The sequence below is a fragment of the Acinetobacter sp. SwsAc5 genome, from assembly GCF_013391485.1.
GTDB lineage: Bacteria > Pseudomonadota > Gammaproteobacteria > Pseudomonadales > Moraxellaceae > Acinetobacter > Acinetobacter towneri.
The window spans coordinates 1-48,431 of the sequence record NZ_JACAXD010000023.1; the positions used below are offsets into that span (position 1 = coordinate 1).

Here is a 48,431-nt window from a genome sequence, read left to right on the forward strand (position 1 = left end):
CTAGACAAAATGACACCAAATGAGTTTTACTATGATCAGCTACCCCAACAAAACAAGGTGGCTTAACTAGAGCGGAATATCACTTATAAATACGCTTTTAGTTGTTCAAACAAGTGGGACCACCTCTATTAATCCATTTGAGCTGACATTACCTGCATAAATAATGTCAGAATTTTTAGAAAGCTTAGTTTTTACTTTGCTTGATTTATTAGACGTTTCATAAAGCGGTAAGTTGTTTAGTTTTGGGGTTAATTTTTGTCCTATAGTACGTTCAATATCTTTAGATGTTTCATCATTACCACGAAACTTAGTCATTTCTTTGGCTGTACCTGCTACTTCTTTGGTCGTTTCGTTAATTTGACTTAAGGTTCCTCTTAGATCTCTTAAACTGTCTGCAAAGCCAGCATAAGAAGACGTTGAACTAGCATAAATGGTAAACAGAAGAATCAGGGGTGAAATTTTCATCATACTTACTCCTTAACGATGATTATTTAAATTGAATACTTTGTTTAGGGATGCGAAAAATTCGCATTTTTATGATAGAATATTTAATTAACAGTTGTAAATAGATGAACGTTAAATAGTAAAAAATTAAAAAGTGATATAGTGAGAGCCAGGTTGTGAGTATTTTTATTTCACAAGATATGAAAATTCATCTGATATAATTTGTAAGAGACTAAAAATAGTGAGAAAATTTCAATTGTAATTCTATTGCTGTTGGTGTAATGACTAAACTTCCTACTAATGATGCTGAGTTTAATTTAAAGCAAGTGCTTGCACTCATGGATTATCTTAGCCAATGGTTAATTCGTTCTGGTGTTGGATATACAGAATTTTCAGCTGCTTTAAAACCAATTTTTTATCAACAGGCTCTTCAAGAATTAGAAAGGATTGATCAAAAGCCTACTATTTCTGCTATTAGTTTATTATCTGGTCTACACCGTAAGGATGTCAGTGCATATAAAGAGACAAAGCTGGCGGGTAAGCCTTTGACTGAAGCAAATATCTCTGAACCAATTAGTGTTCCTTCTCGGGTTATAGGTTTGTGGTTAGCAGAAGGCTGGGGAGAATGTTTACCATTCAGTAGTGATGAAGAAAATAATTTCGAAATTCTGGTAAAAAAAGTATCTACTGAACGCCATCCTAGGTCTGTGTTAAATGAGTTGATCCGATTAGGCATAGTACTTGAAAAAGAGGGTAATATTTTCTTGCAAAAAGGACAGTTTATTCCTGATCCTTCTTTACAAGAAGCTCGTAAAATTTTGATTAAAAATTTACAATCCCATCTGGCTGCAGGTTTACATAATTTATTTGAAAATAATCAGACAAACTTTTTAGAACAAGCTGTGTGTGCGGATGGCTTAACAGAAGCATCTGTTCAGTTTTTACGTGATCAAAGTCTAAAATTGTGGCACGAATATTCACTACAACTACTCAAGCTAGCTTCTGAAAAATGTACAGAGGATGAAGGCAAGCTAGATGCTTCTAAAACTTTTATATTTGGGGTTTATCAACATGACCGTGAAGAAAATGGTTAAGCTATTTTGCTTTAATGTTTTATTTTTAACAATGATTGGTTGTGGACAGGATTTTAGTGTAGGGGGAGCTAGTTTAGAAGGTACAGGTAATGGGCTTCCACCTCCACCTGGTCTTGGGAATGCTAACGACAGCAATAGTGATGATGTCTTTAAACAGGATCAATATACGTTAAGACTATCTGGGGCTGCAACTGATTTGTATGGTCTAGTCGTTCGTGAAATTCAATTTTTGGATTTATATCAAAAAACAGATTTACGTAAAGATGCTTCGTATGATCTAAAAGTTGATAAAGATAAAGGTACTCCTATAGAGATTAAATTATCTTTTCTTAATAATTATTCGGATAAAGTGATATTAGAATATCCTGATTGCAATGTGCCTTTAGATTTTTATAATACTGAAACAAAAGATCAATTATTTCCTGAGATGCAGTGTTCCATTATTAAAAAAGTTGAATTAATGCCAGATGAAGAGCGTATTTTTCAGCTTAAATACAAGTTATTTGAACCTGTAAAAGGAGTATGGCAGTTAAATAATCAAGTCAAAATTACTATCCCATCTGAGCCAGAAGAAGAGTGTGGAGAATTGCAGCTACCATTGGAACTAATAGAAAATAAAAACTTTTCTTGATGAAAGTCGAACGGATGAGGACATAAGTTTGAGCAGATACCCTTGCAAATAAAAAAACCAGTGCGGTGGCACTGGTTTTGATTGTGATCTAAAGCTCTAAAAGCTATATGCGCTTAGGAGTTCTTTTTACGATCTAGGCTTGGGTCTTTGATTTCTACAAAAGCATTGTTGCGTGTTTCACGTAACCAACTGTCCAATTCAGTATCAAACTGGCGTTCACCTAGTATTTGACGTGCCATACGTTCTTGGTATTCACGAGTCATATCTTGCTGGCGTGTATCGGTCACTTGCAGTACATGCCAACCAAACTGGGTTTGGAATGGTGCGCTAATTTCACCTTTTGCAGTATTTTTCATTTGGTTTTCAAATTCAGGTACCATAACCCCAGGATTAACCCAACCCAAGCTACCACCATCACGTGCAGAGCCAGCGTCATTAGAGAACGTCGCTGCTAAGGTTGCAAAGTCTTCACCCGCTTTTAAACGGTTGTGAATACTGTCAATCATGTGTTTCGCATTTTCAGGGCTTACGACTTCACTTGGCTGAATCAAGATATGTCGAGTTTGATATTGTGGAACTAGTGCACGTTGCTCAGTACTTTTGCGCTCCAGTAATTTTACGACATGAATACCATCACGGACTTCAATCAGTTCACTGGTTTGCCCCACATCTAATGGCGTAATACGTGCAGCAAGTTCCGCGGGAATATCGGTCAAGTTACGTAAACCCATGTCTGCAGACTGAACGGTTACACCATTGCCTGTATATTTTTTACTAATGGCTTGAATGTCATTGTTCTGCGCCAATTCAGCTTTGACTTGTTGCGCAACTTGTGCGGCATTTTCTGCTCCAGAAACACGCACATGCAAAATATGGACTTGGTTGCCTAAGGCAGCCTGACCTTGTGGGGTTTTAAGAAAGTTATCAACGTCTTGATCGCTAATTTGAATACGTGACATCACCACTTGCTGACGCAAACGATTCATAGCTAAATCTTCGGCAATACGATTACGTAAAAACGCATAACTGCCAGGAGATGATTTATCTAACTTTTGCTGAAAAGCCTCTAAGCTATTGCTTCCATTTTGCTGTGCAACTTTTAACACAGCTTCATTCAGGGATTTTTCATCAGCTTTAATGTTATAGCGTTTGACTTGTTCTAATTGCGCTTGGCGTACAATCAGTTGTTCTAAAGCTTGTTGTTCTAAAATGTGTTGTGGCGGAACAGGGCGCTTTTGCATTTCAAGTTGTTGTTTGAGTTCAACCACGCTTTGCGCTAAATCACTTTTTAAAATGACACTATTGTCAACTACAGCCACAATTTGATCATTCGCAGCAAATGCAGGCAGCGCTGCTGTCATGCAAAGTGCCAAGGTAGATGCTTTTAAAAATCGTTTTAACTGTTCTATTTTCATTAACGTTGTGTCCAAGATTGATTAATTTTATTAAAACCTAAAATACGGTTTTCAAGTAAAGATGCAAGTTTATTATTGAAACTGCCTAAACCTTTTAAATTTAACTCTGCCATAATGGCACGTTTGGGTTTAACGCCCGCATCCGTCACATCATCCAAGTCGTTATAGTAAGAGCGACCATAGACTGAGATGCCCCAACAGCACGACTCATAGTTCACACCTAGCAAATATTCACGCGCAACGCTGTTGTCTAGGTCATATTGAGCATGACCTAAAATGCGCCAGTTGTTGTGAATAGGTTGAATAAACGATGCCACGACTTGATCATAATGATCTTGACGGTTTGGAATAACACGGCGGTTAATATAACCAAAGCTATATAAGTTGCCTTGATCACCCGTGTAAAGCATATTGACACTGCGCTGTGCATTGTCGCCATTTGACATCCATGCAGCATTGGCACCTACACTAAGGTTTTGGCTTAGCTGACTGGTTAGGCTAACAATTGGCCCAGTACGGTTTTCCGTATTAAATTCGTCTTCGGTATTATCCAGCGTGACACGACGATCTTCAAAGTAAAAACTTTGACCAATTCCTGCTCTAAGGCGTTCCAAACCAATTTCATCAAATAGGCTATAGTTTAAACCCAAAGACAAAAAGTTGTTGTCTTCTAAACGGTCATGACCATAGAAACGGTTTGGACTGAACAACTGGTCATAATTAATCGAAGCTGTTGCAGAGTCAAAGTTTGGGTGGTCGTTTTGATTGCGGTACGGTGCATAGGCATAGAACGCGCGCGGGGTAATGGCTTGCAAGAAGCGACCATCTTTTTCAAAGGTAATCCCTGTGTCTAAAGTGAATTGCGGAACAGTAACCGACTCACTTTTACTTGAAGATTTATACGTGTCTGTACTTAGAGTTTCTTTATCATAGAAGGTGTTGATGTTGCGTAACGATACTTCTGGAATCACAAATGACCACGGGTTACGGTAGTTGTAACGCACTGCAAAGTCATTATAAATACGCGTACCACTTGGTTCCCCATCTTGCGCAGCTAGATCTTTTTTGAAGTAAGCTGTGTCGTTATTAAATTCGACTTGGAAGCCTTGAGGATTGCCCGTTTTATAGTTCAATAAAAATTGTGGTAGGCGTGCATAAGGGCGATCCACAGATGGAATCGTCTTATCCAGGGTTTGGAAATCTTCAACTTTGAGCTGTGCTTTTAAACCCGGTATGCCATTACGATAATTCAACTCCCAAGCACGACGTAAATTTAGGTCGGTTTTAGAGTTCGGGTTGTTATTTAAATCGGCAAAGTAGTCTTTGTCCGATGCATAGTTATATTCTAAGTTGGTTGAAAATTGTTCGTTGATTTGCCAACCGTGTAAAAAATGTAAGTCTTTACGGTCTTGGTCATCATATTTGGCATCCGATGCTAAATAACCGCCCCAAATTTTACCTGAACCAAAATTTTCAGTTAAATAACGGAATTCACCTTCTAGCATCGCGCCACGATCTGCAATATAACGCGGGCTAACGGTTGCATCGTAATTAGGTGCTAGGTTCAAATACACAGGTACAGAAAGTTCGACACCACCATCATTGGTAAAACCAAAACTTGGGGTCAAAATACCTGTCGTGCGGCGGTCGTCAATCGGAAAGTTAAAATAAGGCACAGCCATGACCGGTACATTTTTTACATATAGTTTTGTACCGCGTGTTTCACCGCGTCCAGTTTCCTGATTGAGCTTAATTTCGTTGGCTTGAATTTTCCAGGTTGGCGCTTGCTCGGGCGGGCAGGTGCTGTAGGTGGCGTTATTGAGTACCATGGTATTGGTTGAGGTACGTGCAATTTTTTCTGCCATGCCATGAGCATGCTGTTCTTCAGCAATATAAAAACTGTTATTTAAATCGCCTTGCTGAGTTTTAAGGTTGTAGTTAATTTCATCACTTTGCGCAAGTAAACCAGCTTGTGCCATTTGAACACGACCTTCGGCTTTGGCAAAGGTTTGGGTCTGATCAATGGTAATTTTATCGGCGCGAATTTGACGGCCTTGCTGGTCAATCAGGACATTGCCTTCTAAGACGGAATCGCCATTTGGGTCATAGTGACCATAATCGGCAGTAACGGTAGAGGTTGCTTCTGCAGCGTCTACAGCAACTGTATTTGAACTGATAGGTGTCAGCCAAGCACCTTTACAATAAGCCGAGCTGGCTGTGTTACCAAATTGTTGTTGCGCTTCGGGCGTTGCTTTATCAACATAATATTGCTCAAAGAATTGCTGACCTGGGTAAGTCTCTTGAATACTTTGTTTAAGCCGTTGGTTGTCAATATGACTGACCGATGAAGCCTGATCTGCTGTCTGTGCATAACTGGAAACAGAGTGACCACATAACAGAGTTAAGACCGCAGTCGCTAAAGGATTAAATTTAAACTGATGCTTCATTTATCTCATCAACCAAGAGTGCTTAATCGCAATTAATTATTGTCGCATCATAGAGAAAAAGCGCAGAAGTAGCTACACTTAACACTTTAAAAACTCAGCCTGTATTAGAATTTATTGCAAATGAATACACAACGCGAACAATTGATACAAACATGGATAACATCTGTACTTGGTTCAGATCAATTTGAAACTCATTTTTTAGCAGGCGATGCAAGTTTCCGTCGTTACGCACGAATCAAATTGAATAATAAAACATTTATGCTTATGGATGCACCACCAGAAAAAGAAGATTGTGGTCCTTTTGTCACGATTGATGAATTTTTTGCTGCCAATGCTGTGCGTGTACCCAAAATTGTGGCCAAAGACCTCACACAAGGCTTTTTGCTGTTGGAAGATTTTGGTGATGTCTTATTATCTACCTTGCTGAATGATCAGACTGTAGATGACTATTATGCACAGTGTTTTAAGCAACTGATTCAATTACAAGCGATTGATGGTGCGGCACATTTCCCTGGATATTCGTATGACAAGTTGATCAGTGAAATGGAGCTACTCACCGACTGGTTATTGCCCGCTTTACAGATTCAGCCAACGGCTGAAGAAAGTGCATTAATTAAACGTACATTTGCGATTTTGGCCAATGCTGCTTTGGCGCAGCCACAAGTGATAGTACATCGTGATTTTCATAGTCGGAACTTAATGAAAATTAATGATGATACCGAGCTAGGTGTAATTGATTTTCAGGATGCAGTGATTGGTGCAGACACCTATGACCTGATTTCAATTACACGTGATGCTTATGTGCAGTGGAATGCTGAGCGTGTGTATCGCTGGTTTAAAATGTTCTATGACTTGTTGCCAGCAGCATCTAAGCAAGATCGTGATTTTGAACAATTTAAAAAAGATGCCGATATGATGGCAATTCAGCGCCATATCAAAATTTTAGGTATTTTTGTGCGCCTGTTTGAACGTGATGGCAAATCGGGTTATCTCAAAGATTTACCGCGCGTGATGTGGTATTTACTTGAAGAAAGTAAGCCTTATTCAGAATTACAACCATTTATGCACTTTATTCACACGACACTAATGCCAAAATTTACAGCCAAATATGGTCAGTATGAGGTGGTTGCCTAAATGAAAGCCATGATTCTTGCCGCAGGAATGGGCAATCGTATGCGTCCTTTAACACTGCATACGCCTAAACCTTTATTGGAAGTCGGTGGAAAACCTCTAATTGTGTGGCACATCGAAAAATTACAAAAGATGGGTGTGCAGGAAATTGTCATCAATACGGCATGGTTGGGTGAAAAACTTGCAGATACTTTGGGTGATGGTTCTCAGTTTGGTGTGAAAATTTTGTGGTCGCATGAAGGCGAAGGCTTAGAAACTGCAGGTGGCATCATCAATGCGTTGCCATTATTGGGCAATGAACCTTTTATATTGGTGAATGGCGATGTTTGGACCACCATGGATTTTGCGCCACTATTAAATGTGCAGCTTCAAGACGACTTGGCACATTTGGTTTTGGTGGAAAACCCTGTGCAGCATCCGCAAGGTGATTTCACTTTGGCTGCAAACAAAGCCTATACTTTTGAGCAAGCACGCTCAGGTGAAAATCTGACTTATAGTGGCGTGGCGGTGATGCATCCGCAAATGTTTAACGGTTTGGAATCGGGCAAACGTCCGCTTGCGCCATTGCTCAAACAAGCCATGCAGCAAGAAAAAATTTCTGCACAGAAATTGCAGGGTGTTTGGGTGGATGTTGGCACTCCTGAACGATTAAATGCGCTAGATCAACAAATTCAGCAGGGTGTGTACGCTTAAGTGCATATTCACTAAGCATTCGCCCCTATGACTGCAACTATAAATCGGTATACTTCCATTAACTTTTTCGAGATGTGAATTGTGATGCATTCGTTTTTTCAGGAACTCAAGCAAGGTAGTCAGGCTTTAGGTTTAGAGCTCAGTGATGAGGCTTTAAATTTATTACTCAAATACCAAGATGCTTTGGTGCTATGGAACAAAGCGTACAACCTCACTGCAATTCGTGACCCGAAAGAAATGCTAGTGAAGCATTTGCTAGACAGTCTGAGCATCCTCAAAGATTTGCCTGCAGGTCGTTTACTGGATATTGGTACTGGCGGTGGTATGCCGGGCATGATTATTGCCTTGTGTCAGCCTGAGCGCGATTGCGTGTTATTGGACTCGAATGGTAAAAAGATTCGTTTCTTAAAACAGTTTATTGCCGATTTAAAACTGAAAAACGTCGTGGCAGTTCAGACCCGTGTTGAAAATGAAGACAGCATCCGCGAGTTAGGTCAGTTTGATGTAATTACCAGTCGTGCTTTTGCATCTTTAACTGACTTTGTAGCCGCGTCAAAACCATTTATGCATGAGCAAAGTATTATTGCATCTATGAAAGGTTTGATTCCTGCCGATGAAGTAGAGGCATTGAAAGATGAATTCAGCTGTGAAATTATCGAGCTCAAAGTTCCGCGCTTAGACGAACAACGTCATTTACTTTTATTAAAACGTATCTAATTTTCAAAGGACTGGGGTGATCATGGCACAAATTATTGCGATTGCGAACCAAAAAGGTGGTGTCGGAAAAACCACAACCGCAGTAAATTTGGCAGCATCTTTGGCTGTTTTGAAAAAGCGCATTTTATTGGTCGATATGGACTCACAAGGCAATGCCACCATGGGTTCAGGCATTCAAAAAAATGATTTGCTGTATTCAGTGACCGATGTATTGTTGGGCGAAGTGCCGATTGAAACTGCAATTAGCAAGGCAGAAGTTGGTTATAAAGTTTTGGGTGCCAATCGTGATTTGGCTGGGGTTGAATTGGTGATTGCTGAGCAAGAGGGGCGTGAGTTTATTTTGCGCAATGCCTTGCAAGAAGTTGCCAAAGACTTTGATTATATTATTGTCGACTGTGCACCAAGTTTAAGCTTAATTACAGTAAACGCTTTAGCAGCAGTGCAAAGTGTAATCATTCCAATGCAGTGCGAATATTATGCACTTGAAGGTTTGGCTGACCTGACGCAAACCATTGACCGTATTCAACAAGCACTCAATCCTGATTTAGAAATTATTGGCGTATTGCGTACCATGTATGATGCGCGTAATGCCTTAACCCGTGACGTGTCTGAAGAATTATCGCACTATTTTGGTAAAAAATTATACGATACCGTGATTCCGCGTAATGTACGCTTGGCAGAAGCACCTGCACACGGTTTACCCGTCATTTATTTTGAAAAAAGCTCGAAGGGTGCAGTTGCCTACCTGAATTTAGCAGCTGAAATGTTGAAAAAAAGCAAAGTGAAAAAAGGAAGTAAAGCATGACCACAAAAAAACGCGGATTAGCCAAAGGTCGTGGTTTGGATGCCTTATTGGGGTCAATCCAGAAAGAAAAATTACAACTTGAAGTGCAATCTTTAGATCATGGTCAGCTAAAACAAATTGATGTCAATTTATTAAAACGTGGTGAATATCAACCGCGTCGCTTTATTCAAGAGCAAGATTTACAGGAGTTGGGGGCATCTATTGAAAAACATGGTGTAATGCAGCCAATTGTGATTCGTCCGATAGATGACGAACAACATCCTTATGAAATTATTGCAGGTGAGCGTCGCTGGCGTGCTGCACAGTTGGCAGGTTTAACTGAAATTCCTGCAATTGTGCGTGATTTGACCGATCAGGTCGCGATTGCTTTGGCATTAATTGAAAACATTCAGCGTCAAGACCTCAACCCAATTGATCAGGCAATGGCGTTACAACGCTTTCACGATGAGTTTGGCTTGAGTCATCAAGAAATTGCCGAAACAGTAGGTAAAGCACGTACCACGGTCAGTAATTTATTGCGTTTACTCACTTTGGCTGAGCCTGTTAAAGAGTTGATGCAGCAAGGCTTGCTAGATATGGGTCATGCACGTGCTATTTTAACTTTGAAAGCTAAAGATCAGCTCAAAGTCGCGCAGCATGTAATTGAAAAGAATTTATCGGTACGTCAAACCGAACAGTTGGTACGTGACTTTAATGCGCCAAAACAAGAAAAGCCGAAAACGGCTATTGCGCCTGATATTCAACAACTCACGCAACGTCTTTCTGAGCGTTTTAGTGCAGATGTTAAAATTGATTATAACAAGCAAGGTAAGGGCAAATTGACCATCAGTTATCACTCTCTGGAAGAGCTGGATGGTATTTTAAATATTTGCCTGTCCGATTAATTTTAATTCGTATTTTATTGGGGAAAGCGAATGTGGGAATTGGTAAAAGCAGGTGGCTGGCTGATGCTGCCGTTGGTATTGTGCTCGGTATTTACCGTTGCAATTACCATTGAGCGTTTTATGCGTTTAAAGCGTACGGGTATTTTGCCCAATGCGTTGTTGCTCAACCGCGGACAAAGTTTAGCGACTGCGTTGCAACAACTGAATCAAAGTGCCAGCTTAAAAAACAGTACACTAGGTCGTATTTTTGAGGCGGGTGCGCGTAATAAACAACAATCAGAACACTATGCGCGTGCACAAATGGAAGCGACAGCTTCACAAGAAATTGGTTATTTAGAAAAAAATATCAACTTCTTGGGTACGCTCAGTGCAGTTGCGCCATTATTGGGTTTATTGGGTACAGTGCTAGGGATTATTGAATCATTTTTAGTGATTGATGTGGGTGCAAGTAATCCAACCTTAATGATTCCAGGGATTTCTAAAGCCTTAATTACCACTGCTGCAGGTATGTTAATTGCAATTCCAGCCTTATTTGCCTATCGTTATTTTCAGCGTTTGGTGCAAGAATATACTGCTGAGTTAGAGCAGCAAGCGACTTTGTTTCACGCAGGATTATTTCATCAGAGTCAACCTCATCAGCTTGATGCGGATGTGCAAGATGTGAAAAAAGTAAGCTAAGGTGAGTTTATGAAATTCAAACGCTCGCAAGTTGAAGATATTCATATTAACCTGACTCCAATGATTGACTGTTTACTGTTCATCCTGGTGTTTTTGTTGCTTTCGACCACATTTAACCAATTTAGCCGTATGAATTTAACTTTGCCAGATGCGCAAGGCGTACCACCAAAATCTTATGAACATAAAATTGAAGTCGTGGTAGATTCTTCAGGGCATTATTCTGTCAATGGTCAGGCACTTTCGACTAAGGAAGTGGCAGATTTGAGCACAGCAATTAAACAAATTTCTCAAGATCGACGTGATTTAATGTTTATCATTGCTGCAGATGCCAAAGCCACTCATCAAGATGTGATTCGAGTTATGGATGTCGCAGGACAACTTGGTTTCGTCAACATCAATATCAGTACGAAAGTCCCAACTCGAGGTTATTAGTGAAGAAGGATTTACAGGTCTATCGCCGTCTTCTGAGATATTTGCTCCCATTTTGGGGCTTGGCAATCTTGGTGATTATCGGTTTCGCCATTAATGCAGCCACAGAAGTATCTGTGGCAAAACTCTTGGAAAAAATTATTAATGCCATTCAGGAGCGTGACCAATCTTTCACCACACTATTTCCGCTATTAGTCATTGCACTGATGTTTTTCCGTGGTTTGGGAACTTTTATTGGCGGTTACTATACCGCAGTGATTTCACGTAATTTGGTATTCAATATCCGTCAGGAAGTCTTTGCTAAATTGCTGCGTTTACCTGCACAGTATTACTTAGATAATACCAGTGGGCACATTACTGCCAAAATTATGTATAACGTAGAGCAGTTGACCGCTGCATCTACAGAATCGCTGCGTACATTGGTACAACAGGGTTTGATTACACTCGGCTTGCTCGGCTATTTGCTGTATACCAACTGGCGTTTGACCTTATGTATATTGGTATTTGGCCCATTAATTGGCTTGCTGATTCGTAAAGCTGCAAAACGCATGCGTCGTTTATCTATTCAAGTACAAGACACCATGGGGGATGTAAACCACGTGGTGCAAGAAACGGTGAATGGTAATTTGGTCGTCAAAGGTTTTGGTGGTCAGACCTATGAACAAAGCCGATTTAAAGAAAACTCTTTAGAAAACCTGCGTCGTGGTTTAAAGATGGTGGCAGTGCAGCAATTGAACAGCCCTGTGGTGCAGTTCATTATGTCCATTGCTTTGGCAATTATTATCTGGATTGCCTTACGCCCAGAAATTCTACGTGATATTTCAGCAGGCGAGTTTGTAGCCTACATTACTGCCGCAGGTATGTTGAGCAAGCCAATTAAAGCTCTTACCGATATTAATGAAAAATTACAACGCGGTTTGGCAGCAGCGCATTCAGTCTTTGAACTGCTCGATATGCCTGAAGAAGACAATCACGGGACGCTTACACCAGACTTAAAAGGTAATTTGCAATTTAAAAATGTGAATTTGGTGTATTCCGATGGTCACCATGCCATTCATGATTTCAACTTGGATGTCAAAGCAGGTGAAACTGTGGCTTTGGTTGGGCGTTCAGGTGCGGGAAAAACCTCATTGGTCAATCTGTTGGTGCGTTTTCAGGAAGTATCCTCAGGGCAAATTTTGTTTGATCAGCATGATATTAGTGACATTGAGCTGAATAGCCTGCGTTCACAAATTGCGATGGTCAATCAGCAAGTGGTATTGTTCAATCGTACGGTACGTGAAAATATTGCCTATGGTCAGCTTGAAGGTGCGAGTGATGAAGCAGTGATTGCTGCAGCCAAAGCGGCTTATGCACATGACTTTATTATGGCTTTACCGCAAGGCTACGACACAGCATTAGGTGCGCAAGGCTTGAATTTGTCTGGTGGTCAGCGACAACGTATTGCCATTGCACGTGCAATCTTAAAAAATGCACCAATTTTAATTTTAGATGAAGCCACCAGTGCTTTAGACAATGAATCTGAATACTTTATTCAACGTGCATTTGATGCGGCTATGCAAGACCGTACCACCATTGTCATTGCACACCGTTTATCTACCATCGAAAATGCTGACCGTATTGTAGTGATGGATCAGGGACGTATTTTAGAACAAGGTACTCATCAGGAACTCATGGCGCAAAAAGGTGCGTACTTTCAGTTGCATCAGCGTAACTTCGAGGAACATTAATTCATGTCTTTGGCACAATTTATTCAGGACGCTTGGCAGCAACAGGCCAAATGGCTGGTTGTGCTTAGGCCCTTGTCTTTATTGTACCGTGGCGTGAGTTTGCTCAATCAAAACTTATATCGTTCAGGTATTAAAACCGCTTATACCGCGCCCGTACCTGTGATGGTGATTGGCAATATTACTGTGGGTGGCAGCGGCAAAACCCCTTTGCTGATTCACTTGGTCAAATATCTACAAAGTTTAGATGTTCGTGTTGGCGTGATTAGCCGTGGTTATGGCGGAAAAGGCCCATTTCCAGCCTATGTCAGCATTGACGCTAATGTTGACGTAGTGGGCGATGAACCGACTTTGATTGTGCAATCTACAGGCGTACCGATGGCTGTGGGGCCAAATCGTCAAAAAAGTATTGAATTGTTACTTGCACAGCATGAATTGGATTTAATTATTAGTGATGATGGTTTGCAGCATTTGGCTTTAAACCGTCAATTGGAATGGATTGTTTTAGATAATAATCGTGGTTTGGGTAACGAGAAAATATTGCCCGAAGGTTATTTGCGTGAACCAAAATCTCGATTAGAGCATGCCACGGTGATTGAACATGCAGCGCAACCGAGTTCTGAATTAAATATGCATTTGGCCGTTGCAGCGCCATACTTATTGCATCCCGCACAAGAATTAATTTTTGATCCGACCCAAAATTTTTATGCTGTCGTGGGCATTGGCTTTCCTGAGCGGTTTTATAAAACTTTAGAGTCGATGGGTGTGACCCAATTTCAATGCCATGAGTTTCCAGACCACCATGACTATGAAATTACCGATTTGCAGTTTGAAGATTCGCAACCGATGATTACCACAGAAAAAGATGCAGTAAAGTTATTGCCTCTGTTAAAACAATATCCAGATTTTCAGCGTGAAATTTGGGTTGTACCTGTAGATGCAGTATTGTCATCGGCCTGCTATGTCACCTTACATCAACAATTGAAACAATTGGGTTTAAACCTGCTTGAAAGACCATGATAAGGAAAATTATGAAGCACATTGTTATCCCTGCACGTTATGCTAGTTCACGCCTGCCAGGCAAACCTTTACTGGAAATTCATGGTCGTGCCATGATTTTACGTGTGGTTGATCAAGCAAAAAAAGTGGCAGGTTTTGATGACTTGTGTGTGGCGACCGATGATGCTCGTATTGCAGAATTATGCCGTGCCGAAGGTGTAGATGTAGTGCTGACTTCGGCAGACCATCCATCAGGTACAGATCGTTTAAGTGAAGTGGCGCGCATTAAAGGTTGGGATAAAAACGATATTATCGTCAATGTGCAGGGCGATGAGCCACTTTTGCCTGCGCAATTGGTGCAACAAGTGGCGCAGTTGTTAGAAGCTCAACCTGAATGCTCGATGTCTACGCTATGTGAGCCGATTCAGCAACTAGATGAATTTACTCGCGACAGCATTGTTAAAGTGGTCATGTCTAAACACAATCAGGCTTTGTATTTTAGCCGTGCCACGATTCCTTATGACCGTGATGGTGCGAAAGCAGCGACACCACAATTGCATGCACATGCGTATCGCCATTTAGGTTTGTATGCGTACCGTGTGGAATTGCTGCAAGAATATGTGACTTGGGAAATGGGAACATTGGAAAAGCTGGAAAGCCTAGAGCAATTGCGTGTCTTGGAAAATGGACATCGTATTGCCATTGCAGTTGCAGAAGCCAATTTACCACCGGGTGTAGATACCCAAGCAGACTTAGACCGTTTAAATGCAATGGATATTGCCCATTTTGAGTGAGTGAATCACCGACCATGCAATGTGATGTAATTGGACAAGTATATCCTTGGCAGCAACAAGTTTGGGAAAACCTGACAGGGCGATTTCCCAAAATGGGGCATGGTTTATTGTTTTTTGGCAAACAGGGTTGTGGTAAAGAAGCCTTTGCACAGCAATTTGTGGCTTGGATTTTATGCCAACAGCGTGATGTGCAGTCACAGCCTTGTGGTGAATGTAGCAGTTGTCAGTGGTTAAAATCAGATACACATCCGAATTATGTCTATATCAGCACCGATGAAGAGAATAAAAAGCAAAACGCGAAAATTAAGATCGAGAAGATCCGTGATTTATTACCTTTTGTCCAGCAAACGGTAGATGGCTGGCGGGTGATTGTGATTGAACCTGCTGAAGCCTTAAATATTGCATCTTCCAATGCGTTGCTGAAAACCCTCGAAGAACCGGGTGATCGCATCGTGATTATTTTGCTGGCAGATCATTATCTTAAATTACCTGCAACCATTCGTAGCCGTTTGCAGCATTTTGCTTTAGACCGTATTGATGCTGCACAGGCTACGGCATATTTGCAGCAGCATTTGCCCGATTTAGATGCGAACAAACAGCAATTGTTGATGAATTTGTCTAATCAAATGCCATTGCAGGCTTTGCAGTTGGCACAGGCAGAATGGCTGGAACAGCGTACAGATTTTCTCAAAGACTGGTCTAAACTGGTAACGCAAAAAAATATGCCGATGGCAATCGCAACCAAGTGGAACAAGGCGCTGAGCTTTACTGATTTTAGTCAGATGTTTGAATACTTGTTGTGTGATTTAATTTGTGTCAAGCTAAATCAAAGCATTAAAAATTTGGATTTAAGCACCACTTTGCAGCATTTGGCTGAACAATATGACTTAGAAAGTCTGTTTGGTTTATATGCAGAATTACAGCAAGCCAAGCCAATGCTTGAGCAAAACGTGCAAAGTAATCTAGTGCTTGATCAATTATGTATTAAGTTGATGAATATTTAAGGGGAACATGATGCAACCACGTATGGGCGGTATTATTCAGGCCAATATTCCTGATGTCGAAACGCTATATTTAAGTTATATGCCATACGTTGTGGGCGGTGGCTTATTTGTACCCTCAAAACAACCTGTAAAAATGGGTGAAGAAATCTTCGTGCTTGCAACTTTGCCTGAACAATCACAAAAAATTCCACTTACAGGAAAAGTCATCTGGATTTCGCAAAAGCAAAACGGCATCAAATTGCAGGGCTTTGGCATTCAACTGAGCGGTGAAAAAGGCGTTTATTACAAATCTGAAGCCGAAAGAATCCTTGCGGGGCTTAAGTCTGACAACCGTAACAGTTACACTATGTAGGTTGTTTGCTTTTAGGAAAAAATCGTGTTTGTAGATACACATTGTCATTTAACGATGTTGGATTTAAGCCCTTATGATGGTGACTTAGATGCAGCAATTGCACAGGCACGCCTAGCGGGTGTGTCTAAAATTATGGGTATCTCTGTCGATTTAGACGATCATATTGCATTGTCAAAAATTGCAGCACGCCATGCCGATGTTGGTTATAGCGTGGGTGTGCATCCTTGTGAAAATGCTGAAAATATGGCGCGTGCCACCACCGAGCAACTGATTGCTTTAGCACAAGCAGACAAAGTCTGGGCTTTGGGCGAAACAGGTTTGGACTATTTTCACAGTACCGATTTTGTCGCAGAGCAAAAAGCCTGTTTTGCACGGCATATTCATGCTTCACAAGCTGTAAAAAAACCTGTGGTGGTACATACCCGTGCTGCCAAGCAAGATACAGTAGATATTATCCGTGCGGAAAAATCGACGCATGGTGTATTACATTGCTTTACTGAAGACTGGGCAACCGCCAAAGCGGTGTTAGATTGTGGTTATTATGTGTCGTTTTCAGGCATTGTTTCCTTTAAAAATGCGCAAGATTTACGTGATGTGGCTAAGCAAGTACCTTTAGACCGTGTCTTAATTGAAACTGATAGTCCATATTTGGCACCTGTGCCATATCGCGGTAAGACAAATGAGCCAAAATACGTTCCGTATGTAGCCAAAGCCCTAAGTGATGTATATGATAAGTCCTTAGAGGAAATGGCTTTCATAACAACACAAAACTTTGAAAACCTGCTCAAAGGACATTAATTTGCATAGTGGAATGATGCAAAAATTTAATGTTCTGGTGATATTAAAAATTTCCATTGATTGAATAGTGAAAAGAGAGTTTATCGGGTGAAGATGGATCGTCAGGCTCAGTTTCGAGCAAGAGAAACGTTAATTTTCCAAGTGGCAGAGCAGTTGCTTTTGGAAAATGGTGAAGCAGGAATGACCCTTGATGCTTTGGCAGCAGAACTGGATTTGGCCAAAGGTACTCTATATAAACACTTTCAAAGTAAAGATGAACTATATATGTTGCTCATTATTCGTAATGAGCGCATGTTGCTAGAAATGATTAAAGATGCGGAAAAACAGTTTCCTGAACATCTAGCATTTTTTATGCTGCATCACTTACATCATCCTGAACGTACTGTGCTTTTTCATCAAATTGAAGAACGCCTTTCTACAACGGGTGTTGGCATTGGCTTGTTGTTTAGTGAACTATATCAGGTTCGTAAAAGCCGATTACGCATCATTATCCGTATGACTGAACAATATTTGGAATCTATTAATAGTCAGATGGAAGTGCGTGATTATCTGGCTTCAATTTGGGCACTTACGCATGGTGCGGCAGCCATTTTAAACTCAAGTTTCTATCAGCGTTATTTAGGTTCGCGGGATACTTTACGTGTGGCCTATATCGATCAAGCGTTGGCGATGCCCAAACAAGCACAATCTTTCGAGCAATTGAATTAATACGCTATGAACACACCCCTGTCTTCGGTTCGCGGTTTTACGCTCATTGAATTGATGGTGGTGATAGTCATTATGGCGATTATGGCATCGCTGGTTTTAATGAATATCGGTGGTGTTGATCAGCGTAAAGCCATGCAGGCGCGGGAAGTGTTTTTATTGGATTTGCGTAAGCTGAATCGTGAAGCCAATGATCAAGCGCGTATTTTTGCACTCAATTTGCATCAAGCAACCGATGTTTCGCCTGCGCGTTATGATGTGTTGGAATATCAGCCTTATGCCACAGAACAACAATTAAGCCTACAAAATAATCAAAAATGGCAAAGCTATAGCGAATTTAAAAGAAGAACTTTACCTGAACAAGTTTCTATCCAAATTTTATCTTTAGAACAAAGCTATCCAAATGCTAACAACAGTGAGTTGTTGCAAAGTAATGTGCCTGCACTGATTTGGCTGGGCAATGGTGAAGCCAAACCTGTGCGTATTCAGTTCTATTTAGAACAGCGTCCTGTAGGTGCGGAAATAGAGGTCGATCATTTAGGAAAAATCCATGAAAGCTAAAGGATTTACACTACTTGAAGTTATGGTGGCTTTGGCAATTTTTGCAACAGCAGCTATGGCAATGACCAAAGTGGCGATGCAATATACCCAATCCACCGCCAATGCAATTTTAAGAACCAAAGCACAATTTGTGGCTTTGAATGAAGTGGCATTGATGGAAATGAATCGGCAATGGTTAAGTGGAACAGAGTCAAAGCAAGTGACACAACAGGGCGAAACATGGCAAATTGACAAGTCCACACAGCCAACCATTAGTCCGAATGTGCAACGTGTCGATCTTCAAATCAGTTTATATAATCAAGACACAGGACAAGTTGAAGCAGGAGTGACTTCTTTGGTGTTTTTTAATGCCCGTGAGCAGCAATCATGAGTACAAAGAAAGGCTTCACTTTAGTTGAGTTGCTAGTCGCTATTGCAATTTTTGCAGTGCTGTCTGCTTTGGGTTGGAAAGTATTTGATTATCTCGCCAAAGTCAAAGATCGCAATGCGATGCATGAAGCCAATTTAGAGCAGTTGCAAGAAAGCTATCAACAAATATTACGTGACACGATGCAGGCTGTTCCATTAACGGCCAATGTTAAAGGGCAGCAACAACCTGCTTTAGTTTTACAAAATGGACGCTTTAATTTCAGTAAAACAGGGGTGACCGATCCTTTGCAGCAGGGTATTTCACCCCATGAGCGTGTTGAATATCAATATCGTGCCGATGAAAAAAAATTGTATCGTTTAAAATATCGTAATTTGCATCAAACGGGCAATGATCAGCCTGAGTCGAGCGTGATGTTGGATGAAGTTGAAGCCTTTGAGATTATGGTATTGAATCCAAATGAATTAAGTAGTTGGCCTGAAAGTAGTGTCGATTCGCAGCAAACTGAACAATTAAGGCTACTCCCGAAAGGAATAAAAATAAATTTAACCGTGCGTGACGTGCAATATGAATGGATATTTAGCTTATTGCAGACTGATTTTTTAAAGAAGAAAGACAATTAAAGGCACAATGGCAATGTATTCGAAATCGACTCAGCGCTTAGGTAGCATCATCAAATCACAACAAGGCATCGCCTTGATTACGATTTTGATGTTGGTTGCTTTAGCCACGATTTTGGCAGCGACCATTGCCAAGCGGCAAATGTACACCAGTGAAAATACCGCGTATTTGATGCGTCAAAATCAGGCATTGTTATATGCCAAAAGTGCCGAAGTATTTTTTGCAGAATTACTGCAAGATGATGCTGAAAATGCTGGTCAAGTTGATCATTTACAAGAGAACTGGGCAAAACCGATGCCGCCATTTCCAGTCGAAGATGGTTATGTATCGGGCGTATTGCAAGATGAGTCGGGGAAATTTAATTTAAATAGTTTGCTGACAACCGAAGATCAAGTGAACGAAAAAGCAAAAAAATATTTTGAAAAGCTGTTGCAGCGTGTTGGGCTACCTGCTCAATTAAGTGAAGCCGTGATTGACTGGCAAGATGCAGATGATGAGCCGAGTGGTGCAATGGGTGCAGAGTCGAGTTATTACCAAGGTTTAGCAATTCCTCATTTACCGCCCAATAGCTTATTTCACAGCGCAGAAGAATTAAAACAAGTCCGTGGTTTTGAAGGTACGAAGTATCAGCAAATTGCGCCTTATGTGAGTGCCTTGCCAAAACGGGATACCACTATCAATATTAATACCGCACCTGCTTTGGTTTTGGCGAGCTTAGATGAAAAACTGGATGTGGTTGTAGTGCAAAATCTACTTGATCGTCGTAATGCCAATTTGGAACACTTTAGCAATGTAAACGCTTTGTGGGAGTTAGATGGCTTTCAAGCTGTCGATAGCGCGATACGCAATGAATTTACAGGTTTATTGGGTGTACAATCCCATTATTTTAAAGCCAAAATTGAAGTGGTATTGGGCGAGCGCAAACGTCAATTTAGCAGTGATTTGGTGCGTAGTGAAAAATCTGTCAATGTTAGTGGGCGAAGTCTGACGCCATTTTAAGTATCATCATTAACCTTGTGCTGCTATTTAGATGTAAATGCATTGCATGTCTGTGCTGAAACTGATCATTACGATTTTTGTCTGGCAATCTGTGGGCTAAAATTGGCTTATTGTTCACGTTTTGCATTATACTTAAAAAGAATATCCCCCAAATATTTTGATGACGTTAAGACCCATGTTAATTCGAAAGTTATTTAAGTTTGAAAATGCGCATATTGTGCGTAATTGCACTTCAGACCGCTGTAAGCGCTCGATTCATGGTCATAGCTATAAAGTAGAATTGTTACTGAAAGCTTCAAAACTCGATCATGGACAAATGGTGTATGACTTTGGTTTGCTTAAAGGTGTAATCAAAGAATTATTTGATGCTTTTGATCATGCCATTTGTTTTTGGGAGCAGGACGATCCTGCATATATTCAAGCCTGCAAAACGTTCAGCGCACGTTGGGTTTCTTTACCAGTATCGCCATCGGCAGAGCAGTTTTCACGTATTTTCTTTTATTTGGCACAGCAAGTTTTGGCATCGACCATCACACAAAATGGGGAGGGTGATGTAGAGGTCTATTCTGTAATTGTGCATGAAACCGATACTGGCTATGCACAAAGCTTTTTGGAAGATATTGAAAATGCGCAGATGGGATTGCTGAGTCTGGATCAAATTCATTTCTCTGAGCAAGTACAGACAGAGTGGTCAGACCCACAAATGTATGAAAAATTAAAACAGGGGATGACATTCCAAAACCCGAATGTCGAGTTACAAGTTAAACTTTAAATCACATCATTAGACATCAACAAGGATTGATAGCGGTATGTCTTTTACTGAGCAGCAATATGCGAGCTTAAATAAAGTTCAGTTAGATGAGAGTTGGAAATACAATCTAGCTGAATTTTTATTGAGTCCACAAATGGATGCGCTACGCGGTTTTTTGTTGCAGGAAAAACAACAGAATAAGGTGATTTATCCACCAAGTTCACTGATATTTAATGCTTTAAATACCACGCCTTTAAATCAGGTGAAAGTCGTGATTATTGGGCAAGACCCTTATCATGGACCTAATCAGGCACATGGACTTAGTTTTTCTGTACAAAGAGGGGTTGCATTGCCACCATCTTTGCGTAATATTTTCCATGAGTTACATACAGATTTAGGTGTGCCTATTCCAAGACACGGTGATTTAACGCATTGGGCAGAGCAAGGGGTATTGCTGCTCAACAGCGTGTTAACGGTAGAAGCAGGACAACCAACCTCGCACCAAAAGCAGGGTTGGGAAGATTTTACAGATCATGTGATTGATGTGTTAAATCAACAACGTGAGCATATTGTGTTTATTTTGTGGGGCGCGTATGCACAACGTAAAGGACAACGTATAGATCCAAATAAACATCTGATTTTGAAGGCAGCGCATCCATCCCCATTGGCAGCAAACCGCGGTGGTTTTTTTGGATGTAAAGTATTTTCAAAATCAAATAATTATCTTAAACAAAATGGCATTGAGCCTATAGACTGGCAGCTGGACGCATGACACATTCTCCCATTTCTAAAGAATATCATCCGGATTTAATTGTCGAAGAAGCAAATAACGGTTGGCGCATTGTACGTTTGAATCGCCCAAAATCTTTGCATGCTTTAGATGAATCTATTGTTTCTGCATTATTGGCAGTATTTGAAGACTTTCATACCGATGATAGCGTAAAAGCAATTTGGCTAGATTCGACCACACCAAAAGCATTTTGTGCAGGCGGTGATGTGCGTAAATTACGTCAGCTTGTCATTAATGATGAGGTTGCAACTGCCAATAAATTCTTTGAGCAAGAATATGCGTTGGACTTGTTGCTACATAACTATGCCAAGCCTGTTTTAGTGTGGGGTGAAGGTTATGTCATGGGTGGTGGCTTAGGTCTATTTATGGCTGCACCATTCCGTTTGGTGACACCGTATTCACGTTTAGCTATGCCAGAAATTAACATTGGTTTATACCCAGATGTAGGGGCAACTCGTTTCTTGGCTGACCGTGGTGCGATTGGCTTGTTCACAGGTTTAACGGGTTCAATTATGACTGCTGCAGGTGCGTATGGTATTGGTTGGGCAACCCATATTTGTGATGCACAACGCGCTTCTGTATTAGAAAAAGTCATTAATATTGACTGGAATCATTACCCTGCAGGTGACTTCCGTGCCATTGATGATACCTTGAACAGCATGCACCGTCCTGTAGGGCCTGGGCCGCTACAGAATTCTTTGGATGTGATTCAAAGCGTGTGCCGTGGTGTGAGTTTTGAAAGTGATTATGAATCCATCATTGGTCTAAGCGATGCACGTAGCGATTGGTTACGTCAAGCCAGTGAAAACTTGCAAAAAGGTTCACCAACCACAGCAGCTTTAACGTGGTTACTATGGCAATGGGGTAAGAAGGTTCACGCTTGGAATGAAGTGTTTGAACTGGAAACGCAAATTTCAGACTGGAAAATTCGCCACGCAGATTTTGTCGAAGGTGTGCGCGCACGTTTGGTCGATAAAGACCTTGCACCAGCTTGGCAGCAAAATGGGCCAGTGCAGCTCAAAACCATTTTTGCAGACAATCCACCTGTGACGAGCATTGAAAGCTGGAATGAGTTATTGAAACAATACGAGATTATTTAATTCGTATTGATTTTTACTCATATTTAAATGTCAGAACAGAACTATAGTGATGAAGACTGGATGCAGCTTGCCTATGCGCAGGCTGCTTTGGCTGCAGCACAGGGAGAAATTCCTGTGGGGGCTGTCATCGTTAGTCAAAATCAAGTGATTGGCGCGGGTTATAACGCGCCTATTTCCTTACACGACGCAACCGCACATGCCGAAATTGTGGCAATCCGTGCAGCATGTGATCATATTCAAAATTATCGTTTACCTGAAGATGCCACGCTTTATGTCACACTGGAGCCTTGTACCATGTGTGTGGGTGCGCTCATTCATGCGCGAATCAAACGTGTGGTATTTGGAGCAACTGAACCCAAAGCCGGCTCATTGATCAGTGCTAGAAAGCTTTTAGAGTCAGGCTATTACAATCATATTTTTGAGTATCAATCAGGTTGTTTAGAGCAGCAATGTTCAGCCCAGTTGAGTGATTTTTTTAAGATGCGCCGTGCGCAAAAGAAACAACAAAAGCAGCAATAGTTGATAAATGACCTCCATGATCAAAACCAGTTCTGAGTTTTAGGCTTGATTTGCGTTAAACTAAATCAAACACAACATAGCATTCATCATCAGGGCAAACCATGCACGCTATTCAAATTAAAAAAGAATTTAATGCGCCAGTTGCGCAAGTATTTGAATTACTTTCTAAACATGCAACTTATAATATTGCATTTGCACCAATGCAAGTGGTGCGCATTAAAGACTCTGCTGACCCTGAACGTCCAGATGGTGTAGGTTCGGTGCGTCGTATGGGGATTGGGCCAATTAAACCTTTGCAAGAGCAAATTACCGTGCTTGAACCGAATCAGCGGATTGAATATAAAATCATTAAAAATCCATTGATCAAACATCATTTGGGTACAATTGAATTTCAGCAAGTGGCAGATCACAAAACCTTGGTCACGTATAGCATTGAGCTACAAGCGCGTGTTCCATTTGTGAGTAAAGCTATTCTTGCGCAATTGAAAACTGCAATTAAAATTGGTTTATCCAAACTCGCAAAATCTCCTTAATCATTTCGGAAACAGCATGACGGTTCAAATTATAACCATTGATGGCCCTAGCGGTTCAGGTAAAGGCACACTCGCGGCAAAATTGGCAGCACATTATCAGTTTCATTTGCTCGACTCTGGTGCGTTGTATCGTTTGTTGGGTTTGGCGTTACATAAGCAGGATCTGCTAGATCAACTTAATACTGAACTGAGTCAATCCGTTGCGATTGCAACACAGCTCAATATTCAATTTGTGACCCAGCCAGATGGCACACAAGTGTTGCTTGATGGTGAAGATGTCACGCAAACCATACGTACCGAACGTGTGGGGGAATATGCCTCAAAAGTTGCGGCAGTACCTGAATTGCGCACAGCATTACTTGCACGTCAGCATGCCTTTGCCCAAGCACCAGGCTTGGTTGCAGATGGACGCGATATGGCGACCAGTATTTTTCCAAATGCGCAGGCTAAAATTTATTTAACTGCTTCGGCAGAGTCGCGTGCACAAAGACGAGTAAAACAGTTGCAGGGTATGGGGCTGGATGCTAAAATAAGCGACATTTTAGCGAATATACAGGCTCGCGACAAACGAGACATGGAGCGCACAGTTGCTCCGCTCAAGCCCGCAGAAGATGCTTACATCATTGATAGTTCTGAGTTGAACATTGATGAAGTGTTTGCATTAATGACGGCTTATGTCGATCAGAAGCTTGCTATTTGCCGCGCTTAACCGCGTGAAATAAACCTATTCAGCGAACGCATAGCTTGATCAGTTCTATACGGACTATGTAGACGCTTAACTAAACCGGCCTTGTCTGATCCAAGACCGCTGACTTTATCAGGTATATCATGACCGAATCTTTTGCAGCCCTCTTTGAAGAAAGCGAATTAAACCTCAACGTTGAAAAGGGTGCTGTCATCCAAGGCGTTGTAGTAAGCATCGACTCTGACTGGGTAACAGTTGATACTGGCCTTAAATCAGAAGGCGTTGTTGACCGCGCTGAATTCTTAAACGAACAACGCGAACTTGAAGTTCAAGTTGGTGACACCGTTGATGTTGTTGTTGAAGCACTTGACAACGGTATGGGCCAAACTGTTTTATCACGTGAAAAAGCGAAACGTGCTGAAACTTGGACTAAACTTGAAAAAATCTTTGAAGACGGCGAAATCGTTACTGGTGTTATCTCTGGTAAAGTTAAAGGCGGTTTCACTGTAGACATCGGTCCAGTTCGTGCGTTCTTACCAGGTTCTTTGGTAGACACTCGTCCTATCCGTGACACAACTCACCTTGAAGGTAAAGAGTTAGAGTTCAAAGTTATCAAACTTGATGCTAAACGTAACAACGTTGTTGTATCTCGTCGTGCAGTTATGGAAGCTGAATCTTCAGCTGACCGTGAAGCGCTTCTTGCTCAGCTTGAAGAAGGTCAAACTGTTACTGGTACGATTAAGAACCTTACTGACTACGGTGCATTCGTTGACCTTGGCGGTATCGACGGTCTTCTTCACATCACTGACATGGCTTGGAAACGTATCAAGCATCCATCAGAAGTGGTTGAAGTGGGTCAAGAAGTTACTGTTAAAGTACTTAAATTTGACAAAGAGCGTAACCGCGTATCTCTAGGTCTTAAGCAATTAGGCGAAGATCCATGGTTAGCGATCATGAGCCGTTATCCTAAAGGTTCTATCGTTAAAGCTCGCGTAACAAACTTAACTGACTACGGCTGTTTCGCAGAAATCGCTGAAGGCGTTGAAGGTTTAGTACACGTTTCAGAAATGGACCACACTAACAAAAACATCCACCCATCTAAAGTTGTTCAGATTGGTGACGAAGTTGACGTTATGGTTCTTGAAGTGGACGAAGAGCGTCGTCGTATTTCTCTTGGTATCAAACAAACTCGTGCTAACCCATGGGAAGAGTTTGCTAAGAACCACGACAAAGGTGAAAAAGTTTCAGGTACAATCAAGTCAATCACTGACTTCGGTATCTTCATCGGTTTACCAGGCGGTATCGATGGCCTAGTTCACTTGTCTGACATTTCTTGGAACGAGCAAGGCGAAGAAGCTATTCGTCGTTACAAGAAAGGTGACACTGTTGAAGCGGTTATCCTTTCTGTAGACGCTGAAGGCAACCGTATCAGCCTTGGTATCAAGCAATTGAACAGCGATCCATTCAACGATTTCTTAGCTGCTAACGAACGTGGTGCTTTGGTTAAAGGTACTGTAACTGCTGTTGATGCTCGTGGCGCAACTGTTAAGTTAGCTGACGAAGTTGAAGCAACACTTAAAGCATCTGAAATCAACCGTGATCGCGTTGAAGATGCAACTAAGTTCTTGGAAGTTGGTCAAGAAGTTGAAGCGAAAATCATCAACGTAGACCGTAAATCTCGCTCTATCAACTTGTCTATCAAAGCGAAAGACGAAGCTGAAGAGAAAGAAGCTGTTGCTAACTTGAAAACTGCAACTAGCGGTCAAGACAATGGTCCTAAGACAATTGGTGACTTGATCAAAGCTCAAATGGGCAACTAAGTTGCGGGTAAACTGTATGGTTAATGTAAATTAGCACATACTTTTTACACAAATACTGTAAACGGTAGCGTAGTATTCAATTATTACGCTACCGTTTTGTATTTAAACAGGTTATTATCAGTTTAGGTAAAAGTAGCTTGATAATTAAAGAGGTCGCAGATGACTACTGAAGCACTTAATAAGTCTGACTTGATAGAACGAATTGCTTTGAAAAATCCACATTTGGCTGAGCCATTGGTGGAAGAAGCTGTGAAGATCATGATTGATCAAATGATTGCATCACTATCGGCAGATAACCGAATTGAAATTCGTGGATTCGGTAGTTTTGCATTGCATCACCGTGAACCACGTGTAGGTCGTAACCCAAAAACAGGTAAGTCTGTAGAAGTTGCGGCTAAAGCTGTACCGCACTTTAAACCGGGTAAAGCACTACGTGATGCAGTAAACGAGTCTGTAAATAAATAAAATTCCTAGGGGTGTTTATGCGTTACGTTCTAGTCGCTATTTTAGTTATTCTATTTGGATATTCTCTGGCATTGGTTTTGCAAAACGGCACTGAACTTTCAGTTGACCTGTTATTTACTCAAGTGCCTGCAATGCGTTTGGGTCTATTGCTACTGATTACATTGGCACTTGGTTTGGTGCTAGGGTTATTGTTGGGCGTGCAGGTTTTCCGTGTATTCCAAAATAGTTGGGAAATTAAGCGACTACGTAAAGATATTGAATACCTACGCAAAGAGCAAATTCATGCAGCTCAACTGGCTGCTGCTGAAGCTGCTGCGCATACTCGTCATGAAAAAACGGTATTAGATGTGCATACTGAAGATCGTTCTTCTAATGCACTTTAATTTGCTCTGTTGAGCGAATTGATCATCAACACCTCAAGGTTATCTTGGGGTGTTTTTTTATGTGTGCCTTTGACGAATGGCTGATTATCGCTGCGATGGGGGATAAGCTGTCTTTTTGACTATCTGCTTGGCACGAATCACTTTATAATAGCGACTCTTTGTCAAATCCATAGGTAATTCTCTTGAGTATCATTGTTGCCCTCGATGCTAAAAGCCAATATGACGCCTTAACCATTGCAGAACAATTAGACCCTGCATTATGTCGAGTAAAAGTTGGTAAAGAGTTATTTACCCATGAAGGTCCTGCAGTCGTGAAAGCCTTGCATGACAAAGGTTTTGAGGTTTTTCTAGATTTGAAATTTCACGATATTCCAAATACAACGGCTCAGGCTGTATGTGCTGCAGCAGATTTAGGCGTATGGATGGTCAACGTGCATGCCTCAGGTGGTCGTAAAATGATGGAAACCTGTGTGGAGCGTTTAAAAGCAGGGAATTATCAGACTCAACTGATTGCAGTGACTGTACTAACCTCTATGGGGCGTGAAGATTTAAAAGATTTAGGTTTAGATATTGAGCCTTTTGAGCAAGTTCAGCGTTTAGCTAAACTCACTCAAGAAAGTGGTTTAGATGGTGTGGTGTGTTCTGCGCAAGAAGCCAAAATGTTGCGTGAAATCTTAGGGCAGAATTTTGCCTTAGTAACTCCAGGGATTCGTCCTGAAGGCTCAAATGCCGATGATCAAAAACGTATTGTGACTCCCAAACAAGCTATGCTGGATGGTTCTACGCATTTGGTGATTGGTCGTCCAATTACAAAATCTGAAAATCCACGTCAGACTTTGAAAGATATTTTAGCGACGCTTTAATTTTACTATCGCTGACTATCTAAAAGGGAGATAAGCCCTCTCTCTAACTCTCGCCTAAATAGAGCGCAAACCCTCTCTCCAACTCTCTCCCAGAGGGAGAGAGGACAATTGTTGATTCTTTTTAAATAGCAGCCAATACACTTACAGCAATGGGTGCAAGGATTGACAATACAAATCCACTGACCATGGCATGTGGAATAAAATCGTTGCCACAGGCTTGTTTTACCATGGGCAAAGTGACGTCCATGGCAGTTGCGCCTGCGGCAGAAATTGCAGCACGTGGATAACGCCATCCCAAAATATACATCAGCAATATCGCAAAAATCTCTCTGAATAAATCATTCATTAACGCAATACTACCCAATTCGGCATTACGAAGTTCCGACACCACAATCCCGCTCATGGAATAAAATCCATAACCTTGTGAGAGCATAAGCAAATCTTGTAGAGCGATGGGGAGCCAAAGTGCGCAAAGTAGTACCCCTGCAACTGAACCGAAAATACAGCCTACGGGCACCATTAAAATTTTCCAATTCAGCCAAGAACGATCTAAAGGCGAATAAGCGAGATCGAGTCCAATCATCCACATAAACAGCAACAGTAAATACCAAGTGTTGATCTGAACTTGGAAATCCATAGCACTAAAAAGTAGATGCAGCACGTAGCCTGCCAATAGTGCAAAAAAGGCATAACTGATGTTGATGCAGGATTGAATCAACAACTGTAATGAAACTTTGCCTTGCGTTGCTTGCAGCCCCAAACCTTTGTAAAGCAAATAACAACACAGAAAAGCACCAATTGATGTAGCAAATGCAATCTGTAAAGCTGTAGATAGAATATGCGATGGCTGCTGTAGTGAACCGAGCGTTTGTGAAAATTCCATCGCAATTGCAATTAGCAGGATATAGCTAAAATATGGAAGCAGTTGAAACGCAATTTTTTCGATTATTCGAGGGAGGCGTTTTGCCAGTACAAAGCCTAGACATAAACAGCAGAGTAATTGGAAAATCAGCCAAAGAGATTGCATGAGATCAACAGGTGGGAGATAGATAAAAACCTGTTGATTATGCCAGTTTGCTTTTAAAAGCGGAAATTTATGCCGCTTTACTGATTAATCTGAAATCACTCGGATGCAGCGACTTGGTTTTTAGCCAATATTTCCAAGTATAGGTTGGCCAAAGTGCAAAGTTTTTTCCACCATCTTGTTGATACCAACTTACACAGCCAGATTGCCAAACCGTGTTATTTAGCATGTCTTGCACATCGTGGTTAAATTGATCTTGTACTTGATCTTTTACTACAATTGCATTGCTCTGTGATTGTGCCACCAAATCCATCATTTGCAGAATGTAATCGACTTGCGATTCGATCATAAAAATAACCGAGTTATGCGCCAAAACTGTATTTGGCCCAAGCAACTGAAACAGGTTCGGAAAACCTTTGTGGCTAATGCCGTAATAGCTTTCTGCGCCATCTTTCCATGCCTGTTTTAATTCAACGCCATGTTCACCAATGCAGCTAAATGGCTGTAGATAGATACGCGGATCGGTAATAAAGCCTGTGCCATAAATCAGACAATCAATTTTTCGCATTTTACCATCTTTGGTGATGATGCTGTCTGCAGTCAATTCCTGTATTGCATCAGTCACTAATTCGACGTTGTCACGGTTAAAAGTTGGGAAGTATTTATTGGACACTAAAATACGTTTACATCCCATAATGTAGTCAGGCGTGAGTTTTTGTGCCAATTGTTTGTCTTTGACCTGAAAACGAATAAAGGCTTCTGCCAGTTTTTGGGTATATTTCATCACGCTAGGTTGCATGATTGGAATTGCACGTGATTCATTCGACCAATACAAACGCGCACGATGCAACTTTCTAAACCAGTCTGCTTGTTTAAACAGTTTTTTCTCAATATTCAGATATTTGCGTTCATCTCGTGGAATGACCCATGCAGCTGTACGTTGCATGACATATAACTGTTTAACTTGAGGTGCAATTTCAGGAATGTATTGAATCGCGCTGCCGCCTGTGCCAATAGATGCCACAACTTTGCTATTTAAGTTGTATTGATGATCCCATTGAGACGAGTGAAAAACCCTGCCCTGAAACTTTTCAATGCCTTTATTGTGCGGGATTTGTGGCATATGCAGTGGGCCAGAAGCAAAGACTAAATATTGGCAACTCAATTGTCTGCCATCTTTTAACGCAACATGCCATACACAGTCTTTTTCATGGTATTCGGTATGCACCACTTCGCTGTTAAATTGGCAATATTCGCGCAGATTAAACTGTTGCACCACATCTTGAATATACTGAAAAATTTCTGGTGCTTCGGCATAGCGTTTTGACCAGTCAGTTTTGGGTGCAAATGACAATGAATACAGATGCGACTGCACATCACAAGCCGCGCCAGGGTATTGATTTTCACGCCAAGTACCACCCACTTCATTAGACTTTTCTAAAATCACAAAGTTATGAATGTTGCGTTGTAGCAAACGAATCGCCATGGCTAATCCACCAAAGCCTGCGCCAATAATTGCGACTTGATAATGAGCTGCTGCATCCTGCATGAAGACATCCTTATATTTATTTTGTTTGACTTGAGTTTGTTTGAGTCAGGATAGAATAAGCCAGCATGTGGTAACATGATCGTGCTGACATAAAAATTGATATTTTCGGCAATTTCTATCTGTGGATGAATCGGGTAAAAAGGATATTCCGTTTCGCACTGTTCATTTTATGAAAAGATCCATACTTGGCTTAATGTATTTAATACAAGGCATGCGTAAAGCAGGCGTTGATGTCGATGCAAAATTGCAAAGTATCGGCTTGCGTGCAGATGCGCTGGATACCAGTTCAATTATTCATCCGAGTTTGGAATGGGATATTCTCAAAGTCATTGGTGAAGATGTAGAGCCTGAAATGGGGCTGTTTATTGGACAGCATTATGCTTTGGCAGGTTATGGTCCTTTACTGATGTTATTGGTGACCAGTCCAGATATTGCCACTGCATTAGAAAAAGGGATTCAATATCAGGGATTGACGCATTTAAGCGGGAAACTGAGTTTGCAACATAGCACGCGACATATTGCCTTGTGTTATCAACCCAATGATTTACATAGTAGTTTAGGTGTATTGCGTGCGCAGTGTGAAATTTCAGGCACGTTCAAATTTATTCAAGACCTATATAAAATGATGGGGATGAGTGCGCCACGTATTCGCATAGAATTGCCATTTGCACAGCAGCAGCAAAGTGAAGTTTTGCAAACTTTTTATGATTATTACGGTCAAGATATTGTTTTTAATCAACCCCAAGCAGCGTTTTGGTTTGATGATGCAGTTCTCACAGCACGTATTCCATCTGCCGATGCAGTCACTTTTAGTAGTTATGAAGCCAAATGCGTGATTGAGTTAGAGCGACTTAAACTCGAAGATGATGCGCCTTCGGTGGTACAGCGCGTAAAAGATTATTTGGAATTACAACAAGGCAGTATGCCGAGCATGGCAGAAACAGCACATGCTTTGCAAATTCCTGAACGGACATTGCGCCATCAACTGCAACAATTGAACACTAGTTACAAACAAATTCGTGAAGATCTTATCAAAGATAAAGCATTGCGATTAATTGAATATCAGGAATATTCAATTGAAATGATTGCAGAGTTACTTGGTTATTCAGAACCCGCAGCATTTAATCATGCTTTTAAGCGGTGGTTTGGACAAAGTCCACGCCAATATACAAAATAGCCTAAGTATTTTGCAAACTATGCCAAAGTGCTATATCTCGTGATTCGATCTTCGTTATAATCTATTTGCCCAAATAAGTACTGATGAATATGTCTGATTTTAATTCGCCACAAACCACAGCCTTTACTCCATTATCGCCTGCGGAGCGTTATGCACAAGCGTTAGCCTCTGGACAATTTATGCCAGATGATGCGCAGGCGCAGGCTGTACACGAACTTGAGCGTGTGTGGCAGGAATTAATTCAACGCTATAAAGCATCAAAAAAAGCGTTCCGCCGTTTCCGCCGCCAAACAGCACCACAGGGTGTTTATATGTGGGGTGGTGTAGGTCGTGGTAAAACATGGCTCATGGATCAGTTTTACGACTCGATTCCATTTAGACGTAAAACACGTATGCACTTTCACCACTTTATGCAGCATGTGCATCGTGAACTGAACAAACTTTCAGGGCAGCGTAACCCGCTCGATTCTGTTGCAGACCAAATTTATAAAGATGCAGTGGTGATTTGTTTCGATGAATTTTTCGTATCTAACGTGACTGATGCGATGATTCTAAGTGACTTGTTCCAAAAATTATTCCATCGTGGCATTACTTTGGTGGCAACATCTAACATCGCCCCAGACGGTTTATATAAAAATGGTATCCATCGAGATCGTTTTATTCCAACCATTGAAATGGTCAAAAAACATTGCCAAGTGCTAAATGTCGATGCTGGTGTAGATTATCGCTTACGTGTTTTGAAACAGGCGCAATTATTTAAATCGCCTTTAACGCATGATAATCAAAACTGGATGGCACAGCGTTTCAGTGCTTTGAGTAATACACAACATTATTCTTCTGAGCCAATTATTATCAACCAACGTATTGTTGAAACAATTGCGCATACTGAAGATGTATTGTGGTGTGAATTTTCAGAACTGTGCTTTAAACCGCGTAGTCCTGCAGACTTTATTGAAATTGCCAACATCTACAACACGGTTTTGGTGAGCAATGTACCGCATTTAACAGACTTCTTGTCTGAAGGAACACGTCGTTTTATTTATTTGGTCGATGAATTTTATGATCGTGGTGTCAAGTTATTACTGACTTCTGAAGATTCGATTATTGAAATTTATCAGGGCGAAAAACTGGCATTTGAAATTGAACGCACACGTTCACGTTTATTGGAAATGCAGTCTGATGATTACTTAAATGAAGAACATCGACAGATACAGGCCACCGAAGCTAAACATCAAATCAGTTGATCTTTTAAGCGCCTAGAACTAGGCGCTTTTTTATGATAGAAAAGATGTGACTGTTGGTTTTATCGACATTTTGTCATAAACATGGCTTAATCTTGAAGGGTTGCAATAAGACTGACGCCGATTTTTACAACAAAATCTGAACTTAAGTCTAATTTCGACATTTCAAAAACTTTATACACTGTAAAAGTGTATTTAGATGAGTAATAGTGTCGTGTTTCTGATCAGGATTTATGATGATTGTTGTCATTCATCTTGTAATAAATGATCGTTATTTTGAAATGTGATAATACTATTCAGCTAAATATAAATCAGTATACTAGAATCTCTTGTATAAAAAGTAGCAATATCAGGAAAGACAATGACTGCACGTATTCAAAAAGGCAAGTTAGCGATTGCTAAAGAACTTTACGATTTCATCGAAAATGAAGCATTACCAGGTTCTGGTTTGGACAGTGATACATACTGGAAAAACTTTGAGCAAGTCGTTGTCGATCTTAGCCCTAAGAACAAAACATTACTCGCAAAGCGTGATGAGCTTCAGGCTAAAATTGATGAATGGCACCGCAATAATACATTTGAATTAGAAGCTTACAAAGCTTTCTTGACTGAAATTGGCTACTTATTACCAGAAGTAGAAGATTTTCAAATTACCACCGAAAATGTTGATGAAGAAATCGCATTATTGGCTGGTCCACAGCTCGTAGTACCTGTACGTAACGCACGTTATTGCTTGAACGCAGCAAACGCACGTTGGGGTTCGTTATATGACGCACTTTACGGTTTTGACGTTATTTCTGAAGAAAATGGCGCAGAAAAAGGTAAAGGCTACAACCCAGTTCGTGGTGAAAAAGTAATTGCATTCGCGAAAAACTTCTTAAATGAAACTTTCCCATTGGCGCAAGGTTCACATGCCGACGCGACTCAATATGCTGTAGAAGCAAACAAACTTGTTGTTCGCCTAAAAGATGGTTCTACAACAACTGTTGCGGATAGCTCTAAATTCGTTGGTTACAATGGCGAAGCTTCTGCACCAACTGAAATCGTACTGAAAAATAACGGCCTGCACGCAATCATCCAGATTGATGCAAACAGCCCAATTGGACAGACAGATGCAGCTGGCGTGAAAGATGTTGTGCTTGAAGCGGCTGTAACGACGATTCAAGACTTGGAAGACTCTGTTGCAGCAGTTGATGCTGAAGAAAAAGTTGAAGGCTACCGTAACTGGTTAGGCTTGATGAAAGGTACGCTTGAAGAGTCTATCGAGAAAAATGGCAAGACCATTACCCGTAAACTAAATGCTGACCGCACCTTCAAAAATGTTGAAGGCGGTGAGACCAAGGTTCATGGCCGTTCATTGATGCTGCTTCGTAACGTGGGTCACTTGATGACAAACCCGGCGATCCTTGTAGATGGCGAAGAAATTTATGAAGGCATCATGGATGCATTGGTCACTCCATTGCTTTCTGTGGCTGATATCCGTGGTGAGAACACGATCAAGAACTCACGTACCGGTTCTATGTATATCGTTAAGCCAAAAATGCACGGTCCAGAAGAAGTAGCATTTGCGGTTGAGCTGTTTGAACGTGCTGAACAAGCGCTTGGCTTACCTGCTAAAACCCTGAAAATCGGTATCATGGATGAAGAGCGTCGTACCTCTGTTAACCTGAAAAACTGTATTGCTCAGGCGAAAGACCGTACCATCTTTATTAACACCGGTTTCATGGATCGTACAGGTGATGAAATCCATACCTTCATGGAAGCAGGTCCATTTGTTCGTAAAGGCGAAATCAAAGGCCAAAAATGGTTCCCAGCTTACGAAAACCGTAACGTCATGGTAGGTCTACAAACAGGTCTACGTGGTAAAGCACAGATTGGTAAAGGCATGTGGCCAAAACCAGACATGCTGTTAGACATGTACAAAACCAAGACTGAACATCCTGAAGCAGGCGCAAGCTGTGCATGGGTTCCGTCTCCAACAGGTGCAGTGATTCACGCGATTCACTACCATCAAATTAATGTAGCAAACCGTCAGCAAGAATTGCTTGCAACTGAAGCATTGCCTTTAGATGATTTGTTAACTCCACCTCTTGCAACTGATACCAACTGGTCTGAAGAAGAGAAACTAAAAGAACTGGAAAATAACTGCCAAGGTATCTTGGGTTATGTCGTTCGTTGGGTTGATCTGGGTGTAGGTTGTTCTAAAGTTCCAGACATCAATGATGTGGGCCTGATGGAAGACCGTGCAACTTTACGTATTTCTTCTCAGCACGTTGCCAACTGGTTACGTCACGGAATTGTAACGCGTGAACAGGTTGAAGAAGTAATGCAGCGCATGGCGAAAATTGTAGATCAACAAAATGCTGATGATCCACTATACACGCCTATGTCTAACGACTTTGCTAATAACATTGCATTCCAAGCTGCATCTGACTTGATCTTCAAAGGTGGCGAGCAACCTTCTGGTTACACAGAGCCACTTTTACACGCAGCGCGTTTAAAGTTAAAAGGTTATACAGGTGATTAATCCTTTAGGATTTGATTTACTGATTGTGTAATACAAACAAATGAGCCTCTTCGGAGGCTTTTTTGTTGCCTGTATTTTGCTTATGGTTTTTTGAAAATTTTGCAGCTGAATAGTTACAGGATGTACTTGCTGCTAGAAAAACATCAAGCTGCGGAGTAGAGTGAAAGTCATATATAAAAAGTAGCGCAAGGACAAATACATGCCAGCATATCAAGATTTGAATCAACAATTTATTGGCGGCAAGTGGTCGGTTGGGACATCTACTAAAACCATTCCAAACTTGAATCCATATCATCAAACTACAATTTTTGAGATGCAGGGCGCCAGCGTGGTAGATGTTGATAGTGCCTATAGTACAGCGCAAAAAGCTTTTGATGAACAATTGATTCAATCCACAAGTCTGCGTCAATACATCATTAAGAACTTAGAGCAAGTCATTCAGCAACGACGCGAAGAAATTATCCAGTGGCTGATTGATGAGTCGGGCAGTACCCGTTTAAAAGCCAATATCGAAGTCGATGCTGCTTTAGGGATTATTCAAGAAGCTGCACAATTTCCCGAGCAAATGACCACGACGCAACTGGAAAGCAAAGATCCGAAAGTCCGTAGTGTTGTTTTGCGTAAACCTTTGGGTGTTATTGCTGTGATCAGTCCGTGGAATTTCCCTTTCCATTTGTCTATGCGTTCAGTGGTTACAGCGATTGCTTGTGGTAATAGTGTAGTGCTCAAACCTGCCAGTGATACGCCAGTCACAGGTGGAACTATACTCGGTAAACTGTTCGAAGAAGCAGACTTGCCTGCAGGCGTACTCAATGTGGTGGCGGGTGCGAGTCGTGAAATTGGTGATTACTTTGTTGAGCATGTAACTCCTAAAATGATTTCATTTACAGGCTCTACAGAAGTTGGACAGCATGTAGGGCAACTGGCCGTTGCGGGTGAGCATTTAAAACGTGTCGCCTTAGAACTCGGTGGCAATGCACCTTTAGTCATTTTGGATGATGCAGATATAGATTTGGCCGTAGAACTAACTGTGATGGGGCGCTTTTTGCATCAAGGTCAAATTTGCATGAGTACCAATCGGGTCATTGTCGATCAGTCTATTTATGCAGCCTATCTTGAAAAATTGTTAGCAAGTGTGTCGCAATTAGTAGTAGGTGATCCGAATAAAAATGACACCTTGATTGGGCCAATTATTAATGCAGAACAGGTGAAAAAGCATCAGCATATTATTCAAAAAGCACAGGCGCAGGGTGCAGAATTGGTTTATGCGGGCGGGGTTACGGGGAACTTAGTTGCACCACATGTTTTTGTGAATGTCGCTGCCGATTCAGAAATTGTACAAAATGAAAGTTTTGGACCTATTTTACCGATTCTCAAAGCAGCAGATACCGCACATGCCTTACAGTTAGCGAACGATACACGCTATGGTTTATCTGCTGCTGTATGCACTACAAATGTAGAACGCGGTGCAGAATTTGCAGCACAGTTTGATGTTGGAATGACACATATTAATGGTATTACCGTTGCCGATCATGCCAATGCACCGTTTGGTGGTGAGAAAAACTCAGGCTTAGGTCGTTTTAATGGGCGCTGGATATTTGAAGAATTTACCCGCACGCATTGGCTGACATTGCCAGCTTAACGGTAATTATTTGTCCTGCGTTTTGTTTGAGTAAGAAGGAATGCGTGGGTGCGCACTTACTGTTCATGATCAAAACGCATAATATAGTGCGTGTGTCTAATCATCCAATTTGTATATGTGTGCCAATTTTAAACCAATAAGCATAGCGCAATTATCTGCATTAGGTCTGCCTGAAATTCCGTTTGAATATGCTGAAGAAGCGTATCCAAATTCGAGTGTGCCACTATTGTTTAAGTCTGAACAAGGTTTAGAGTGGCGCTCGGTGAATTTTGGCTTGATTCCCAAATGGGCGGAAGACAGAAGTATTGCGCAAAAAACCTATAATTGCCGTAACGAAACTTTATTAGAAAAACCAAGTTTTAGTGAAGCTGCTTATAAGTGTAAATTTGGCGCGATTGTTGTGTCAGAATTTTATGAATCCAAATATATAGACAGTAAACCGCAGCGTTGGGGTGTACGTCGTAAAGATGGACAGGCCTTTTTTATTGCAGCACTGTATGAAATTTGCCGTTTAAAGGATGGGCAAGGCACGGAAGAAATTGTCCGTTCTGCGAGTATGATTACCATGGACGCAATTGATCACGCGATGATGAAGGAATTTCATGAGCCTGGGCCAGTCAAACGTTCTGTTATTGTTATTCCACATGCACGTTTAGATGAATGGCTAAGTTTGAAAACACCGAACATACACAGCTTTGTGCAGGGCTTTCCTTTAGACGAGTTTGAGTGTTCACATGTACCAAAAGCAAAGATCGAAAAAGTAAGCCCCCAGCTCAATTTTTTCGATCTTTAAGTACATCTTGTGCTTATATAGGATAAGAACAGATGTGGAACAATAACGTGATGTTTACCGTGCTAAATTATTAAAAATATGACGTAAACTTTCCATCATTTTTTCAATTTGTAGTGGAGTTAAACCATCAAATGACTGCTCTAAAACAACGCTAGTCAGATCATTAATTTTGTTGGTCATCTCATTACCTTTTTCAGTAAGCACGACACGAGTGATACGCGCATCATCATCACAAGAATAAGTTTCAACCAAACCTTCATCTTTTAAACGATAAACAATTTTAGTTGTAGTTGACATTTTTGACACCACCATGTCTGACAAATCAGACACACTCGCATGTGCTTTTGACCTTAATGCCAATAAAATACGACGGCGAGAATTATCTAAACCATACTTTTTAAGTGCCTGATCGACATTCTGTACATATTGAGCATGTACTTGTGTGACCCAATAATACGGAAATTGTTCAATATCATATTGGTCGGCGGATGGTAGAAATTTTGAATATTTCTTGGACATTGCATATTCCCTGCATTGTTTTAATTGTATTTTTGATATTTCACATTTTATGTGAAAACTCATGTGCTTAGCAAGATGCTTTCAGTGGCTAAAATTTGGTTGAAATCTGACGAAATATGATGAATCTCGATTTAGAAGCTGGCTTTGAAATGGCTATTTTTCCAAGCGCGTAGGCATTTGTTTAAGTTCAATCCATATTCATGTGTCATATCAATTAATCCTATAGAATTGTTTTAGTTTGGATTAGTAGTGAGTTATCTGGTTTTATAAGTTGAATTATCAATTTAACCATCAACTTAGGCTGCATTTTAGTTAAAAAAATACATTTGTACACTTGGCTTTTAGGTAAAAGTGCGGGTTATTGCGTTGAATTTTGCAAAAAAATTATAAGCTTTGGTCTAATCTTTTAACAATAGTTGTTTTTTATCAATATTTTAAGTTTAGATTAAAGTGTGGGTTGGCTTACAGTTGTAATCTATGACTAATGCGTCTAAAAATACATTACAATTCATTTGACATTTTTAATCCATTCTCACGGCTTTTGTTTGGCTGTCATCGCTCTAAAAAAATTAAGAATGTGAAAAATAAAGTAAAAACCTTCTTATAGATCGTACTGTTTAGTTTTATTCAAAAAAATTAAAAATTTAATTACAAATGTTCAAGATTGTGCATAATTAAGCTATCTATTGCTAAAAAGGTTACTTTTATGGATCCGTCGCCGTGCGCAGGTCTACTTTATATTTCGATTTCTGCTAACTATCTCGGAGCTATGAACTAATGGAGTTTTTATTAGATCCGGGAATATGGGTTGGTTTAATTACACTTATTATTCTAGAAATCGTATTAGGTATTGATAACCTAGTCTTTATTGCAATTCTTGCAGAAAAATTACCCCCAGAACAGCGTGATAAAGCCCGTGTGATTGGCTTATCTTTAGCGTTGTTTATGCGTTTAGGATTGTTATTTGCAATCTCTTGGTTGGTTACTTTAACCGAACCGTTAATTACCTTATTTGAAAAAACCTTTTCAGGGCGTGACCTCATTCTCTTGGGTGGCGGTTTGTTCCTCGTCTATAAGGCGGTAGGAGAGTTGCATGAGAAGATGGAAGGCAAACCCGAAGTCAAAGTCACGACCAATGTGGTTTATGCAAGTTTTGCCGCAGTTGTAGCACAAATTGTTGTTCTAGATGCAGTTTTCTCTTTAGACTCAGTCATTACCGCAATTGGCATGGTCGACAACATCTATGTGATGATGGTTGCCATGGTGGTTGCAATGTTGGTGATGTTACTTGCATCTAAGCCATTAACTGCTTTTGTGAACCGTCATCCAACAGTGGTGATTTTGTGTTTAAGCTTCTTACTATTAATTGGTATCAGCTTGATTGCAGAAGGTTTTGGCTTCCATATCCCTAAAGGTTATATCTATTCGGGTATTGGTGTTGCGATTGCTATTGAAGCGTTTAACCAATTTGGTCAGCGCAATGTTGCAAAACATGAAGCAAAAATTCCGTTACGTCACCGTACTGCAGATTCAATTTTAAAATTGATGGGGGGGCGAGTTGAAACCAGTAGCCCTGATTTGCATAACGAAGCGCAAGAAGCGTTTGCAGATGAAGAACGCTACATGATTGGTGGTGTCTTGACCTTGGCAGAGCGTTCAGTCGCATCAATTATGACGCCACGTAGCCAAATTTCATGGGTCGATATTGAAGATTCACCTGAACAAATCCGCGAACAGATTCTATCTGTACCACACAGCTTATTCCCAGTGTGTCGTGGTAGTTTAGATAAAGTCATTAGTATTGTACGTGCCAAAGAGTTGTTGGATGTATTGGACGAAGAAGAAGAGCTTAAAGCTTTAATTAAACGTCAGCGTCCAATTTACATTTTTGAAAAAATGAAAGTGATTGATGCGATCAATACGTTACGTACCTCTAAAGGTTCTTTGGTTTTAGTCAGCGATGAGTTTGGTAATGTTCAAGGTTTGATTTCACCGCTTGATGTGTTTGAAGCGATTGCAGGTGAATTCCCTGATGCAGACGAACAGTTAGATTTGGTTAAAACCAATGAAAACGAATGGAAAGCAACAGGTATGCTGGATTTATACCAGCTTGAACTTGAACTGGGTATGATGGATCTGATTGAAGAAGATGCAGGCTACATTAGCGTTGCAGGTTTGATTTTAGATAAAACCCAAGGTGAAGTTCAGGTCGGCACGCAGTTGGATTATCAAGGTGTGCACTTTGAAGTGACAGAACTTGATGGTAACCGTATTAAAACTGTGATGATTCGCTTACGCTAATTACTAAGCTTTGAATTAAATCACTCAAAAAGCTCTACCGAAATGGTGGAGCTTTTTTATGGTGTAATAAAAAGATTGTGATGTTTCATCCTGAAAATGTGTATCAGCGATAAGTCTGGATTTTAAAAGCTGAACATGAAATGTGGCATGGAATAGAAAAAAAGAAACAACCAAACAGGATTACAAATTTGGTTGCTTAAACAGGGAAAAGAAAAAGCGAGAAACTAAAACAAATGTTTAATTTGTATGTGACTTCGCCACTAAAAATTAAACTGCCAATTGATTTTCAATCACATTCCATAAATTTCGATGTGACTTTTTAAACATCGCCATATGCCCAATGGCTTTATGCTGATAACGCTTTGGTTTAAGTTCAATCATATTAGTCGATGCATGGGGATAGAGACGGAGTAAATCTTTCACATTCGCTTCGGTGGCAATCTCATCATCCGAACTCCAAATAGCAGTAATCGGGCAACGAATTTTATCGTGATAATGCTGTGAAACTGTTTTGCCTATAGCATTGATGACATAGCCGGGTTTGCTGCAAAATTGTGCCCATTGTTGGGCCACATTTTTAGGTAGGTTTTCGCCCATGCCAATTGCATTGGTTGGGCCATAACCATGTGTGATTCTGGCAAGTGGAAAAATAACTTTAAACATCACAGGGGCAAGTAGGCGAGTACGACCTTTTAAACCTTTTGTGTGGCCTGTAGAGCCTGAAACAGCTACGACTTTTGCCACTTTATGATATTCAGGATTAATCCCCAGTAATTGTCCGCCTGCGCTGTGTCCCAATAAAACCACTTGTTCAGCTTGCGTTTTTTGCAGCAAAGTATTTACTGCTGCAGGAATATCTAACTGCCCCCAATCAACAATACTGGCTTCACATTGTTTCAATGGTTCGTGTAACGAATCACCAATACCACGAAAATCAAAACACAGCACAGCATAGCCTTGTTCATTTAGCCATGTGGCAAAAGCGTGATAAAAATTCTTGGTAATGCCTGTCGCGGGACAAATCAAGACGGGTAGACGCTGTGCTTGTGTATATTGATTTGGATAATAACGGGCAGCGAGGGCATAACCATCTGCACATATAATATTTAAGCTTTCAAATGTGCTCATAATGTTTTAAGGATGATGAGAATAAAGTTACTTTACACGAGTTCCAAAAAGAAACTTGTATTTATTCTGACTCTAAAGTCAAGCTTAGTAGTCTGCGAGTGTAGTTAAATAGCCACACGAAAAATAAAAGAGTGTTAAACATGGAAAGTTTATCTTTGGCAGTGCGCCTTGCGATTATTTTCAGTGGAATATTTTTGTGGGTGGGGATGCTTACAGGCGTGTGGAAATATTGGCAAATTCGTGCTTCTGCCCAAGCGCGTGCTCATTATTATGTGGATATCGCACATCGCAGTAGTTTGTTATATGCACCTGCAAGTTTAATTTTAGCGGTCTTGGCTTATTTTTGTATTTGGGATGCCACTGTAATTTTAATTTGTGTGATTCTAAATTTAGTATTTTTTAGCTTTTCTATTCTGAGTTATATCTTGCATGGATTGCTTAAAGATACCACTAATCAATTTAAACAACCGCATCAAATTGCAGCATGGACATTGCCAAGTTGGTGCATGAGTTTGGCGATGCTGTTATTGATTGTGGCTGAATTGGGTGGGACTAGTGTGTTATTGCTTGGCGCAATCTATGGATTGTTGTAATTCTAATTGCTCAGTTTAATTTTTTCTTGGTAGCCCGTAGAAGATTTTGAGATTTTTGCTGTAGATCAGGAATGATGATTAGAATCTACTTTTTGAGTTTGGCGGCAGAGGAGTGATCCATCTGCCGCAAAGTGAAAGCGAAAAAGCTAAAATGAGTGGGTGCTAGGGTAAGATTAATGAACTTCTACGTTTTTATGTTCACGAAACTTTTGGTCAATGGATGTCCAAATCGCAAAGGCTATACATACCAATAAGGCATATAAAAAATAGGTTGGTTTCAAGTTGCCTTGAATTGAGCCTTGGAGCAATAGGGTCAGCATCAGTGCAAAAGTGGTGCTTAAAAAAGTAACTAGATTTTGGTTAGCCTTCAGAGCGTTAATGAAGACTTGCGTATTGAAATGTGAAAACATCTCCATCCCTCCTTGTTATAAATCACTAAAATCAGAGCATTTTAGTCAGATTGGTTTTATTGTTCTACCTTGTTTAGCAAACTATTTCAAGCCCTTATAGTCATATTTTGATAAAAAACATCATTTTCATATGAAATACTACTATTTGTTATCATTTATTTACAAAATAATAAAAAGTAGTGTGTTTTTTAAGCCATTTAAATACGATTTCAATCGTACTTGCATATTTTATGCCAGCTAATTTTGAGGGCGACTATACGACTTTAGCGTTAATTTGAGCTCTGCTTAAAATGGGTGAATGATTTATTTTGTTTTAGTTTTTTATTGAAAATATTTTAATTTCATTTGTTTATTTATACCAAATAATTATTTGGGTTGCTATTATCATGACTGATAAATTGCCTTAAAAAGAGGCAGTTTTAGCACAAGAAACAATAAGTGCGGGTTTGGGTAAAACCTGACAATTATTGTCTAACTTAAATTCGTATTTGGATAAAACACGACTTTAATACAATACAGCTCGAAAATAGAGCATGACTTGAAAAAATAGCCGAGCTCGAAGTCCGTACTGGCTATTTTTTCATTCGATCATGAATTGTAGCGAATACAAAAATCAGTAATGCAGGAATCAACCAAGCGAGGTTTTGTTCACTCAGGGGAAAATTGGTCAGTGTGGTTGGCAAGAATCTAGCTAAGTCTGCGGCCTTCATTGCATCAATGATGCCAAAGAGCAATGCAACTGCGGCAGTAGGTGCAATCACGCGGGTTGGAATACGGAATAATCCCCAGAAAAAGCTGAGTAGAATGACCACAATTGCAGGTGGATAAATCGCGCTTAAAATAGGCACTGAAACTGCAATGAGTTTGGTGAGTCCAAGATTGGAAATAACAAAGGCAAAGCCCACTAAAATAAATACCCAACGGCGATAATGAATTTTAGTAATTTGCTCAAAATATCCAGCACATGCGCATGTCAGTCCAATTGCCGTAACCATGCAGGCAATAAAAATCATTGCAGCTAAAAATACCGAGCCAAATCCGCCAAAAGCATGTTGCACATAGGCATGTAAAATGACTGCACCATTACTGGCATTGGCGGCAACATCGTGACTGCCCATCCCCAGTTTAAATAGGCTTAGATAAACTAAAGTTAAACCGATCCCTGAAATTAAACTTGCCCATACCGCATAGCGGGTGATGAGTTTTTTATCAGTTACGCCACGTGAACGAATCGCATTAATAATCACAATCCCGAATACCAATGCACCTAAGGTATCCATAGTGAGATAACCGTTAATAAAGCCTTCAGATACAGGACTGTTCACATAATTGTGAATGGCAGGTGAAATTGTACCTGTCGGAATAATAAATGCAGTGATGCCTAAAATTAGTAATGACAGAATTTTAAGCGGGGAAAGTACATAGCCCACTGTATCTAAAATTTTGTGTGGATACAGTGAAACTAACATCACCAAGGCAAAATAGATGGCGCTATAAATGAATAAGGTGCTCGCGGAATCGCCAAAATAGGCAGAGAAACCAATTTCATAAGATACGGTAGCGGTACGTGGTGTGGCGAAAAGCGGGCCAACCGCTAAATAACAGACGACTGTTAAAATTAAGCTCGCGATTTTGCCTAAAGGCGAACTTAAAATTTGTATAGAACCTTCGACACGTGACAACGCCATAATGGTAATCACGGGTAAGCCAACTGCGGTAATGAGAAAACCGAGCGCAGCAAGCCAGACGTGTTCGCCCGCTTGCTGTGCCACGATAGGTGGGAAAATAATATTACCTGCACCAATAAACAGCGCAAAGGTCATAAAACCCAAGGCAATAATATCCCGTGTGCGTAAATTCGTCATGGGAGAGAAATAAGATGTAAACAAAAGAAAGCGATTTTAGTAGATCGAGCTATGATTTTCTAATTTATTTTATAGGTCATATGAATATTTTTTATGATATGTGTTTGTAGGCTATTTTAATCTTCACTATAAAAATTAAATAACTTACTGTTTATCTGATGTATTTTTGAAAAATGCTGATCCCACATAGTATAGATGGCTTATCTAGTATAAGTTTTGGTTGCTATTTTAAATGCGCAGTTCTTAAACAAAACTGTTGGTCGCATGACGATGGATACTTGTTTGGCAGCTTGAGCTGATTTTACAAGCCGAAAGGGTTAATAACTGCTAGTTGAAATCTACCTATTTCTATATTATTATATACAAATGAGTAGATATGTTAGTATTGGCGTTGCAGCTAAAACACTGGGTGTTTCCATCCAAACCCTAAGAAGATGGGATGAGGAAGGCACTTTAGTCGCAGATAGAACCCCAAAAAATCACAGACGTTACGATCTAAGCAAGATCACACCTGAACTTATCCATGATCTATCAATTCAGAACAGCCGAAAAACTATTGCTTATGCAAGAGTATCTAGTCACGATCAAAAGGCTGATCTTGAGCGACAAAAACAAGTTTTGGAAATGTACTGTGCCAAGCAGGGATGGACATTTGAGATTATTAGTGATTTAGGCTCAGGGATGAATTATCACAAAAAAGGGCTTAAGGCTCTTTTGGATGGAATTATTAATAATGAAATTGGTCGATTGGTTTTAACCCACAAAGATCGATTATTACGTTTTGGTGCTGAATTGGTTTTTGCTTTATGTGAAGCTCGGAATGTTGAAATTGTAATTATTAATCAGGGTGAAAATTTGAGTTTTGAGGAGGAACTGTCTCAAGATGTCCTGGAAATTATCACTGTATTTTCAGCACGATTATATGGAAGCCGAAGTAAAAAGAACCAAAAGCTAATACAGGCGGTCAAAGAAGCACTATGAGTCGATTTATACGAGGGCATATCATTGAATTGATGCCCAATAATAAACAAGCAAGCCATTTTGCTCAGGCAAGTGGTGTTGCTCGTTTGTCGTATAATTGGGCTTTAAGAGAGTGGCAGCGACAATACAAGGCTGATAAGGAATATCGAGATCAGTGTGAGTATTATGATGTTGCGGTGAATGAAATGCTTCTTAATAGACCTAAAGAGAGTAAATTAAGAAAGCACCTAAACACTTTTAAATTTGAAAAATATCCTTTCATGAAGAAAGTGACTAAGTGCGCACCACAGTTGGCGATTAAGCAGTTGGGTAGTGCTTTTGATAGATTTTTTAACGGCAAATCAGGATACCCCAAGCCAAGAAAAAAAGGCAAGGATGACCGTTTTTCATTATCAAATGATCAATTTAGCGTAAAGGGTCGGTCTATTAAAATCCCTAATTTGGGTTGGGTGAAAATGACTGAGAATCTGCGCTATAAGGGTAAAATTCTCTCGGCCAAAATATTTAAACAAGGTGGTAGGTGGTTTGTATCAATCGCTGTCGAACTCACCCAGATCGAAAAGCTTAAACCGAAAACAGGTTTAAGTATCGGTGTTGATTTGGGTGTCTCTAATCTTGCCACCCTTTCAAATGGTGAGGTTATTCCTTCTAACGCACCACTTAAAAGACAGCTTGCAAAACTAAGGCGACTCAACAAGTCTTTTAGTCGTAAGAAAAAAGGTAGTCAGAATCGAGAAAAAGCAAAAGCCAAGCTATCTCGCCTGCACTATAAAATTGCCTGTCTACGCAAGAATAATCTTCATCAAGTCACAACGGATTTGGTAACACGTTTTGATGTGATTGCGATTGAAGATTTGAATGTTAAAGGCATGTTGAGGAATCGTAAACTCGCAAGAGCTATATCCGATATGGGTTTTTATGAGTTTAAAAGGCAGTTGATTTATAAAGCCAAACAGCATGGAAAATCGGTACTTTCGGTTGGTCGATTCTTCCCAAGTAGTAAAATGTGTTCGTGCTGTGGTGAATTAAATCAATCTCTCACACTTTCTGCGCGAGAGTGGAAGTGCTTAGTTTGCCAAACCATCCAAAATCGTGATGTTAATGCATCAATTAATATCCTGCGATATGCGGATAAAGATTTAATCACTGCATAAGTGGTGATTAAGGCGGTGAGTTACACCGTGACAGCCTATGGAATTGAGGTAATCCCTAAAGCAAATGTTTTAGGTTCTTGATGGTGAAGTAGGAATTAAACATCAAACCCACATTGAGTAGGTTTGAGTAGGTTTTAAATAACGGCTATAATCTCAGGCTTCAGGTCAGGAGTTCATCATGCGCGCCCTTAAAGTCAGCATTAAATCAGAGCAAGATATTGAGAAATTACGCATTTCGGGGCGTTTGGCTGCTCAGGTGTTGCAGATGATTGGCGAGCATGTCAAACCCGGAGTCACGACAGAATACTTAGATGATTTGTGTCACGATTATATTGTAAATACCTTAAAAGTCATTCCTGCCAATGTGGGCTATCACGGTTATACCAAAACCACCTGTATTTCACCCAATGAAGTGGTCTGTCATGGTATTCCATCATCCAAAACCATTTTAAAAGATGGCGACATTATTAATATTGATGTGGCAGTGATTAAAGATGGTTTTTATGGTGATACCAGTCGTATGTACTATGTGGGTCAGGTGAAACCAGAAGCGAAAAAACTGGTCGATACCACTTATGAGGCGATGCGCGCAGGGATTCATGCGGTGAAACCGGGCGCGACTTTGGGCGATATTGGCTATGCCATTCAAAGTGTGGCGCATCGTGAAGGGTTTAGCATTGTGCGTGAATATTGCGGACATGGTATTGGGCAGGTGTATCACGAACAACCAAGTGTGCTGCATTATGGTCAGCCTGGACAAGGCTTGGTGCTTAAAAAAGGCATGGTATTTACCATTGAGCCAATGGTGAATGCGGGCAAAGCGCGTGTGAAAGAACTGAAAGATGGCTGGACGGTGGTGACGACAGATAAATCACTTTCTGCACAATGGGAACACATGGTTGCTGTGACTGATACAGGCTTTGAAGTGTTATCGCCGTGGCCAGAAGGTACGGGGAGTTATCCTGAAATTTAATGCACGAATGCTTTCAGGTTAAGACTGATAGATAAAACATCTTAGACTTTAGTTTTAAACTATTTGTTAAAAAATGAACAATCGCTATAATTGAAGTCAAAGATACTTGCTGTAGTTTCTTTGTTTTAGCTTTCTTATTTTAGATTGTAGTTTTCAAAGCTTATCTGTCTTAGATAAGCTTTTTTTTTGCTGTTTCGTATCTGAAATCAAAAGATCCTATGTGCGTAAGCGTCCGCTGAACCCCATGCCTATTTTTTAATTCGGTTCCGGTTTCCAGCGGTGTGGTAGCAATTCTTCAATCTGAGTCACTTTATGTGTCGGCAACCTTTTCAGCACATCACTTAAATAGG

The 48,431-nt window shown here is 40.5% G+C and carries 50 protein-coding genes; 40 read left to right on the top strand and 10 right to left on the bottom strand.

The window, feature by feature from the left end; translation table 11 throughout:
* Window positions 1–105: 105 nt before the first annotated feature.
* Window positions 106–468, bottom strand: a complete 363-nt coding sequence (locus HYG89_RS12145) for a hypothetical protein (RefSeq protein WP_178867736.1) — start codon at window positions 466–468, stop codon at window positions 106–108.
* 257 nt (window positions 469–725) lie between these two features.
* On the opposite strand from HYG89_RS12145, the gene HYG89_RS12150 reads away from it, so the two are divergent.
* Both HYG89_RS12150 and HYG89_RS12155 read left to right on the top strand, forming a co-directional pair.
* Window positions 726–1,538, top strand: a complete 813-nt coding sequence (locus HYG89_RS12150; RefSeq protein ID WP_178867737.1) for a DUF6502 family protein — start codon at window positions 726–728, stop codon at window positions 1,536–1,538.
* Window positions 1,516–2,169 carry a hypothetical protein gene (locus tag HYG89_RS12155; protein ID WP_178867738.1) on the top strand — a complete coding sequence of 218 codons (654 nt, stop codon included), beginning with the start codon at window positions 1,516–1,518 and terminating at the stop codon, window positions 2,167–2,169. The genes HYG89_RS12150 and HYG89_RS12155 overlap by 23 nt, the downstream gene beginning before the upstream one ends.
* Window positions 2,170–2,282: 113 nt before the next feature.
* On the opposite strand, the gene HYG89_RS12160 is transcribed toward HYG89_RS12155, so the two are convergent.
* The gene (locus tag HYG89_RS12160; RefSeq protein WP_178867739.1) at window positions 2,283–3,584 is read right to left on the bottom strand and encodes a peptidylprolyl isomerase; all 1,302 of its coding nucleotides are present in this window, start codon (window positions 3,582–3,584) and stop codon (window positions 2,283–2,285) included.
* Window positions 3,584–6,031 (bottom strand): LPS-assembly protein LptD, encoded by a 2,448-nt coding sequence (locus tag HYG89_RS12165; RefSeq protein WP_178867741.1) that lies wholly within the window; start codon window positions 6,029–6,031, stop codon window positions 3,584–3,586. Before HYG89_RS12165 ends, HYG89_RS12160 begins: the two co-directional genes overlap by 1 nt.
* A gap of 120 nt (window positions 6,032–6,151) precedes the next feature.
* Between HYG89_RS12165 and HYG89_RS12170 the strand changes: the two genes are divergently transcribed.
* The 28 genes from HYG89_RS12170 (at window position 6,152) to pyrF (ending at window position 28,204) form a co-directional block, all read left to right on the top strand.
* A complete protein-coding gene (locus HYG89_RS12170) occupies window positions 6,152–7,165 on the top strand; it encodes an aminoglycoside phosphotransferase family protein (protein WP_178867744.1) in 1,014 nt (337 codons plus the stop codon).
* The gene (murU, locus tag HYG89_RS12175; RefSeq protein ID WP_178867746.1) at window positions 7,166–7,855 is read left to right on the top strand and encodes an N-acetylmuramate alpha-1-phosphate uridylyltransferase MurU; all 690 of its coding nucleotides are present in this window, start codon (window positions 7,166–7,168) and stop codon (window positions 7,853–7,855) included. It abuts the gene before it with no gap.
* 84 nt (window positions 7,856–7,939) lie between these two features.
* Window positions 7,940–8,572: a 16S rRNA (guanine(527)-N(7))-methyltransferase RsmG gene (rsmG, locus tag HYG89_RS12180; protein WP_131261485.1), complete on the top strand. Its 633-nt coding sequence runs from the start codon at window positions 7,940–7,942 to the stop codon at window positions 8,570–8,572.
* Window positions 8,573–8,594: 22 nt separating this feature from the next.
* Entirely contained in the window at window positions 8,595–9,377 is a 783-nt protein-coding gene (locus HYG89_RS12185) for a ParA family protein (protein ID WP_096901175.1), read from the top strand.
* Window positions 9,374–10,261, top strand: coding sequence for a ParB/RepB/Spo0J family partition protein (locus HYG89_RS12190; protein ID WP_178867748.1), 888 nt, complete (start codon window positions 9,374–9,376; stop codon window positions 10,259–10,261). Before HYG89_RS12185 ends, HYG89_RS12190 begins: the two co-directional genes overlap by 4 nt.
* A 30-nt stretch (window positions 10,262–10,291) precedes the next feature.
* Window positions 10,292–10,939 (top strand): MotA/TolQ/ExbB proton channel family protein, encoded by a 648-nt coding sequence (locus tag HYG89_RS12195; protein ID WP_178867750.1) that lies wholly within the window; start codon window positions 10,292–10,294, stop codon window positions 10,937–10,939.
* A 9-nt stretch (window positions 10,940–10,948) separates the two neighbouring features.
* Window positions 10,949–11,371, top strand: a complete 423-nt coding sequence (locus HYG89_RS12200) for a biopolymer transporter ExbD (protein WP_004976812.1) — start codon at window positions 10,949–10,951, stop codon at window positions 11,369–11,371.
* Window positions 11,371–13,098: a lipid A export permease/ATP-binding protein MsbA gene (gene msbA, locus HYG89_RS12205; protein ID WP_178867752.1), complete on the top strand. Its 1,728-nt coding sequence runs from the start codon at window positions 11,371–11,373 to the stop codon at window positions 13,096–13,098. The genes HYG89_RS12200 and msbA overlap by 1 nt, the downstream gene beginning before the upstream one ends.
* Before the next feature lie 3 nt (window positions 13,099–13,101).
* Window positions 13,102–14,115: a tetraacyldisaccharide 4'-kinase gene (lpxK, locus tag HYG89_RS12210; RefSeq protein ID WP_178867754.1), complete on the top strand. Its 1,014-nt coding sequence runs from the start codon at window positions 13,102–13,104 to the stop codon at window positions 14,113–14,115.
* A gap of 11 nt (window positions 14,116–14,126) precedes the next feature.
* Entirely contained in the window at window positions 14,127–14,888 is a 762-nt protein-coding gene (kdsB, locus tag HYG89_RS12215) for a 3-deoxy-manno-octulosonate cytidylyltransferase (protein ID WP_004976805.1), read from the top strand.
* A 14-nt stretch (window positions 14,889–14,902) separates the two neighbouring features.
* Complete coding sequence (locus HYG89_RS12220) at window positions 14,903–15,892, top strand: DNA polymerase III subunit delta' C-terminal domain-containing protein (protein WP_178867756.1); 990 nt, start codon at window positions 14,903–14,905, stop codon at window positions 15,890–15,892.
* A 10-nt stretch (window positions 15,893–15,902) separates the two neighbouring features.
* A complete protein-coding gene (locus HYG89_RS12225) occupies window positions 15,903–16,244 on the top strand; it encodes a PilZ domain-containing protein (RefSeq protein WP_026438361.1) in 342 nt (113 codons plus the stop codon).
* 24 nt (window positions 16,245–16,268) lie between these two features.
* Window positions 16,269–17,042 carry a TatD family hydrolase gene (locus HYG89_RS12230; RefSeq protein WP_004976800.1) on the top strand — a complete coding sequence of 258 codons (774 nt, stop codon included), beginning with the start codon at window positions 16,269–16,271 and terminating at the stop codon, window positions 17,040–17,042.
* 93 nt (window positions 17,043–17,135) lie between these two features.
* Window positions 17,136–17,750, top strand: coding sequence for a TetR/AcrR family transcriptional regulator (locus HYG89_RS12235; RefSeq protein WP_096901168.1), 615 nt, complete (start codon window positions 17,136–17,138; stop codon window positions 17,748–17,750).
* A 6-nt stretch (window positions 17,751–17,756) separates the two neighbouring features.
* Window positions 17,757–18,308 carry a Tfp pilus assembly protein FimT/FimU gene (locus tag HYG89_RS12240; RefSeq protein WP_178867758.1) on the top strand — a complete coding sequence of 184 codons (552 nt, stop codon included), beginning with the start codon at window positions 17,757–17,759 and terminating at the stop codon, window positions 18,306–18,308.
* Window positions 18,298–18,678 (top strand): type II secretion system minor pseudopilin GspI, encoded by a 381-nt coding sequence (gene gspI, locus HYG89_RS12245; RefSeq protein ID WP_004976793.1) that lies wholly within the window; start codon window positions 18,298–18,300, stop codon window positions 18,676–18,678. The genes HYG89_RS12240 and gspI overlap by 11 nt, the downstream gene beginning before the upstream one ends.
* Window positions 18,675–19,298, top strand: a complete 624-nt coding sequence (gspJ, locus tag HYG89_RS12250; protein WP_004976791.1) for a type II secretion system minor pseudopilin GspJ — start codon at window positions 18,675–18,677, stop codon at window positions 19,296–19,298. The genes gspI and gspJ overlap by 4 nt, the downstream gene beginning before the upstream one ends.
* A gap of 13 nt (window positions 19,299–19,311) precedes the next feature.
* Window positions 19,312–20,295 (top strand): type II secretion system minor pseudopilin GspK, encoded by a 984-nt coding sequence (gene gspK, locus HYG89_RS12255; RefSeq protein ID WP_178867760.1) that lies wholly within the window; start codon window positions 19,312–19,314, stop codon window positions 20,293–20,295.
* A 175-nt stretch (window positions 20,296–20,470) separates the two neighbouring features.
* Window positions 20,471–21,067, top strand: coding sequence for a 6-carboxytetrahydropterin synthase (locus tag HYG89_RS12260; protein WP_104851897.1), 597 nt, complete (start codon window positions 20,471–20,473; stop codon window positions 21,065–21,067).
* A 37-nt stretch (window positions 21,068–21,104) separates the two neighbouring features.
* Window positions 21,105–21,818, top strand: coding sequence for a uracil-DNA glycosylase (gene ung, locus HYG89_RS12265; protein ID WP_104851898.1), 714 nt, complete (start codon window positions 21,105–21,107; stop codon window positions 21,816–21,818).
* Window positions 21,815–22,936, top strand: coding sequence for an enoyl-CoA hydratase/isomerase family protein (locus HYG89_RS12270; RefSeq protein WP_004976784.1), 1,122 nt, complete (start codon window positions 21,815–21,817; stop codon window positions 22,934–22,936). The genes ung and HYG89_RS12270 overlap by 4 nt, the downstream gene beginning before the upstream one ends.
* Window positions 22,937–22,963: 27 nt before the next feature.
* Window positions 22,964–23,455: a tRNA adenosine(34) deaminase TadA gene (gene tadA / locus HYG89_RS12275; RefSeq protein ID WP_004976782.1), complete on the top strand. Its 492-nt coding sequence runs from the start codon at window positions 22,964–22,966 to the stop codon at window positions 23,453–23,455.
* A gap of 101 nt (window positions 23,456–23,556) precedes the next feature.
* Entirely contained in the window at window positions 23,557–23,988 is a 432-nt protein-coding gene (locus HYG89_RS12280; RefSeq protein ID WP_178867762.1) for an SRPBCC family protein, read from the top strand.
* A 16-nt stretch (window positions 23,989–24,004) separates the two neighbouring features.
* The gene (cmk, locus tag HYG89_RS12285; protein ID WP_178867764.1) at window positions 24,005–24,697 is read left to right on the top strand and encodes a (d)CMP kinase; all 693 of its coding nucleotides are present in this window, start codon (window positions 24,005–24,007) and stop codon (window positions 24,695–24,697) included.
* 119 nt (window positions 24,698–24,816) lie between these two features.
* On the top strand, window positions 24,817–26,493 hold the full coding sequence (gene rpsA, locus HYG89_RS12290) for a 30S ribosomal protein S1 (RefSeq protein ID WP_004976774.1): 1,677 nt from the start codon (window positions 24,817–24,819) through the stop codon (window positions 26,491–26,493).
* 159 nt (window positions 26,494–26,652) lie between these two features.
* Entirely contained in the window at window positions 26,653–26,958 is a 306-nt protein-coding gene (locus tag HYG89_RS12295) for an integration host factor subunit beta (RefSeq protein ID WP_004976773.1), read from the top strand.
* Between the two features lie 17 nt (window positions 26,959–26,975).
* Complete coding sequence (locus HYG89_RS12300; protein ID WP_004976771.1) at window positions 26,976–27,341, top strand: lipopolysaccharide assembly protein LapA domain-containing protein; 366 nt, start codon at window positions 26,976–26,978, stop codon at window positions 27,339–27,341.
* Window positions 27,342–27,523: 182 nt separating this feature from the next.
* Window positions 27,524–28,204, top strand: a complete 681-nt coding sequence (pyrF, locus tag HYG89_RS12305) for an orotidine-5'-phosphate decarboxylase (RefSeq protein WP_178867766.1) — start codon at window positions 27,524–27,526, stop codon at window positions 28,202–28,204.
* 121 nt (window positions 28,205–28,325) lie between these two features.
* On the opposite strand, the gene HYG89_RS12310 is transcribed toward pyrF, so the two are convergent.
* Window positions 28,326–29,231: a lysine exporter LysO family protein gene (locus HYG89_RS12310; protein WP_004976767.1), complete on the bottom strand. Its 906-nt coding sequence runs from the start codon at window positions 29,229–29,231 to the stop codon at window positions 28,326–28,328.
* Window positions 29,232–29,298: 67 nt separating this feature from the next.
* Window positions 29,299–30,777 (bottom strand): NAD(P)/FAD-dependent oxidoreductase, encoded by a 1,479-nt coding sequence (locus tag HYG89_RS12315; RefSeq protein ID WP_178867768.1) that lies wholly within the window; start codon window positions 30,775–30,777, stop codon window positions 29,299–29,301.
* Between the two features lie 169 nt (window positions 30,778–30,946).
* Here HYG89_RS12315 and HYG89_RS12320 point away from each other — a divergent pair, with 169 nt between their 5' ends.
* The 5 genes from HYG89_RS12320 to HYG89_RS12340 all read left to right on the top strand — a co-directional run bounded on the left by HYG89_RS12320 (window position 30,947) and on the right by HYG89_RS12340 (window position 38,157).
* Window positions 30,947–31,954 carry an AraC family transcriptional regulator gene (locus tag HYG89_RS12320; RefSeq protein ID WP_178867769.1) on the top strand — a complete coding sequence of 336 codons (1,008 nt, stop codon included), beginning with the start codon at window positions 30,947–30,949 and terminating at the stop codon, window positions 31,952–31,954.
* Window positions 31,955–32,043: 89 nt separating this feature from the next.
* Window positions 32,044–33,198, top strand: coding sequence for a cell division protein ZapE (gene zapE, locus HYG89_RS12325; protein WP_004976758.1), 1,155 nt, complete (start codon window positions 32,044–32,046; stop codon window positions 33,196–33,198).
* A gap of 358 nt (window positions 33,199–33,556) precedes the next feature.
* The gene (locus HYG89_RS12330; RefSeq protein ID WP_096901411.1) at window positions 33,557–35,722 is read left to right on the top strand and encodes a malate synthase G; all 2,166 of its coding nucleotides are present in this window, start codon (window positions 33,557–33,559) and stop codon (window positions 35,720–35,722) included.
* Between the two features lie 199 nt (window positions 35,723–35,921).
* On the top strand, window positions 35,922–37,364 hold the full coding sequence (locus HYG89_RS12335; RefSeq protein ID WP_131261472.1) for an aldehyde dehydrogenase family protein: 1,443 nt from the start codon (window positions 35,922–35,924) through the stop codon (window positions 37,362–37,364).
* A 115-nt stretch (window positions 37,365–37,479) separates the two neighbouring features.
* Window positions 37,480–38,157 carry an SOS response-associated peptidase family protein gene (locus tag HYG89_RS12340; RefSeq protein ID WP_096901413.1) on the top strand — a complete coding sequence of 226 codons (678 nt, stop codon included), beginning with the start codon at window positions 37,480–37,482 and terminating at the stop codon, window positions 38,155–38,157.
* Between the two features lie 54 nt (window positions 38,158–38,211).
* Here HYG89_RS12340 and HYG89_RS12345 read toward each other — a convergent pair whose 3' ends face one another.
* The gene (locus HYG89_RS12345; protein ID WP_004976754.1) at window positions 38,212–38,676 is read right to left on the bottom strand and encodes a MarR family winged helix-turn-helix transcriptional regulator; all 465 of its coding nucleotides are present in this window, start codon (window positions 38,674–38,676) and stop codon (window positions 38,212–38,214) included.
* Window positions 38,677–39,453: 777 nt separating this feature from the next.
* Between HYG89_RS12345 and HYG89_RS12350 the strand changes: the two genes are divergently transcribed.
* Window positions 39,454–40,977 carry a TerC family protein gene (locus HYG89_RS12350; RefSeq protein ID WP_004976753.1) on the top strand — a complete coding sequence of 508 codons (1,524 nt, stop codon included), beginning with the start codon at window positions 39,454–39,456 and terminating at the stop codon, window positions 40,975–40,977.
* A gap of 267 nt (window positions 40,978–41,244) precedes the next feature.
* On the opposite strand, the gene HYG89_RS12355 is transcribed toward HYG89_RS12350, so the two are convergent.
* Window positions 41,245–42,105 carry an alpha/beta fold hydrolase gene (locus tag HYG89_RS12355; protein WP_104851904.1) on the bottom strand — a complete coding sequence of 287 codons (861 nt, stop codon included), beginning with the start codon at window positions 42,103–42,105 and terminating at the stop codon, window positions 41,245–41,247.
* A 140-nt stretch (window positions 42,106–42,245) separates the two neighbouring features.
* Here HYG89_RS12355 and HYG89_RS12360 point away from each other — a divergent pair, with 140 nt between their 5' ends.
* A complete protein-coding gene (locus tag HYG89_RS12360) occupies window positions 42,246–42,698 on the top strand; it encodes a hypothetical protein (RefSeq protein ID WP_004976749.1) in 453 nt (150 codons plus the stop codon).
* Between the two features lie 173 nt (window positions 42,699–42,871).
* On the opposite strand, the gene HYG89_RS12365 is transcribed toward HYG89_RS12360, so the two are convergent.
* Complete coding sequence (locus HYG89_RS12365) at window positions 42,872–43,108, bottom strand: hypothetical protein (protein WP_004976747.1); 237 nt, start codon at window positions 43,106–43,108, stop codon at window positions 42,872–42,874.
* Between the two features lie 572 nt (window positions 43,109–43,680).
* The gene (gene brnQ, locus HYG89_RS12370; RefSeq protein ID WP_154320787.1) at window positions 43,681–44,973 is read right to left on the bottom strand and encodes a branched-chain amino acid transport system II carrier protein; all 1,293 of its coding nucleotides are present in this window, start codon (window positions 44,971–44,973) and stop codon (window positions 43,681–43,683) included.
* A 366-nt stretch (window positions 44,974–45,339) separates the two neighbouring features.
* Between brnQ and HYG89_RS12375 the strand changes: the two genes are divergently transcribed.
* The 3 genes from HYG89_RS12375 (at window position 45,340) to map (ending at window position 48,081) form a co-directional block, all read left to right on the top strand.
* Window positions 45,340–45,954 carry an IS607 family transposase gene (locus HYG89_RS12375; protein WP_168391406.1) on the top strand — a complete coding sequence of 205 codons (615 nt, stop codon included), beginning with the start codon at window positions 45,340–45,342 and terminating at the stop codon, window positions 45,952–45,954.
* A complete protein-coding gene (locus HYG89_RS12380; protein WP_178867770.1) occupies window positions 45,951–47,108 on the top strand; it encodes an RNA-guided endonuclease TnpB family protein in 1,158 nt (385 codons plus the stop codon). Before HYG89_RS12375 ends, HYG89_RS12380 begins: the two co-directional genes overlap by 4 nt.
* A 178-nt stretch (window positions 47,109–47,286) precedes the next feature.
* Window positions 47,287–48,081, top strand: coding sequence for a type I methionyl aminopeptidase (map, locus tag HYG89_RS12385; RefSeq protein ID WP_004976729.1), 795 nt, complete (start codon window positions 47,287–47,289; stop codon window positions 48,079–48,081).
* Between the two features lie 255 nt (window positions 48,082–48,336).
* Here the strand turns inward: map and HYG89_RS12390 are convergent.
* On the bottom strand, window positions 48,337–48,431 hold a 95-nt coding region (locus HYG89_RS12390; RefSeq protein WP_178867550.1), incomplete at its 5' end, for a transposase domain-containing protein.

Bases quoted from the DNA above. Each gene is read 5' to 3' on its own strand.
- HYG89_RS12145 (WP_178867736.1), bottom strand. From the start codon at position 468: ATGATGAAAATTTCACCCCTGATTCTTCTGTTTACCATTTATGCTAGT.
- HYG89_RS12150 (WP_178867737.1), top strand. From the start codon at position 726: ATGACTAAACTTCCTACTAATGATGCTGAGTTTAATTTAAAGCAAGTG.
- HYG89_RS12155 (WP_178867738.1), top strand. From the start codon at position 1,516: ATGACCGTGAAGAAAATGGTTAAGCTATTTTGCTTTAATGTTTTATTT.
- HYG89_RS12160 (WP_178867739.1), bottom strand. From the start codon at position 3,584: ATGAAAATAGAACAGTTAAAACGATTTTTAAAAGCATCTACCTTGGCA.
- HYG89_RS12165 (WP_178867741.1), bottom strand. From the start codon at position 6,031: ATGAAGCATCAGTTTAAATTTAATCCTTTAGCGACTGCGGTCTTAACT.
- HYG89_RS12170 (WP_178867744.1), top strand. From the start codon at position 6,152: ATGAATACACAACGCGAACAATTGATACAAACATGGATAACATCTGTA.
- murU (WP_178867746.1), top strand. From the start codon at position 7,166: ATGAAAGCCATGATTCTTGCCGCAGGAATGGGCAATCGTATGCGTCCT.
- rsmG (WP_131261485.1), top strand. From the start codon at position 7,940: ATGCATTCGTTTTTTCAGGAACTCAAGCAAGGTAGTCAGGCTTTAGGT.
- HYG89_RS12185 (WP_096901175.1), top strand. From the start codon at position 8,595: ATGGCACAAATTATTGCGATTGCGAACCAAAAAGGTGGTGTCGGAAAA.
- HYG89_RS12190 (WP_178867748.1), top strand. From the start codon at position 9,374: ATGACCACAAAAAAACGCGGATTAGCCAAAGGTCGTGGTTTGGATGCC.
- HYG89_RS12195 (WP_178867750.1), top strand. From the start codon at position 10,292: ATGTGGGAATTGGTAAAAGCAGGTGGCTGGCTGATGCTGCCGTTGGTA.
- HYG89_RS12200 (WP_004976812.1), top strand. From the start codon at position 10,949: ATGAAATTCAAACGCTCGCAAGTTGAAGATATTCATATTAACCTGACT.
- lpxK (WP_178867754.1), top strand. From the start codon at position 13,102: ATGTCTTTGGCACAATTTATTCAGGACGCTTGGCAGCAACAGGCCAAA.
- kdsB (WP_004976805.1), top strand. From the start codon at position 14,127: ATGAAGCACATTGTTATCCCTGCACGTTATGCTAGTTCACGCCTGCCA.
- HYG89_RS12220 (WP_178867756.1), top strand. From the start codon at position 14,903: ATGCAATGTGATGTAATTGGACAAGTATATCCTTGGCAGCAACAAGTT.
- HYG89_RS12225 (WP_026438361.1), top strand. From the start codon at position 15,903: ATGCAACCACGTATGGGCGGTATTATTCAGGCCAATATTCCTGATGTC.
- HYG89_RS12235 (WP_096901168.1), top strand. From the start codon at position 17,136: ATGGATCGTCAGGCTCAGTTTCGAGCAAGAGAAACGTTAATTTTCCAA.
- HYG89_RS12240 (WP_178867758.1), top strand. From the start codon at position 17,757: ATGAACACACCCCTGTCTTCGGTTCGCGGTTTTACGCTCATTGAATTG.
- gspI (WP_004976793.1), top strand. From the start codon at position 18,298: ATGAAAGCTAAAGGATTTACACTACTTGAAGTTATGGTGGCTTTGGCA.
- gspJ (WP_004976791.1), top strand. From the start codon at position 18,675: ATGAGTACAAAGAAAGGCTTCACTTTAGTTGAGTTGCTAGTCGCTATT.
- gspK (WP_178867760.1), top strand. From the start codon at position 19,312: ATGTATTCGAAATCGACTCAGCGCTTAGGTAGCATCATCAAATCACAA.
- HYG89_RS12260 (WP_104851897.1), top strand. From the start codon at position 20,471: ATGTTAATTCGAAAGTTATTTAAGTTTGAAAATGCGCATATTGTGCGT.
- ung (WP_104851898.1), top strand. From the start codon at position 21,105: ATGTCTTTTACTGAGCAGCAATATGCGAGCTTAAATAAAGTTCAGTTA.
- HYG89_RS12270 (WP_004976784.1), top strand. From the start codon at position 21,815: ATGACACATTCTCCCATTTCTAAAGAATATCATCCGGATTTAATTGTC.
- tadA (WP_004976782.1), top strand. From the start codon at position 22,964: ATGTCAGAACAGAACTATAGTGATGAAGACTGGATGCAGCTTGCCTAT.
- HYG89_RS12280 (WP_178867762.1), top strand. From the start codon at position 23,557: ATGCACGCTATTCAAATTAAAAAAGAATTTAATGCGCCAGTTGCGCAA.
- cmk (WP_178867764.1), top strand. From the start codon at position 24,005: ATGACGGTTCAAATTATAACCATTGATGGCCCTAGCGGTTCAGGTAAA.
- rpsA (WP_004976774.1), top strand. From the start codon at position 24,817: ATGACCGAATCTTTTGCAGCCCTCTTTGAAGAAAGCGAATTAAACCTC.
- HYG89_RS12295 (WP_004976773.1), top strand. From the start codon at position 26,653: ATGACTACTGAAGCACTTAATAAGTCTGACTTGATAGAACGAATTGCT.
- HYG89_RS12300 (WP_004976771.1), top strand. From the start codon at position 26,976: ATGCGTTACGTTCTAGTCGCTATTTTAGTTATTCTATTTGGATATTCT.
- HYG89_RS12310 (WP_004976767.1), bottom strand. From the start codon at position 29,231: ATGCAATCTCTTTGGCTGATTTTCCAATTACTCTGCTGTTTATGTCTA.
- HYG89_RS12315 (WP_178867768.1), bottom strand. From the start codon at position 30,777: ATGCAGGATGCAGCAGCTCATTATCAAGTCGCAATTATTGGCGCAGGC.
- HYG89_RS12320 (WP_178867769.1), top strand. From the start codon at position 30,947: ATGAAAAGATCCATACTTGGCTTAATGTATTTAATACAAGGCATGCGT.
- zapE (WP_004976758.1), top strand. From the start codon at position 32,044: ATGTCTGATTTTAATTCGCCACAAACCACAGCCTTTACTCCATTATCG.
- HYG89_RS12330 (WP_096901411.1), top strand. From the start codon at position 33,557: ATGACTGCACGTATTCAAAAAGGCAAGTTAGCGATTGCTAAAGAACTT.
- HYG89_RS12335 (WP_131261472.1), top strand. From the start codon at position 35,922: ATGCCAGCATATCAAGATTTGAATCAACAATTTATTGGCGGCAAGTGG.
- HYG89_RS12340 (WP_096901413.1), top strand. From the start codon at position 37,480: ATGTGTGCCAATTTTAAACCAATAAGCATAGCGCAATTATCTGCATTA.
- HYG89_RS12345 (WP_004976754.1), bottom strand. From the start codon at position 38,676: ATGTCCAAGAAATATTCAAAATTTCTACCATCCGCCGACCAATATGAT.
- HYG89_RS12350 (WP_004976753.1), top strand. From the start codon at position 39,454: ATGGAGTTTTTATTAGATCCGGGAATATGGGTTGGTTTAATTACACTT.
- HYG89_RS12355 (WP_104851904.1), bottom strand. From the start codon at position 42,105: ATGAGCACATTTGAAAGCTTAAATATTATATGTGCAGATGGTTATGCC.
- HYG89_RS12360 (WP_004976749.1), top strand. From the start codon at position 42,246: ATGGAAAGTTTATCTTTGGCAGTGCGCCTTGCGATTATTTTCAGTGGA.
- HYG89_RS12365 (WP_004976747.1), bottom strand. From the start codon at position 43,108: ATGTTTTCACATTTCAATACGCAAGTCTTCATTAACGCTCTGAAGGCT.
- brnQ (WP_154320787.1), bottom strand. From the start codon at position 44,973: ATGACGAATTTACGCACACGGGATATTATTGCCTTGGGTTTTATGACC.
- HYG89_RS12375 (WP_168391406.1), top strand. From the start codon at position 45,340: ATGAGTAGATATGTTAGTATTGGCGTTGCAGCTAAAACACTGGGTGTT.
- HYG89_RS12380 (WP_178867770.1), top strand. From the start codon at position 45,951: ATGAGTCGATTTATACGAGGGCATATCATTGAATTGATGCCCAATAAT.
- map (WP_004976729.1), top strand. From the start codon at position 47,287: ATGCGCGCCCTTAAAGTCAGCATTAAATCAGAGCAAGATATTGAGAAA.